We start from the raw sequence: 56861 nt of genomic DNA on the forward strand, positions 1-56861 counted from the left end.
GCGTTCAGCAGCACCGTCTTGCCGACGCCGCGCAGCCCGGTCAGCACCAGCGACCGCTCCGGCCGTCCCCGCGCGATGCGCTCCAGCACGACGTCGAACTGCTGCAGCTCGCGGTCGCGGCCGGCCAGCTCGGGCGGACGCTGACCGGCGCCGGGAGCGTAGGGATTGCGCACCGGGTCCATGATCGGACTCTATGGTGTCGTCTAGCGGTATCCGTAGATTTCGCTAGACGACCCCATAGGCGTGTCGCGAACCGGGCGAATCAGGTGTGCTAGTTGATCCTGATCTGGTTGCCGAACGGGTCGCGCAGCGTGCAGTTGATGCCGTACGGCTGCTCGGTCGGCTCCTGGGTGAACTCCACCCCCTGGGCCGACAGCTGCGCGAACGCCTTGTGGCAGTCGTCGGTGGTGAGCACGCACACCACGCCGAGCGCTCCCTTCGTCAGCACGTCCCGGACCTGACCGGCGACCTCCTCGCTGAGCGCGGGCGGGCCGGGCACCTCGAGCAGGAGATGCCGATCGGGGTCGTGCGGCAGGGCGACGGTCAGCCAGCGGGTGAAGCCCATGTCGACGTCGTTGGTGACCTCGAAGCCGAGTGCGACCCGGGCCAGCGCGGGGATGTCGAGTGGCTCGGCGAAGTGCCGGTCGATCGCGTCGCGGGCGCGCAGCAACCGGCGGTTGGCGTCCTCGGCCGGGCTCAGCCTCACTCGTCGAGAGTACGTCCCACCACCGGCAGCTCGACCGACGTCCGGGCGAGGTCGACGGTGACGGTGGGCAGCTGGCTGGGTGCGGCGGAGCGCCAGTAGTCGGTGCCGGCGAGGATCAGCCCGATGCGGTGGCCGGCCGGCACGACGTGGTCCATGGCGGTGAGGTCGAACGTGATGGTCTGCGCCCGCCCCGGCCGCAGCGGCAGCTGCCGCCACAGCGTCGCCCAGTGGCCGAGGTCGCCGGTGCCGCTGGCGAGGACGTGGTGGTCGACGTCCTGGAGGGAGAGGGCGGTGTCGAGGTAGCAGGCGCTGTCGGACGGCGTGCTCTCGCCCCAGCAGGACCGGGTCTCGAGGTTCTCGCTGCCCCAGCCGGGGTTCAGGTAGTCGTGGACGGTCGCCGGTCCGTAGTCGACCAGCGCCGCCGACACCACCGCCTCGGACGTCGTCGACGACGCGCGCACCGTCACCGACGCGGAGCCGGACAGCCGCAGCTCGGACTCCAGCGGCTCGGTCCGGAACAGGACGCGGGCCGGCGACGGCTGGTCCGGGTCGGCGGCCCACACCCAGCGATCCTGCTCGGGGTCGTCGGTGAAGGCCGCGGCGTCGCCGGCCGGCGCCGTCGCCGTCGACAACAGGCCGGGCGACGACGGGCGCAGCGTGACGTCGCGGGCGCCCGCGGCCGGCCAGCCGGCTTCGTCGGTCCACGATCCGGGGGCGCGCTCGACCGACACCATCGGCTCGTCGTCGATGCCGTTGTCGATGTCGAGCAGCCAGCGGTCGAACCAGCGGTGCAGCGTGTGCACCCAGCGCTCGCGGTCGAAGTCGAACGGGTCGACGTGGCCGGCCTGGGTCAGCCACAGCTTGCGCGGCACGTCGGCCTCGGACAGCGCGTCCCACCAGCGGGCGAGGTGGTCCGACGGCACCGCCTGGTCGGTGAACCCGTGCACCAGGAAGACGCTCGCCTCGACGTCGTCGGCGCGGCGGGTGTAGTCGCGCTCGGCCCAGTACCGCGTCCAGTTGCCGTCGTCGTCGAACCGGGTCTCGAGGTCCTGGAAGAACGGCTCGCACAACTCGTACGCCCGCGGCGTCAGCAGGTTCGGCGGGCCGCTGCGCAACGGCGCGTAGCCGCCCCAGGCGCCGTTCGCGTTGTGCTGGTGGTAGTACGAGCTGACGGCGCCGATGGGCACGATGGTGCGCAGACCCTCGACGCCCAGGGTGGCCACGCCGTTGGCGACGGTGCCGTCGGCGGACTTGCCGATCATGCCGACCGCGCCGGTCGACCAGTCGGCGTCGGCGGTCTCGTGGCCGGTGGCCGACGTGTACGCGGTGGCGCGGCCGTTCAGCCAGTCGATGACGCTGGCGCTGGCCCCGGTCATGGCCGGGCCGCCGCCGTCCGGGCAGCTCGTCGACCGGTTCGTGCCCAGGTCGTCGACCAGCGCGACGGCGTACCCGCGGGGCACGAAGTAGTTGTCGTAGTAGAGCGGGAATCCGAGCGGCTCGCCGTTCTCGTCGTACGTTTTGCGCTGCGCCTCGTTGCCGCGGCCGCAGCACAGGTAGTACGGGCTGGTGTCCATGATGACGGGGACCCGCTGGCCGGCCGCGGCGGGCTCGGCCGGCCTGACGATGTCGACCGCCATGCGGTCCGTCTCGCCGTCGGCGTCGAGGTCGGTGCCGAGGTCGACCCACACCGACTCGCGGATCGCGTCGGCGTACGAGTACACCGGTTGCGTGACGCCGTCCTCCAGCACGAACGCCGGCGCTGGTTCGGCCTGGGCGACACCGGCGAGGGCGCCGGCGGTGGTCGCGGCCACGAGGAGGGGAACGGACAGACGGCGCAATCGACGCGTCACCATGATCACGGAACCTACCGGACGCTTCTCGGGTCTGTCAGTGCTCCGGCCTAGGCTGGCGACATGGCCTGGTACCGCCCCGTCGCCGTCGCGCCCGAGCTGCGCGACGCGCTGGTGTGCGGGTGGACGGCGCAGGTCGACGGGGTCGAGTTGCTGGTGCCCGACGGCTGCGTCGACGTCATGTGGCTGGCCGACGGGCGGGTGGTCGTGTGCGGTCCCGAGACGTCGGCCTGGCCGGTCGTCGTGCCGAAGGGCACCGATGCGGTCGGCGTGCGGTTCCGGCCGGGCGTCGCGCCGGGGCTGCTCGGCACGCCGGCGCACCTGCTGCTCGACACCCGGGTCGGGCTCGACGACGTCCTCGGCCGCGGTGCGCGGGCGCTGGCCCGCGAGGTCACCGACGCCGGGTCGGCCGAGGCGCGGCTCGACCTCCTGACGGCGGCGGCGCAGGGCTGGCTGTACGACCACGACGGCCCCGACCCACTGGCGTTGTGGACGGTTCGGGTGCTGAGCCGGCGCTCCAGCAGCATCGCCGAGCTCGCCGACGGCGCCGGGCTGACCGATCGCCAGTTGCAGCGCCGCAGCCGGGCCGCGTTCGGCTACCCGCCGTCCATGCTGCGGGTCATCCTGCGGTTGCAGCGGTTCATGGCGCTGGCCCGTGCGCCCGGCAACGCGCACCTCGGCCTCGCCGAGCTCGCCCATCTCGCCGGCTACAGCGACCAAGCGCACCTCTCGCACGACTGCCGCCGCATCGCGTCGAGCACGCCCAGCGAGCTGCTGCAGAGCCAGGTCCCCGACTGGCACGGTCCCGGCTCGGTGGTCGACGACGCACCGGTGCCCGCCGGCCAGGCGGCCTGACGCCGCGGCTCTCCCGATGTCCGATCCGTACAAGCGCCGGTCCCGCCGTCGCGGCACAGTGGAGACATGACCGACATCGCTGAGCGCTACCGCCGGCTGGCCGCCACGCTGACCGGCCGCATCGAGTCCGTCCCGGCCGACCGCTGGGAGTCGCCGTCGCCGTGCGAGGGCTGGACCACCCGCGACGTCGTCGCCCACCTCGTCGACTGGCACCGCGACGTCGCGAAGCTCGGCGGCCTGACGCTGCCCGACGGCCCGCCCGTCGCCGACGACCCCGTCGCCGCCTGGACACACACCCGCGACGCCATGCAGGACCTCCTCGACGACCCGGAGCGCGCGAACACCCCGTACGAGGGCATGTTCGGCCCGACCACGGTGGCCGCGACGGCCGACCAGTTCCTCGGCTTCGACCTCGTCGTGCACGGCTGGGACATCGCCCGCGGCGCCGGCCTCGACGACACCATCCCGCCCGAGGACGTCGCCGACCTGCTGCCCATGGTCGAGAAGCTGGGCGACAACCTGCGCCGCCCCGGCGTCTGCGGCCCCGAGGTCCCCGTGCCCGACGACGCCGACGACCAGACCAAGCTGCTCGGCCTCCTCGGCCGCGACGCCACCTGACGGCCAACCGAGCGGGGTTCGGGGGGATGCCGGCAGGGGTAGGCTGCGGGCGTCCGAGCGAGGAACGAGCGAGGCGGGCGGGGCCGGCATCCCCCCGAACCCCGCGGCCCATGGATGTCGGGCGCAACAGGGGGACAATGGGCGCATGATCTCCGTCGAGCTGGCCCGGAAGCTGCGCGAGAAGGGGCTGCGCTGGGAGCCGCGTCCCGGCGACCGGTTCGTCATCGCCGACCGCGGCATGGACGACGAGGTGTTCGTGGTCTCCCACATGGTCGTCGACGTGCACGAGTTCCCCAGCGGCGGGCGGGTGCTGGGCTTCAACGGCACGGTCGAGTGGGCGCTGGACAGCGTCGAGCAGGAGGCCGCGCTCTGGCTGCCGAGCGAGGAACGGCTGCGCGAGCTGCTGGGCGGCGCGTTCACCGGGCTGCGCCGGACGGACGACGGCTACCGGCTGACGCTCGACGTCGGCGGGCGGCGGGTCGAGGTCGACGACGAGCGGGCCGAGGAGGCGTACGGCAAGGCGTTGCTGTACCTCGCCGCGGGCGATTGACGGTAGGGTCGCGCGCAACGACACGGGGGGCGTCCGAGCGCCGAGATCGAGGAGACCCGACCCGTGGACGTTCTCGAGTTCATCGCGACCAACCTGTTCAACGAGGTGTCGGTCCTCATCGGCCTGATCACGGCCATCGGCCTGCTGTTGCAGCGCAAGCCGGTCGAGGACGTCGTCGGCGGCGCGATCCGGGCGACGATCGGCATCATCATCCTGTTCATCGGCATCGACGTGTTCGTCGGCGGGCTGGCGTCGTTCCAGGCGATCGTCTCCAGCGCGGTCGGCCTGGACCCGCCGTCGTCGACCAACACGCTCGACGAGTTCCTGGGCACCCACGGCAGCGACATCGCGCTGGTCATCACGCTCGGCTTCGTGGTGCACCTGGTGCTGGTCCGGGTGCTGCGGACCCGCTACGTGTACCTGACCGGGCACCTGCTGTTCTGGATGGCCGTCGTCATCACGGCGTCGCTGGTGCAGGTGTTCGGCGAGCTGGACCGCTGGCAGCTGGTGCTCGTCGGCTCGGTCGTGGCCGGCTGCTACTGGACCGTCCAGCCGCTGTTCATCGCGCCGATGATGCGCCGCGTCATCGGCTCCGACGACTGGGGCTACGGGCACACCAGCTCGTCGGTGGCGTGGCTGAGCGCGAAGCTGGCGCCGCTGGTCGGCAACCCCGAGCGCGACGACGTCGAGCAGGTGAAGGTGCCGAAGCGGCTGTCCTTCTTCAAGGACGTCACGGTGTCGACGGCGGTCGTCATCGGGCTGATCATGCTGGTCGGGCTGGCGTTCGCCGACGGCGGCGTGGTCGACGAGCAGGCCGCGGCGTACGACCCGGAGATCAACCCGTGGGTGTGGGGGATCATCGCGGCGCTGCGGTTCGCGGCGGGCATCGCGATCCTGCTGTACGGCGTGCGGATGTTCCTGGCCGAGATCGTGCCGGCGTTCACCGGTATCAGCGAGAAGGCGATCCCCGGCTCGCGCCCGGCCTTGGACGCGCCGACGATCTTCCCGGTGGCGCCGACGGCGGTCATGGTCGGCTTCCTGTCGACGACGGCGACCTTCCTCGTGCTGATGGGGGTGTTCGCGGCGGCCGGCTGGTTCGTCCTGGTGCCGCCGATGATCATGCTGTTCTTCGTCGGCGCGGGCGCTGCGGTGTTCGGCAACGCGTTCGGCGGCTGGCGGGGCGCGGTGCTGGCCGGCGTCGTCACCGGGGTGTCGCTGGCGTTCGGCCAGTGGCTCGGCTGGAACCTGCTGTCCGACACCGCGCCGGAGCTGGCCACGCTGGCCGACCCCGACTGGTACCTGATGATCCTGCTGCTGCTCGGCCTGGGCGAGTTGTTCTCCGGGTTCGGCGACAACGGCGTGCTGCTGGCCGGCCTGGTCGTCGTCGCCGTGTTCGGGGTGTGGACGTGGTTCCTCAAGCGTCTGCAGCGCCGCGAGGAGGCGCGCCTGGCAGCGTCGAATGATGAACGGTCCGAAGTGTCGAGAGAACGGTGAGTCCCCGATGTCCCCAGCACCGAACCGCCCGCTGACCGTCCTGACCGTCTGCGGCGTCGGCATGGGCAGCAGCCTGATCCTCAAGATGAACGCCGAGAAGGCGCTGAAGTCGCTCGGCGTCGAGGCGAAGGTCGAGCACACCGACGTGTCGTCGGCGCGCGGCATGCGGGCCGATGTCGCCATCGCGCAGGGCCTGCACACCGACGATCTCGGCTCGGTCGCACCGGTGGTGCTGCCGATCAGCAACTTCATGGACGTCGACGGCCTGCGCCGGCAGCTGGAGGAGGCGCTGCGCGAGCAGGGCTGGTTGTCGTGACAGCCCCGATCATCAACGCCGTCGTCGACGTGAAGGCCACCGACTGGCGCGGCGCCGTGCACGCCGCCTGCGCCCCGCTGGTCGGCGTCGGCGCCCTCGAGGCGCGGTACCCGGAGCGGTGCATCGCGATCGCCGAGGAGCACGGGCCGTACATGGTGCTGGCGCCCGGCATCGCGCTGGCGCACGCCCGGCCCGAGGACGGCGCGCTGGCGCTGTGTCTGTCGGCGGCCGTCCTGGCGACGCCGGTGGAGTTCGGCCACGACGAGAACGACCCCGTCGACGTCGTGCTGGCCTTCGGATCCCCGGACGACGCCGCGCACCTGGCGCTGCTGCAGAGCCTCGCCGAGCACCTGCTCGGCGGTCTGGCCGACCAGCTGCGGCAGGCGCCGGACCGCGACGCCGCGATGCGCGCGCTGCGCGCCGTCGGCTGACGGACGGGCGCGACTGAGCGCCGTCGGCTGACGGATGGGCGCGGCTGAACGCCGTCCGCTCCCCCTTGCAATGAGCACCTCTACGCATCACGTCCGCGCCCACCCGGGTGATGCGTATGGGTGCTCATTGCAAAGGGGGCCGGCAGCTCACTCCTCGATGGCGCCGCCGATGGCGCGCAGATGGGCCCGGAACGTGAGGTCCGGCTCGGCGCGGCGGCGGGTGAGGTAGTCGGCGAAGCGGAGCTGGTCGCGCAGCGTCGTGCCGCCGCGGACCAGTTCGGCCTGTTCCCGCTCGGTGTCGCGGATCGCGGCGGCCAGCGTGGTCAGCTCGTCCGCGCGGTCCGCGGGCACCACGACCACGCCGTCGTCGTCGGCCAGGATCGCGTCGTCGCGGGTGACGGCGAAGTCGCCGACGGCCGCGCGCGTCAGCCCGCCGTCGGGCGGGCGCGGGTCGAGCCGCTGCGGCCCGGTGGGCAGCGCGCCGAGGCTGAACACCGGCAGTCCGATGGCCCGGACGTCGGCGGTGTCGCGGTGCAGCCCCCAGATGACGACGCCGGACAGCCCGGCCGCGCGCGCCTCGAGCACGGCGAGATCCCCGACGCACGCTTCGTCGCGCCGCCCGCCGTTGTCGACCACCAGCACGTCGCCCGGCCCGGCCGACTCGTACGCTTCCAGGAACACGTCGACGCTGCCGACGTGGACGCACGGCAGCGCCCGCCCGGCCGCCCGCCAACCGGGGACGACCGGCGGCAGCGACGCGCACCGCACCGGCACCCCCGCCCGCAGGCACGCGTCGGCGAGGTGCGCGGTGGTGAGGTTCTCGAACATCCTCTGACTCTAGGGCTCGGCGACCGGCAGCCAGACCCGCATGGTGGACGGGCCGCGGGAGGCCCAGGAGTGGTAGGGCACCAGCCTGATCCGGGCCGGCGACGCGGAGGCATCGGCGCCGGCGTCGGGGGCGTACGGCCAGTCGTGGTCGCCGGGGTCGGTGAGCGCGCCGGACGCGAGCACCGCGCCGTCGTCGTCCGTGGTCAGAGGCGCGTCGACGTCCACCCGGACGGCGTCGACGTCGCGGCCGGCGGGGAGGTCCGTGGACTCCGCGCACAGGACGAGCGGGCCGCGTTCGACGGCGACGGTGCCGCGCAGCGCGTCGATCCGCGGGTCGGCCCGGACCCACCGCGGCCGCATCGGCAGCTCCAGCCGCACCTCGTCGCCGACGGCGAACGGCGCGGTCACCGACGCGAACCCGGGCCCGACCGGCCGCCGCGTGCCGTCCGGCGAGACCAGCACCGCGCCGTCCGCGGCCCACGCGGGCACCCGCACCGACAGCGTCCACGGCGCCGGCGACGTCTCCGTCACCCGCAGCACGACGGCGCCGTCGGACGGGTAGCCGGTGGACATGACGAACCCGGCCGGCCGTCCGTCGGTCAGCCGCGTCGACACCGAGGCGTCGGCGTACTGGTGCACCTGCAGGCCGTCGTCGTCGGCGGTGACGAGGTAAGCGGCGAGGCTGGCGAACGTGCGGGCGAGGTTGTTCGGGCAGCACGACACGTCGAACCAGGGCGCCCGGACGCCGGACTCCGCGCGCGGGTGCTGATGATCCGCCGACGGCAGCCCGCCGATCCGGCGCCGGTGCAGCGTGTTGACGTAGAAGAAGGAGCGGCCGTCGTCGGCCGGCGAGGTGGCGATGACGTTGTACAGCGTGCGCTCGGCGAGGTCGGCGTACCGCGGCGAACCCGTCGCGAGCAGCAGCCGCCACGCCAGCTGCACCGATGCCACCGCGGCGCAGGTCTCGGAGTACGCGCGGTCCGGCGGCAGCACGAAGTCGTCGCCGAACGCCTCGTCCATGTGCCGCGCACCCATGCCGCCGGTGACGTACGTGCGCCGCGCGACCGTCGCCGCCCACTGCCGCTCGATCGCGGCCAGGAGTGAGGCGTCACCGGTCTCGACCGCCACGTCGACGGCGCCGGAGGCGAGGTAGAGCGCCCGGACGGCGTGCCCGTGGAACGCGTCGGCGTCGCGCACCGGCACGTCGTCCTGGAAGTAGCCGCGGCCGAACTCCACGTCGGCCAGCACCCCGTGCCCGCGGCGCGAGACGAACAGGGCCGCCTGGTCGAGGTAGCGCCGCTCGCCGGTCGCGCGGTACAGCTCGACCAGCGCCATCTCGACCACCGGGTGCCCGCAGACGCCCTGGTTGCCGTCGGGCCCGAAGGTCCGGCAGACGTGGTCGGCGGCCCGCACGGCGACGTCGGCCAGCGGGCCGCCCACGCCGGTGCGCAGCAGGGCGACGCCGGCCTGGATGAGGTGCCCGTAGCAGTACAGCTCATGGCCCCACTCGAGGTCGGAGTACCGCTCGCCCTGGCCGGCATGGCCGAACGCGGTGTTGAGGTAGCCGTCGGGCTCCTGGGCCCGCTCGATCACCTTGGCCAGCTCCTCGATGGACGCCGCGGCGAATTCGTCGCCGGTGCGGGCGACCTCCCAGGTCATGCCCTCGATCAGCTTGTACACGTCGGAGTCGGAGAACTCGCGGCCGCGGCGGTCGCGGCCCACCCGGCCCTCGACGACGGCGGCGAAGTTGTCGATCCAGCCGACCCGCCGCTCCCAGCTCAGGTTGTGCTCGAGTGTGGCCGCGGCGTTCACGGACTGCCGCCGCCCCCAGAAGCCCCCGGTGATGCGCACCTCGCGCAGGCCGAGTGGGCGCAGCCGCCCAGTGCTCGGCACCACGGGCCGGCCGGTCAGATCGTCGGGCACGATGGTCATCCCTTCAGTGCTCCGGACATGAAGCCGCGCACGTAATGCCGTTGCAGGAGCACGAACAGGAGCAGGCAGGGCAGCGCCATGATCACGACGCCGGCCTGGGTGGCGCCGAAGTCGACGGCGCCCATGGTCTGCTGCCGCAGAGTGGCGATGGCCAGCGACAACGGGTAGCGGGAGCTGTCGTTGATCATGAACAGCGGAGCGATGAAGTCGTTCCAGGCGTGCAGGAACGCGAACAGGCCGACGGTGATCATCCCGGGCCAGACCGCGAACACCAGCACCCGGCGCAGCACACCGAACGTGCCGCAGCCGTCGACCAGCGCAGACTCCTCGATCTCGCGGGGGACCGCCTCGAACGAGATGCGCATCATGAACATCGAGAACGGCAACTGGTACAGGGTCAGCACCAGCGCCAGGCCGGTCAGCGAGTTCCGCAGCCCGATCTCGCCCATCAGCACCCACAGCGGCACCAGCAGCGTCGCGTAGGGAACCATGAGGATCGCGATGATCAGCAGGAACAGCGCGTCGCGGCCGGGGAAGCGGAACCGGGCGAACGCGTAGCCGCCCAGTAGCGACAGCCCGAGCGTGAACACGACCGTCAGGATCGAGACGTACGCGCTGTTCCACAGGTACGTCGGCAGCCCGGCGTCGTACTCCGTCAGCGTCCGGTAGTTGTTGAAGCCGTAGCCGTCCTGCTGAGCCGTCGCGCCGTGCGGCGACACCGACGCGACGGCGGTCCAGATCAGCGGGACGAGGAACATGATCGCCAACCCGCCGCCGAACACCCAGAACGACGTGCGGCCGATGGCTTGCTGCAGTCTCATCGCTCGCCCCTCAGTCGTCCGCGCCGCGGCGCAGGTAGCGGAACTGGGCGATGTTGATGACCAGGAGCACCAGCAGCACGACGACGGACAGCGCGGCCGCCGAGCCGAGGTCGAACCGGCGGAACGCCTCCCGGTAGATCATCATCACCACGGTCGTGGTGGAGTTGTCCGGACCGCCGTTGGTCAGGATGAAGAACTGGTCGAACGCCAGCAGCGACCCGGTGACCGAGATGATCAGGCACAGCGCGATCGACGGGCGCAGCAGCGGCAGCGTGATGCGGAGGAACGACTGCACCTTGCCGGCGCCGTCGACGCGGGCCGCCTCGTACACCTCGGTCGGGATCGACTGCAGCCCGACCATGAGGATGAGCATGAAGAACCCGGCGAACTTCCAGACCACGAGGATGATCGACGAGAACAGCGCCATGTTCGGCGTCCCGATCCAGCGGATCGGCTCGTCGGTGACGCCCAGCCACTGCAGGAACGGGTCGATCGGCCCGATCTGCGGGCTGTAGAACCCCCAGAACAGCAGCGACGCCGACGCCAGGCCGAGCGAGACGGGCAGGAAGTAGGCGGTGCGCAGCAGCCCGACGCCGCGACGGCGCTCCTGCACCAGCAACGCCATCCCCATCGAGAGGACCAGCAGCACCACCACGACGATGACGGTGTACTTCAGCGTGAACCCGACCGCCGGCCAGAACAGGCGGTCGTCGGCGATGCCGGTGTAGTTGTCCGGCAGGTTCAGGCCCTGGCCGCCCTTGAGCAGCGGCCATTCGCTGGCCGACATCTGGCCCACCAGCAGCAGCGGGAGCACGAACAGCAGCAGCACGAAGATCGCGGCGGGCGCGGCGTACATCGCTCCTTGGAACGTCCGGGTGCGCCACCAGGCCCGGGAGCTGGGGGTCTGGTGCGCCGGCGGAGCCGCAGGCTCGCGCAGGACTGGGCTGGCCAAGCGTCGGGTCCTTCCTCTGACGGGGCGGGCGGTCAGCTCTGCAGCGACGCGTCGACCGCCTCGTTGTCCTGCTCCAGGGTCGAGCCGTCGCCGAACACGTAGTTGCGCACGAGCGGCAGCCACGGGCCCTGCGGGTCGTTGAAGGTCTCGCCGAAGCGCATGGAGTACGGCGTGCGGCCGACGCCGGCGACCTCGTTGATGGTCACCAGCCGCGGGTCCTGGTCGGAGTACTCGTTCGACGCGAGGTCGGTGCGGGCGACCACGTCGCGGTTCTGCGCCAGCACCTCGACCTGCGCCTCGTCGCCGAGCGTCCAGGCGATGAAGTTCCAGGCCGCGTCCGGGACCTCGCTGTTGCTGGAGATGCCGACGGCGTCGCCGCCGACGAACGTCGACTCGCCACCGTCGACGCCCGGGATCGGCGCGACGCCGGTCTCGAAGGTGTCGGGCATGAGGCCGAGCGTGGTGGACGGCATCGGCATCACGCCGATGTTGCCCTCGGGGAAGACGCCGGTCCACGTCGGGCCGGCCTCGTCCTGGGTGCCGGCCGCGACGATGTCGTCGTCGACCAGGCCCTTCCAGACGTCGTAGACGGCCTGCGCCTCGGGCTCTGCCAGGAACGACTCGGTGCCGTCCTCGTTCATGACGTCGGCGCCGGACGCCCAGATGCTCGGCCACCACGTGAACACGTAGCAGCCGCCGCAGTTGCCGCCGAAGAACGTGCCGCTGACGTCGCCGCCGAGCGCGTCGATCGCGCGGGCGTGCTCGGCGAACTCCTGCATGGTGGTGGGCGGCGCCTCGGGGTCGAGCCCGGCCTGCTCGTAGAGATTCTTGTTGTAGAAGAGCACCGACAGGTCCATGGTGTGCGGCACGACGTACTTCGCGCCGTCGAGCGTGCCGACCTCGATGTGCGACTGCGCGAGGTCGTCGGCGAACGGCAGCGCGTCGATGCGGTCGGTGATGTCGAGGTACGCGCCGGCGGTGGTGAACTGCGGCACGAAGACGACGTCGAGGCTGAGCACGTCGGGCAGCTCGCCGGCGCCGGCGGCCGTGCCGACCCGCGGCAGGTAGTCGTCGGTGGGGATGACGGTCAGCTCGACCTGGTTCTCGTGGCTGGCGTTGTAGGCGTCGACCAGGCGCTGGGACTGCGCCTCGGTGGCCGCCCTGGTCCACATCGTGATGGTGCTGCCGTCGTCGACCCCGTCGGCCAGCGATTCCGGCGAGGAGTCGCCGCCGCCGTCCGCGGTGTCGGTGTCGTCGTCACCACCGCCGCAGGCGCTCATCACGAGCGCCAGCACAGCAGCGGTCACGGCCGTCGTCGCCCGTGTCCTGGTACTACGTCGCATCGCCGTCTCCCCGGAGAACGAAAGTAGCCGAAAAGGTTTTCTGCGACGGTAGGAGGTCGGTTGGGCGGCGTCAACCCTCTACGGCGTGGTAATTCTTCAATCGTCGACGTGGGTGGCCGACGCCCACGAAAACCGGTCTACCCGTTTTCGGAGGGCTCGGGTACAGTCCACCGCATGAACAACGCCGCGCCGTCGCCGGCCTCGCGCAAGGTGACGCTGAACGACGTCGCCCGCCTGGCCGGGGTGTCGGTCGCCACCGCGTCCAAGGCGCTCAACGGTCGCAAGCAGGTGCGCGCCGAGACCCGCGCGCGCGTCGTCGAGGCGGCCGAGCAGCTCTCGTTCTCGCCGAACGAGCTGGCCCGCAGCTTGCTGGCCGACCGCACCGGCACGGTCGGACTGCTCACGAACGACCTCGAGGGCCGGTTCTCCATCCCGATCCTCATGGGCGCCGAGGACGCGTTCGGCGCCGACAGCGTCGCGGTCTTCCTGTGCGACGCCCGCGGCGACGCCATCCGCGAGAAGCACCACGTGCAGGCGCTGCTCAGCCGCCGGGTCGACGGCCTCATCGTGGTCGGCAGCCGCACCGACCCGCGGCAGTCGCTGGGCCGCGAGCTGCCGGTCCCGGTCGTCTATGCCTACGCGCCGTCGGAGGACCCCGACGACCTGTCCATCGTGGTCGACAACGTCGGCGCCGGCCGCGGCGCGGTCGACCATCTCGTCTCCACCGGGCGCACCCGCATCGCCCACATCACCGGCGATCCCACCTACGGCGCCTCGCAGGAGCGCGCCGCGGGTGCGCTCGCCGCGCTCGCCGGTCACGGCCTCGAGCTCGTCGGCGAGGTCCGGTTCGGGTCCTGGACGGAGAGCTGGGGCCGCGCCGCGGCGTCCATGCTGCTCGACCGGCACCCCGAGCTCGATGCCATCCTCTGCGGCAGCGACCAGGTGGCCCGCGGGGTCATGGACGCGCTGCGGGAACACGGCCGCGTCGTGCCCGACGACGTCGCGGTCATGGGCTTCGACAACTGGGAGATCTTCACCAGTGGCGCACGCCCCGATCTGACCAGCGTCGACATGAACTTCGAACGGCTCGGACGGGTGGCGGCGCAGCGTCTGTTCGCCGCCATCGACGGCGAGCCGCGGTCCGGGGTCGAGGCGTTGGACACCCGCGTGGTGATCCGCGGCTCGACCGTCCCTGGGTGACCTCGTGAGGCGCCCGTCCCGTGCCTCCGCGCGGCGGAGGTGTTAACGCTAACAACGCTCCAACGACGGAGAGGTTCGACATGAGCACACGACACGTCAGACCCCGCCTGGTCCTGGCCGCGCTCGGCCTGGTGGCGCTGGGGCTCGCCGGTTCGGCCACGGCCGTGGCCGACGAGGAGGAGGGCGTCGACCTGTCGGTCGTCATCGACGACCTGACGCCGCCCGGCCAGCTCACCCTCACGGTCGCGCCGAACGACGGCGTCGTCCTGACGGAGGACGGCTCGGACGAGGACGCCCGCCAGTTCACCGGCACCCTCCCGACCGTGACGGTGAGCGACACCCGCACCCCCGACGAGATCCCGGACGGCGCGTTCTGGGCGGTCGTGGGCCAGGCCGGCGACTTCACCGGCGGTGAGCACACCATCGGCGCCGATCACCTCGGCTGGCGGCCGGAGCTGCTGACGCCGTCGCCGACCGGCAACGTCGCCGAGGGCGAGCCGGTCTCCAGCGTCATCCCGGACGGCAGCGGCGCGCCCGCCGTCGGCCTCGTCGGGCAGGAGCTGCTGGTCTCGACGTTCAGCGCGGAGGACGAGACCGGCAGCTGGGACGTCACCGCCGAGCTGGCGCTGCGCACACCGGTGGACGTCGAGCCGGGCGAGTACCACTCGGTGCTGACCCTGTCGCTGTTCGACCAGTGATCGCATGATCGGCCTCCTCGGTGCGGTGCTCGTGGCGATCGCCGCGGGCACGCCCGCCGACGCGCCGATCACGTGGTCGGTGGCGCCCGCGGACGCGTCCGGACCGGACGGGCGCCGGGTCATCGATGCCGTGCTCGAGCCGGGCCAGGAGTCCCTCGAGCACGTGGCGGTGACGAACCACTCGGCGGCGCCCGTGACGTTCTCGATCAGCGCGAACGACGGCTACCTGACCGAGCGCGGCAGCTTCGACATGCTGCCGTCGGGCACGCCTCCCGTCGACGGCGGCGCGTGGCTCGGCGTGCCGGAGCAGGCCGTGGTCGGGGCCGGCGAGACGGTCGTCGTGCCGGTGCAGATCGCCGTGCCGGAGACCGCCGAGCCGGGCGATCACCCGGCCGGCATCGCGGCGTCGATCCGGTCCGCCGGGTCGGAGGTGGCGGTCGAGAGCCGGGTCGGCGTGCGGGTGAACCTCACGGTCGCGGGCGAGGCGGTGGCCGGGCTGGACGCCCAGGTCACCGGCGTCTCGTACGAGCCGTCGTGGAACCCGTTCGCACCCGGCGACCTGGTGGTGCACTACGAGGCGGTCAACACCGGCACCGTCGGCCTCGCGGCCGCGGCGAGCGCCGCCGGCGCCGACGGGGGCGAGCCGCGCGAACTGCTGCCCGGCGGCCGCGTCCAGCGGTCGGTCCGGGTGCCCGACGTCTGGCCGGCCGGGCGCGTGACGACCGAGCTCACCGTCGAGCCGCGGCTGCGCGACGGCGCGGCGGTCGCGGCGCCGCCGGCGGTGACGCTGACGGCGACCGCGTGGGCGCTGCCGCTGGCGCAGCTGCTGTTCCTGCTGGTGCTCGTGCTCCTCGTGCTGGTCGTGCGGCGGCTGCTGCGACGGCGACGGGACCGGCTGCGGCGGCTGCTCGCCCAGGCCCGGGCCGAGGGCGCCGCCGAGGCCCGCCGGCACACGACCCACACAGCTCACGCTCAGAACCCAGATCCACCCAGATCCCCGATGGAGAGGACATGGTGATGTCGGGACCTACCTTCAGACGAGTCCTCGCGACCGCGACCAGCGGCGCGATGGCCTGCGGCAGCCTGCTGCTGTTACCCGGCGCCGCGTACGCGGACACGCACGTGTTGCCGGGCAACGAGAGCGACGTCGGCCTCTACACCGACGGGCTGACCGACACGATGGACATCGGTGACCCCACGTTCGTCAACGCCGACCAGGTGGAGGCCGCGCTCGAGCCGGGTGTGCCCTACACCGCTGGGAACATGCACCAGTCGATCTTCGAGAAGGACCTCGCCGCAGGCGGCACCGACTACTACCTCGACCGCATCCTCGGCGTCCGCGGGACCAGCGGCAACAACGTCCTGCAGACCCGTGGCCGCACGCTGTACCTGCGCGGCGGCAGCAACTTCGGCGTCATGGGCTTCGCCGGCAGCGCGTACGCCGGCGGCCCGAACAACCTGGGCAACTTCTACACCGTCACGGTGCCCGGTCAAACCGTGGCCGAGGTGGGCGCCGAGCGGTTCAACGCACCCAGCCACGCGAGCGGCCGGTACACCATCGGCACGACCGGCGTGGTGGCCGAGCAGACCAAGGCGATCACCTACGACAATGTCGCGGTCACCGCGCTCACGTTCCGCAACCCGGGCGCCGAGGCCGTCACGTTCACCGTCCGCGCCGCCGCGCCGCTCGCGACCACGTCGACGGACGCGGCCGACGAGCTGACCGGCACCCGGACGCTCACCAGCGGCGCCAACAACGGCCTCATCGACACCCCGTGGTCGCGGGTGACGGTGGGCCTCAAGGCCGCTGGTTTCACGCGAAACGGCACGACCCTCGACCGCGAGATCACCGTGCCCGCGGGCGGGTCGGTCGACCTGTCCGTCGTCGGGGTGCTCTACTCCGCCGGCATGCCCGACTCGGCGGCCGGCTTCCAGGAGTACGCCGAGCTGGCGCCGTCCGACGCCACCCGTACGGCGATCACCGAGTTCAACCGGCGCTGGGCGGCCGACATCCCCTACATCGACGTGCCGAACGCGGCGGTCGAGAAGGCGATCGTCTACCGCTGGTGGGGCGAGCGCTACAACAGCCTCGACGCGAACGAGCCGGGTTACGTCTACCAGTACCCGACCACGATCGAGGGCGTGAACCTGTACCAGAACGCCGTCGCGCTGACCCAGCCGATGCACCTGCAGGACACCAAGTGGATCCGCAACCCGTACCTCGCCTACGGGCAGATCATGAACATCGGCGAGCTGTCCGGGTCGTCGGCGTTCCTCGACAGCCCCGGCCACACCAGCTGGAACAACCACTACTCGCAGTACCTCGGCACCGCCGGACTGGAGGCGTACAACGTCCACGGCGGCGGCGCGGCGGTGGCGGAGCGGTTCGCCCGCTACTTCGAGGGTGACGGCGTCGGCCAGCTGGAGCACTACGACGGCAACGACGACGGGCTGATCGCGTACGACACCAACTTCATGCCGGGCAACGACGCCGACGCGATCAGCTTCGGCTACCCGAAGACGAACGCCGGGGCGCCGGGCGCGCGGACCATCGAGCGGCCCGAGTCGGCGTATGTCTGGGGTGCGTTCGACGCGGCGCGGCAGCTGTACGAGCTGGCCGGCGCCGACCCGGCGAAGGTGACGGAGATGGGCGCGGAGGCCGACCGGATCCGCGAGTCGATCCTCGGCCGGCTGTGGAGCGAGGAGATGCGGATGTTCCTCGCCGGCACCTCGCACGGCGCCCGCTCGGGCGGCAGCCAGAACCCGCTGACCGAGGCGGAGCGCGACCTCATCCCGGCGAAGGAGTCGAACCTCTACGACGTGTACGCGCAGAACCTCATCCCGTTCGAGGACTACGAGGACTACGTCGACGGCTTCCGGTTCCTGCGCTACGGCGACAACTTCCCGATCTTCCCGTTCTACACGGCGAACCAGTTCGACCGGTCGAAGTTCGGGATCGGCGGCTCGAACAACTTCTCCAACATCAACTTCACCGTGCAGTACCGGGCGGTCCGGTCGGCGTTGCGGCACTACGACCCGGAGCAGAAGTACGTCACGCCGGAGTACGCCGCACGGCTGCTGGACTGGATGGCGTGGAGCATCTACCCCGGCGGTGACGTGCGGGTGGCCAACCAGGCCGAGTACTACTCGAACTGGAACCCGGCGACGCGCACCTACAACCGCAACAACCCGAACCACGTGATGCTCGGCAACATGAACTACATCTACGTCGAGGACATGGGCGGCATCCAGCCGCGCTCCGACGACGTGATCGAGCTGTGGCCGGTCGACCTCGGCTACGACCACTTCATGGTGAACAACCTGCGCTACCACGGCAAGGACGTCACGATCGTCTGGGACGCCGACGGCTCCGAGTACGGCCTGGGCGCGGGGTACAGCCTGTTCGTCGACGGGGAGAAGAAGGTCACCGCCGACGCGCTCGGCCGGTTCGTCTACGACCCGAACACCAACGAGGTCGTCGAGGCCGACGAGGGCCTGAACGTCAGCGTCGTCGCCGCCGCGGGCAGTGCGCTGCCGTCCGCCGTCGACACCGCGATCGACGACGAGCGGGTCGCGTCGTACCTGCGCACGGCCGGCATCGACCTCGGTGAGGACGCGCCGAACCTGGCCGCCGGCGCCGAGCTGTCGTCGTCGTTCACGCAGCAGGGCGCCCGTCCGACGCCGTGGCGGCAGTTCCACACGCCCGGCTGGAGCACCGGCTCGATGAACTACACGCCGGGCGCCATCAGCACCACCGAGCGGCCCGTGTCGCTGTCCGCCGTGATCGACGGCAGCACCGTCAACGAGCCGTACTGGGGCAACCACGGCACCACCGAGCCCGGCGGCTACGTCGAGCTGGACCTCGGCGAGCCGGTGCGGTTCGACAACGTCAAGGTGTGGTTCGTCAGCGATCGCCAGACCGGCGGCTACCGCGAGCCGCAGCGGTACACCATCCAGGTGCCGGACGGCTCCGGCGGCTGGGTCGCCCTGCCCGACACGTTCAAGTCGCCGAAGATCCCCGGCGCCAAGTTCAACGAGGCGCTTTTCGACGCCGTCACGACCGACCGGGTGCGGGTGGCGTTCACCAACACGCCGTCGTTCTTCACCGCGATCTCGGAGATCCAGATCTTCGAGTCCGGGCGCGAGGTGCCCGACGTCGTCAACGATCCGCCGGCGGTGACGGTCACCGTCGACCGGTCCCGCGACGGCAACCTGTCCACGACGCTGGCCGGCACGGTCATCGACGACGGCATCCCCGACACCGGCGAGCTGACCTACGGCTGGTCGGCGGTGTCCACACCGGACGGTGCGGGCGTCATCTTCGCCGCGCCGAACGCGCTGACCACGCAGGTCACCGGCACCGTCGCGGGGACCTACGTGTTCCGGCTGACGGCGTCGGACGGCGAGCTGACGACGCAGCGCGACGTCGAGGTGGAGCTGACGGAGAAGGCGTCGTCGGCCGAGTTCGGCGCGCTGGCCGGCATCACCACCAGCGGCAGCGCGCCGTGGGAGAACCCGCTGCGGGTCAACGAGGCGACCACGCCGGCCAGCTCCAACCCCGGCGCCGGGAACGGCTGGGGCTCGTGGGGCCAGCCGAACAACGGCACGTCGCCGGCCACGGCGGCCTGGATCCAGTACTCCTGGGACTCGCCCGTGCTGATCGGCTCGACCGACATCTACTGGTACGACGACAACGGCGGCACCCGCATGCCGCGGGCCGACACCTACGTCGTCGAGCAGTCGGCGGACGGCCAGACGTGGACGCCCGTCACGCTGACCGGCGACTCCACCTACGCCGGTGCGCTCACCCGCAATGCCTACAACCACCTCGACTTCGAGCCGGTGACCACCAGTCACCTGCGCATCCGCATCTTCGGGGTGCAGGGCAGCGGCGCCGGGACGGGCGTGCTGCGGTGGCGGGTCAACGGCGACACCGTCAGCCAGGTGGCCAGCCCGGTCATCATGCGCACGGTGGTCGGCGAGGTGCCGGAGCTGCCTGCGGAGCTGGACGTCGAGTACACCAGCGGACCGCGCGGCACGCTGCCGTTCACCTGGCAGCCGATCACGTCGGACATGGTCGACGAGACCAACGTCGAGCCGTTCGTCGTCTACGGCACGAACACGACGTACGGCCTGATCGCCGAGGCGCGCATCTACGTGCGGCCGGAGAACTCGCCGGGCGGCATCTCGATCCAGGGCGCCCAGCAGTTCGAGCAGTCCGTCGCCGTGGGCGAGCAGCCGCACCTGCCGACCCGCGTCGAGGTGTCGTACAACGACGGCTCGCGGGACAACCAGGCGATCGGCGTCGACTGGGACTTCGACGAGTCCGTGGTGGACACCCCCGGCGTCTACGTCATCGAGGGCGACCTGATCCTGCCCGACTACGTGAGCGACGCGGGCACCACGTCCACGACGCTCACGCTGACGGTGGGCGACGGCGTCGCGCCGGTGGACGTGTCGGTGACGACCGAGGTGCGCTGCCTCGGGCGGCGCGCGTTCATCGCCGTGCGGGCGACGAACGACGACACCGTCCCGCTCGACATCACGCTGGCGACGCCGTACGGCGACCGGCCGCTGGACGGCATCCAGCCGGGCGCCGCCGCGTACCAGATGTTCGCCACCCGGGTGGCGGACCTGCCGGCCGGCGAGGTGACGGTCACCGCCGCCACCGCCGACGGCTCGCGGAGGTCCGTGCTCGTGGACGACTACCCCGCGATCGCGTGCGGGTCGTAGTCCAGGAGAGGAGACCCATGACCACCATCAGACGCGGCGGGCCGTTCGCCGTCGTCGTCGCGGTCGCCGCCGGGCTGCTCGGCCCGGCGGCGCCGGCGGCCGCCGCGGACCCCGTCACGTTCACGAACACCGAGAACCCGATCCTCGGCGACGGCAGCTACTACTCCGCCGACCCCGCGCCGCTGGTCGTCCCGGCCGGTGCGCCGGGGAACGACACCGGCGCCGACCAGCTCTACGTCTACACCGGCCACGACGAGGCAGGCCCGACCCGCAACGACTTCATCATGAACGAGTGGGGCGCGTTCGTGACGTCCGGCGTCGATGCGGGCGAGTGGACCCACCACCCGTCGCTCATGCGCCCGGAGCAGGTGTTCGGCTGGGCGACGCCGGGCCGCGCCTACGCCGGGCAGGTCGTGCGCGGCGTCGACGGCCGCTACTACTGGTACGTCCCGGTGAACGAGGCGGCCAGCCCGGCCAGTGACAAGTTCGGTATCGGCGTGGCGGTGTCTGACACCCCCACGGGACCGTGGACCGACCACGCCGGCGCGCCGATCATCTCGCAGCGGGTGCCCACGGCGAACACCATCCACAACATCGACCCGACCGTCCTCGTCGACGACGGGCGGGTCTACGTCTACTGGGGCAGCTTCGGCAACCTGCGCATGCTGGAACTCGCGCCGGACATGAAGACGCCGATCGGCTCGGTGCGCACCGTCACCGGGCTGACCGGCTTCTTCGAGGCGGCCTGGATCTTCGAGCGGAACGGCACGTACTACCTGGTCTACGCGGGCAACAACGCCGGACCGACGTCGCCCTGCACGCCGGCGAACTACCACGCGTGCATCGCCTACGGCACCGCCACGTCGCCGGAGGGTCCGTGGACGTACCGCGGGACGATCCTGCCGCCGGTGTCGTCGACGACCAGCCACCCCGGCATCGTCGAGTTCGACGGCGAATGGTGGCTGGCCTACCACACGGCCGACGCGGTGGGCGGCAACCACTTCCGCCGCTCGGTGGCGATCGACCGCGTCGAGTGGGACGACACCCAGTCGCCGCCGCGGATCGAGCCGGTCGTGACGACGCCGCCGAAGGTCGAGGACGTCACGCCGCGGGCCAACGTGGCCCAGGAGGCCACCGTCACGGTGTCGAACACGCCCGTCCCGACGCAGTACTGGGTGAAGGCGCTCAACGACGAGATCGTCCGGCCGAACCCGCTACCGCCGGACATGTGGGGCACCTGGACCGGCAACAACCCGCCCCAGCAGTGGGTGCAGTACACCTGGGACCGGCCGATGCGGCTGGCCGGCTCGCAGATCGAGTTCTGGAACGACCAGCCGCAGGGCACCGGCGTCGGCGTCGCGGCGCCGGCGGCGTGGCGGATCCAGTACTGGGACGGCGCCTGGCGCGACGTGCCGAACCCCAGCGGGTACGGCACCGCGACGAACGGCTTCCAGGACACCACGTTCGACCCGGTCACGACGACGCAGGTGCGTGCGGTGTTCGACGCCTCCACCAACGGCAGCACGTACTCGGCCGTCGCGGTGGAGGAGTGGAAGGTGCTGGCCGAGCAGCCCGCGTCCGTCGCGCCGCCGTCGCTCGTGGTCGAGGTGGACGAGACCGAGCTGCCCGGCACGGTGCCGGTGACGTTCCCGTCGTCCGGCGAGACGCTGCGGATCCCGGCGTTCTGGGACGCGCTGTCGCCGTCGGACGTCGCCTCGCCGGGGACGCTCACCGTCGAGGGCTCGGTGCTCGGCTACGCCGGCGGGCGGGTGACGGCGGAGGTCACCGTGATCGACCCGGGCGACACCGAGGGCGACGTGACGCCGCCGGTGGTCACGCTGACGCCGAGCGGCAGCGCGGGCAGCGCCGGGTGGTTCCGGTCCGACGTGCGGGTGCGCATCGACGGCGCCGACGACCGCGGCGGCCGCGTGAGCATCGAGTCGGCGGTGGACGACGGCGCGCCCGTGACCGCGGGCCCCGTGCGGTACACCGACGTCGCCGTGACCGGCGACGGCGAGCACACCGTCGTCGCGCGGGCCACCGACCGGGCCGGCAACACGTCGGACGACGCGAGCCTCGCGGTCCGCATCGACCGCGCCGCGCCCGTCAGCGCCGGCGTCGTCGACGAGGCGGCCCGGATGGTGACGGTCACGGCGGCCGACGCGACGTCCGGGGTCGCCGGGATCGAGTACGCCCTCGGCGCGGGCGGGGCGTGGCAGCCCTACACGGGCCCCGTCGCGGCGCCGGACGCGCAGCGGCACCAGGTGTTCTTCCGGGCCACCGATGCCGCGGGCAACGTCGAGACGGCGAAGTCGGCGGTCATCGCGGCGGACATCTCCGGGCCGCTGACCGGCAACGTCGCCCCGCTCGGCAGCGCGACCGCGTCGTACACGGCCGGCTGGAACGCCGTCACCGCGCTCAACGACGGCCTCGACCCGGCCAGCCCGAGCCAGGCGCAGCTCTGGGGCACGTGGTCGGGCACCCGGCCGGCCAGCCAGTGGATCCAGTACACGTGGTCGCGGCCGATCCGGCTCACCGGCGCCGAGATCAAGTTCTGGCGCGACCAGCCGCCGGCCACCGGTGACGGCGTGGCCGCGCCGGACTCGTGGGTGCTGCAGTACTGGGACGGCGCCGCCTGGATCGACGTCGCGGACCCGTCCGGCTACGGCACCAGCACGACGGCGTTCAACACCGTCACGTTCGCGCCGGTCACCACCGACCGGCTGCGCGCGACGCTGGCCGCGAACGGCAACGGCACGACGTTCTCAGCGGTCGCGGCGACGGAGTGGCGGGTGTTCGCGGACGATCCGGGCGTGGCGCCGGAGGTCCCGGTCACCGTCGAGGCCGAGACCCGCTGCATCGGCCGGAACGCGTTCGTCGCGGTGCGCGTGACCAACGACCACGCCGCACCGGTCGACGTCCGGATCGAGACGCCCTACGGCACCCGCACGGTCGACGACGTCGCACCCGGCCGGGCCGCGTACCAGTCGTTCGCGACGCGCGCGGCCGAGGTCGCGGCCGGCGAGCTGACCGTCCAGGCCACCGGCACCGTCGACGGTGAGGAGGTGACGACCGAGGTCACGGCCGAGTACGACGCCGCCACGTGCGGCTGACGTCCCACCGATCGGGCCGGCCGGTCCCTCGCGGCCGGCCCGATGCTATGTCGCATCCTCGATGCCGAGTCGCCGGATCAGTTCCGGAATCCGGACGGCGAGCGCGGAGAACACGAGACGATCGTCGACCTTGTCGTAGTGATGGGCGATCAGGTTGCGCATGCGGGCGATCGCGACCCACTCGATGTCGTCGTGGAGGTCCTTGAAGGAGTCCGGCAGCTTCTCGACCACGGTGGCCACCTGGATCAGGATGTGCCGGCCGTTGTTGCGCAGGACGCGACCCCGCGGGCTGTCGTCCAGGTACGCCTCGATGCCCAGACTCACCGTGTACGCCGCGTCGGCGCCCATGCCGGCAAGATCCTGGAGCCGGCGGCCGACTCGCTCGGACGCCGCGTCTTCGGCAGCTGTCACAGCCCGACGGCCTCCGCGCGCGCATGCTCGGTCACCCGGCCGTCCGCTCGCCCGTCCACGACGTCCACGCCGACGGTCAGCAGTTCCTCGAGATCGTGCTCCAGCGTGAGCAGATCGACGATGTCGTGCCGGTCGGTGAAATCCACGATCAGATCCAGATCCGACGACGGGTCGTCGTCACCGCGCGCCACCGAACCGAAGACCCGTGGCTGCGGCAGCCCGGCTCGGGCGAACAGCTCTCGAACCTGCTCGCGGCGAGCCGCCAACGCCGTCGATGGCCGGATCGCCAAGGCCTGGTCCAAGGCGGCGCGAGCGGCGTCCGACGGCTGGCGCCGACCGCTCTCGATCGCCGCGATGAGCGGCTGCTTCACGCCCGTCCGCTCGGCGAGCTCACGCTGGGAGAGTCGCAGGATCCCTCGACGGGTCCGGACGAAGTCACCGTATGCTGTCGCCACACCATCACGATAACAAACTATGTTATCAACAGCTAGGTGGAGCTATGCGCGTCCGACCTGGAGAGGCAGCACACCGCCGTGGTGGAGGCGGACGTCGTCGGGGGCGCCGTCGGCCAGGCGCAGGTCCGGCAGCTCGCGGGCGACCGCCTCGAGCATGAGCCGGGCCTCCAGTCGGCCCAGCGAGGCGCCCAGGCAGAAGTGGCTCCCGTACCCGAACGCGATGTGCCCGGCGACGTCGGCGCGGTGCACGTCGAACACGTCCGGGTCGGAGAAGACCTCGGGGTCGCGGTTGGCGCCCCACAGCGACAGGCCGACCCGCTCGAACGCCGGGATCGTCCCGCCGGCGAGGTCCAGCTCGCGGAACGTGAACCGCGGCGGCACGATTTCGACCGGCCCGCGGAAGCGCAACGTCTCCTCGACGACGGCACTCGCCAGCGCCGGGTCGGCGCGCAGGTCGTCCCACTGCTCGGGATGCGTGAGCAGCAGCCGCAGCGCGTTCGCGATGACGTCGACCGTCGTCTCCTGGCCGGCGATGAGCAGCAGCTGCACCATCGCGACCAGCTCGTCGCGGTCCAGGGCGTCACCCTGCGTCTCCAGCGCGACCAGCTCGGAGATCAGGTCGTCGCGCGGTTCGGCCCGGCGCCGCGCGGCCAGCTCGTCGACGTACGCGGCGAACGCCAACGTGGCCGAGCCGTCGTGGTCGGACGCGGAGACGATGGTCGCCGACCAGTCGCGGAACCGGGCGCGATCCTCGTCCGGCACGCCGACCAGCTGGGCGATGACGTTGACGGGCAGCGGGTCGGCGAGGTCGGTCACGGCGTCGAACCGGCCCAGCCGGCGCACGTGCCCGACGAGCTCGGCCGCGACGCCGGCGATCCAGTCCTCCAGCCGGGCCACCGTGCGGGCGGTGAACGCGGTGCTGACCAGCCGCCGCAGCCGGGTGTGGTCGGGCGGGTCCAGGGCGATGAGCTGCCGTGACGAGATGCGCTCGGTCTCGCTGGGCGGGTACGGCGACGGCGACAGGTCCGGCTCCTGGTGCTTGTGCACCTCGTGGCCGATGTCCGGATGCTGCAGGCCGGCCAGCACGTCGGCGTGCCGGGCGACGATCCAGAACCGGTTGCCGGCCGGGTCGTACTGCGGGACCGGCGTGCCGGCGGCGCGCACGCGGGCGTAGAAGGCGTGCGGGTCGCGCCGGGTCTCGGGCTCCCACAGCTCCATCGGCCTGAAGTCGTCGATCACGGGTGCCGTCCTCCGGCTGGAGGGTGGGGGATGCCGGCCCCGCCCGCCTCGCTCGTTCCTCGCTCGGACGCCCGCAGCCTACCCGTGCCGGCGTCCCCCACCCTCCGGTGCGGATGGCCCCCGCCGGCCGGTCTCGCGGACCGGCCGGCGGGCCACGTCGAGCGTCAGACCGCCAGCTCGGTGCGGGCGTTCGCCGCTGCCGAGACCACGGTGTCCTTCTGCTCGTCGGTCAGCAGGCCCAGCGCGACGAACTCGTCGGCGGTCCGGGCGACCGTCGAGACGAACGCGCCGTGGTTCGTGAACGGTGCGTTGTCCCACACGACGTCCAGGAAGGTCAGGCCGTCGGTGCCCGGCTGCGGGATGCCGGTGACCGGGACGTCGTAGTTCGGCAGGCCGTCGTTGCGCTTCACGTTCGGGACGCCGGTGTCGACGCTGCCGAACACGATCGACGGCTCCACCCGGCGGAAGTACGCCGAGTGCGCCTGGGTGTCGCCGACGTACCACGGGCGCAGGGTGAACCCGTGCGTCGTGAACAGCTGGTCACCCGCCGGGCTCGTGCCGGCCGAGGTGATCGCCGTGCGCGAGTAGTCGCCGTCCAGCTTGAGTTGCGAGTACAGCGTCAGCTCGCGGTACGTGCCGCCGCCCGGGTTGCCGAGGATCGGCATGAGCAGCGGGCCCCACATGATCGACTGGGTGTCCGGCCGGTCGATGGCCCGCTCGATCCGGATGCTGAACGGCAGCGTCACGTCGACGACGTCACCGGGCCGCCAGGTGCGGCGGATCGTCGCGTAGGTGCCGGGGTCGGCCGGCTGCATCGGCGCCGGGCGGCCGTTGACCCGGATCGTGTAGCCCGTCGTCGCCCACGCCGGGATGCGCAACTTGAGGTCGTACAGGCCGCCGCCGCTCCGGACGGTGATCCGGGTGCTGTCCTGGCGCGGGAAGGCCGTCTCCTGCGAGACGACGAGGTTCTTCTCGGCCCAGGTCACGGTCGACGGCACGAACAGGTTGACCCAGAGGGCCGAGCCGTCGGCGGACTTGAAGTAGACGGTGTCCTGGTACTTCGTGTGGTTCTCGACGCCGGTGCCGCCGCAGCAGGTGCCGGAGTTGCCGTACGACCGGTTCGCGCCGGGCGTCAGCGGCTGGAAGTAGGTCACCTGCGGGTTGCTGGTGCTGGTGGTGTCGGCCCGCGAGCCGGCGATCTGGTTGAAGACGGCCCGCTCGTAGTAGTCCATGTACGCCGGGTCCTGGGTGTGGAAGAACAGGTTCCGGGCCAGCTTGGACACGTTGTAGATCGAGCACGTCTCCGCGCCGCCCTGGGCGATCGCGTTGGCGATGTTGTCGCGGTTCTGGAACATCTCGATGTTGTTGTTCGAGCCCGGGTAGTTGCCGCCGGTGCCGCCGTGGCTGAACATGCGGTGCGGGACGATCCAGGTGAAGAAGTTCTTGGCGGCGTCGAAGTAGTCCTGCTCGCCGGTCTGCTCGAAGATCCGCAGGTACCCGGTGAAGTTCGGCACGTGCATGTTGACGTGCAGCCGGGCCGGCCGGCGTCGGCCGATCTCGCTCGGGTTCGTCACCACCAGGATGTCGCGGTCCTCGACGGCGGCGTCGAACAGCGACTCGCGGTTGTCGAACAGCTTGGCGGTCTCGAGGTGCTGCTCGTCGCCGGTCAGCGCGTAGATCTCCGGGAAGATCTCGTTCGCGCCGCCGAGCTCGCCGGCGATGTAGGTGTCCCACATGTAGTTGAGGTCGCTGCGGGTGATCGGCCCGGTGTACTGCGGGTGGTTCTTGTCGCCGACGGTCAGCGCGAGATGCGCCCAGTTCGCCATCTTCGTGACGACGTCGAGGGCGGTCTGGTTGCCGGCCAGGTAGTACGCGTCGAGCAGGCCGCGCATGATCTTGTGCTGCGTGTACCACGGCGCCCACACGTTGGTGGCGAGGTTGCCGCCGTAGACGGCGAACCGCGGCGGCGCCAGGCGGATGACCGCGTCCTCCGGGATCGCGCCCAGGTAGCCGGGGTAGACCGGCGTCCACAGCGGCTCGTTGCCGCTCGGGATCGGCACGATGCCCGCGGACCGGCCGTTCGGGGAGGCGTCCTGCAGCGTCGCGCCCTCGGCCTCGTCGCACCGGTACCAGGCGATGTTGCCGCCGCCGGTCGTGCCCGCGGCGGAATCCTGCAGCGACTGGATCTCGCCCGCGCTCAGGGCCCGGTCGAAGATGTGGAACTCGTCGATGGTCGCGTTGAGCATCGGGTCGCCGTACTGCGACCGGCCGATCCAGACGTTGCCGGGCACACCGAGGTTCGTCGGGTTCAGCGTCATGTTGCCGTTCGTGCCGGCGACCGCGCCGTTGACGTACAGCGTGCCGACGGAGCCGGCGAGGGTGACGGCGAGATGCACCCACTGGCCGGTCGGGATCTGCGTCGTACCGTTGATCTGCTGCTCGCCGCCGCTGCCGCTGACCGTGATGGCGAACCGGGGCAGGCCGCCGCTGGCGCGGGCGGTCAGGAACATGTTGGCGGTGGTGCCGGCGCCGAAGTCGAAGACCCGGCTCCAGCTCTGCGCCGCGGCGAGGTTGACCCAGGTCGCGACCGTGAAGTCGGTCAGCTGCGACACCGCCTCCTGCGGCAGCCGTACGTGCTGGGCGAAGCTGTCACCGTTCAGCCGCAGGCCGTTGCCGAACCGGCCGGCCACCCGGCCGATGGGCAGCTCCTCGGGCTCCTCCGGCTCGTCCGGGTTCTCGATCCGCGCGGTGATGGCGGCCTGGCATGCGGCCAGCTCGGTGACCATCCAGTCCAGCTTGGTCTTGAAGACCTGCTCGCCCTGGTCGGCGTAGGCCTGCGCGAGCGCGCTCAGGTAGTGGCCGGCCCAGTGCCCGCTGAGCAGGCCGCCGTCCTCCCAGCCGCCGGGTGTCGAGACGCCGGGCGGGTTCGGCCGGCCGGCCTGGTTGTTGAAGAGCACGAGGAAGCGCCGCTCGTCGAACGTCTGCAGGAACGCCTTCATCCGGTCGCGCTTCTCCTGCAGCAGACCCGGCCCCAGGTCGACGTCGTTCGGCCAGAACGGCCGCACCGGGGCGTTGCTGCCGGCGCCGACGTACGGGGCCGCACCGGTCGCGGCGTCGGCCGTGCCGTTGGACTGCGCCGCGGCGGCGGCAGCGGGGAGGGCCGTCGGTGCGGCGACCATGGCCGCGCCGACGGCGGAGGCCCGCACGAACGTGCGGCGGCTCAGGCCTGGCTTCTCGATTGTCATGCTCCGTCTTCCCTTCATTGCGAGATCGGCACTTGACGGGGACCGAGAACCCCAGGTCAGTGGGTGTTCCCGGTAACAATGTGAGTGAGAGATCCTCCTCGTCTCGCACCTGGTGGCCGGGTGCGGCGGCGATGTGGTGTGGGGTGCCCGAGGCGATGCCCGCTGCGGCGGGGCGTCGCTGAGTCGAGATGTACTATGCCACATTTGACATGAAATGTGGCGGGCGTCTCAGCGCCGGGGCCGCCCGTCGTCAGCGCGACGACGAGCGGCCCCGGCGACGCGTCAGAAGCCCTGGGCCAGCCGGTGGTAGGCCTGGTTCCAGCGCAGCTCCTTGGCGAACTGGCGGCTCGTCGTCTCGGCGTCGATGACCAGCAACTCGGTGCGGACCATGTCGGCGAACAGCCCGAGAACCTCCGACCCCACCGCCTGCGACAGCACGGTGTGGTGCGGCCCGCCGGCGGTCAGCCAGGCCTCGGCGGACGTCGACAGGTCCGGCCGCGGCTTCCACACGGCCCGCGCCACCGGCAGGTTCGGCAGCGGCTCGTCCGGCGGCACGACGTCGATCTCGTTGGCCACCAGCCGCAGCCGCTCGCCGACGTCGGCCATGCCGACCACGACGGCCGGGCCGGGCGCGGCGTCGAACACCAGCCGGACCGGGTCCTCGCGCCCGCCGATGCCCAGCGGGTGGATCTCGCACGACGGCCTCGCCGCCGCGATGGACGGGCAGACCTCCAGCATGTGCGCGCCGAGGATCTTCGGCTCGCCGGGCCCGAAGTGGTAGGTGTAGTCCTCCATGAACGACGTGCCGCCCGGCAGCCCGGCGGCCATCGACTTCACCGTCCGCAGCAGCACCGACGTCTTCCAGTCGCCCTCGCCGCCGAAGCCGTAGCCGTCGGCCATCAGCCGCTGCACGGCCAGGCCGGGCAGCTGGCGCAGCCCGCCGAGGTCCTCGAAGTTCGTCGTGAACGCGCGGAACCCGCCGTCGGTGAGGAACGTGCGCAACCCGGCCTCGATGCGGGCGGCATAGCGCAGCGACTCGCGCCGGTCGCCGTCCTTGCGCAGGTCCGGCACCAGGTCGTAGGCGTCGTCGTACTCCGCCACCAGCGCGTCGACCTCGGCGTCGGTGGCGGCGTCGACCACCGCGACCAGGTCGTTGACGCCGTACGTGTTGACCGAGACGCCCAGCCGCAGCTGCGCCTCGACCTTGTCGCCCTCGGTGACGGCGACGTCGCGCATGTTGTCGCCGAACCGGGCCAGCCGCAGCGCGTGCACCTCGGCGTAGCCGACGGCGGCGCGCACCCAGTCGGCGACGCGGCCCGCGACGGCGGGGTCGCTGACGTGCCCGGCGACGGTCGAGCGGGCGACGCCGAGGCGGGACTGGATGTAGCCGAACTCGCGGTCGCCGTGCGCGGCCTGGTTGAGGTTCATGAAGTCCATGTCCAGCTCGGCCCAGGGCAGCGACCGGTTCGCCTGCGTGTGCAGATGCAGCAGCGGCGTGCGCAGCGCGTCCAGCCCGGCGATCCACATCTTCGCCGGCGAGAACGTGTGCATCCACGCGATCAGGCCCACGCAGGCGTCGTCGGCGTTCGCCTCGAGCGCGACGCGGCGGATCGCGTCGGCCGAGGTGAGCACCGGCTTCCACACCACGCGCACGGGGATGTCGTCCGCCTCGCCAAGCGCGCGGGCGACCTCCTGGGACTGCTCGGCCACCTGCCGCAGCGTGTCCTCGCCGTACAGCCCCTGGCTCCCGGTGAGGAACCAGATCTCGCGCTGACCGAACACGTCGTCCATCGTCATCTCCTCGTCACTGCCCGTAGACATTCTGGTACCGGTCGTAGAGCCGGTCGATGTCCTCGGCCGGGATCGGCACCGGCTCGCCCAGCTGCCGCGTCACGTGCACGGTCCGGGCGACGTCCTCGCACATCACCGCGGCCTTGACGGCGGCCCGGGCGTCCTTGCCGATGGTGAAGACGCCGTGGTTCTGCATGAGCACCGCCGGCGAGCGGTGCCCCTTCAGCGTCTCGACGATGCCGCGGCCGATGGAGTCGTCGCCGATCAGGGCGAACGGGCCGACCGGGATCTCGCCGCCGAACTCGTCGGCCATCGCGGTCAGGACGCACGGGATCGGCTCGGCCCGCGCGGCCCACGCCGTCGCGTAGGTCGAATGCGTGTGCACCTGGCCGCCGACCTCGGGCAGGTTCCGGTAGACGTAGGCGTGCGCGTCGGTGTCGCTGGACGGCGACAGCTCGCCATCGACCAGGTTGCCGTCCAGGTCGCAGACGACCATCGACTCGGGCGTGAGGTCGTCGTAGGACACCCCGGACGGCTTGATGACGAACAGGTCGGCGCCCGGCACCCGGCCCGACACGTTGCCCGACGTCCAGGTGACCAGGCCGTTGCGGGTCAGCTCGGTGTGCAGGTCGCAGACCGTGCGGCGCAGCTCGTCGATGGTGGTCATCGGGCCACCGCCGCTCGCTTGAGCGCCCGGAGCCGGTGCATGACGTCGTTGCCGCCGCGGCCGAAGTGGTCGTGCAGCGTGACGTACTCGGCGTACAGCGCGTCGTAGGCCTTCTGGTCGTCCGGGTCGGGACGGTACACGCCGCGTTCGACGTTGCCCATCGCGGCCGCGCCGGCCCGCACGTCGGGGTAGGCGCCGGCGGCGACGGCGGCGTGGATGGCCGAGCCCAGCGCCGGGCCCTGCTCGGAGCCGATGACGCTCAGCTCCAGCCCGGTGACGTCGGCGTAGATCTGCATGAGCAGCCGGTTCTTCAGCAGCCCACCGGCGATGATCAGCTCGGTCACCGGGACGCCGGAGGCGTTGAACGCCTCGATGATGGTGCGGGTGCCGAACGCCGTCGCCTCGATCAGCGCGCGGTAGACGTCCTCCGGCTTCGTGGCCAGCGTCTGGCCGACGACGACGCCGGACAGCTCGTGGTCGACCAGCACCGAGCGGTTGCCGCTGTGCCAGTCCAGCGCGACCAGTCCGTGCTCGCCGACCCGCTGTGCGGCGGCCAGTTCGGTCAGGTATTCGTGGACGCCCTGGCCGCGCTCGGCCGCCGCCGCGGCGTAGCTCGCCGGGACCGAGCTGTCGACGAACCAGCCGAAGATGTCGCCGACGCCGCTCTGCCCGGCCTCGTAGCCCTGCAGCCCGGCGATGATGCCGCCGTCGACGACGCCGCACATGCCCGGCACCTCGCGCAGCACGTCGCCGTTCATGACGTGGCAGGTGGACGTGCCCATGATCGCGACCATCTGGCCCGGCTCGACGGCCTGCGCGGCCGGCGCCGTCACGTGCGCGTCGACGTTGCCGACGGCGACCGCGATGCCCTCGGGCAGCCCCGTCCACGCCGCCGCCTGCGCCGTCAGCCCGCCGGCGCGGTCGCCGAGCTGGCCGATCGGCTGGTCCAGCTTGTCCTCGACGAACCCGGCGAACTCCGGGTTCAGCGCGGCCAGGAACTCGCGCGACGGGTAGCCGCCGTCCTGCCGGATGCCCTTGTAGCCCGCGGTGCATGCGTTGCGGACGTAGTGGCCGCAGAGCTGCCAGACGATCCAGTCGGCGGCCTCGACCCAGCGCTCGGTCGCCGCGTAGACCTCGGGGTCATCCTCCAGCAGCTGCAGGCCCTTCGCGAACTCCCACTCCGACGAGATCAGCCCGCCGTAGCGCGGCAGCCACGCCTCGCCGCGCTCGGCGGCCAGCGCGTTGATGCGGTCCGCGTTCGGCTGGGCGGCGTGGTGCTTCCACAGCTTCACGTAGGCGTGCTTGCGCCCGGCGAACTGCGGCAACTCGTTCAGCGGCGTGCCGTCGGCCAGCGTGGGAACCATCGTGCACGCGGTGAAGTCGGTCGCGATGCCGATGACGTTCGCCGGGTCGACGCCGGCCGCGGCCACCGCCTGCGGCACGGCGGTGCGCAGCACGTCGATGTAGTCGGACGGCACCTGCAGCGCCCAGTCCGGCGGCAGCTTCTCGCCGGTGCCGGGCAGCTCGCTGTCGACGACGCCGTGCGGGTAGGCGTGCACGGCGCTGCCGAGCTCCGCGCCGTCGGAGACGCGGACCACCACGGCCCGTCCGGACAGCGTGCCGTAGTCGACGCCGACGACGACCGCGTCGTCGTTGTTATCGCTCACAAGTGACTCCCTGGTGCGGTGTGGGACGGTGGTTCGGGTGGTCAGGTCGTGGCCGGCGGGGCCGTGCTGGCGCGGGTGACGAGGGCCGGCGCGACGACGACGCGCGCGGTCTCGGGCCCCGGCCCGGTCTCGATGAGGTCGAGCAGCAGCGCGATGCTCTTGCGGCCGACCTCAGCGAAATCCTGCCGGATGGTGGTCAGCGGCGGTGTCAGGAACTCCGCCTCCGGGATGTCGTCGAAGCCGACGATGCTGACGTCCTGGGGGACTCGGATGCCGGCCTCGTGCAGCGCGCGCAGCAGGCCGAGCGCCATCTGGTCGTTGGAGACGAACACCGCGGTGGCCCGGCCCGCGCGGGCGGCGTCGGCGATGTGCCGGCCGGCCGCGTAACCGGCGCGGGGGCTCCAATCGCCCGCGACGACCGGCGGGGCCGCGATGCCGGCGGCCTCGAGGGTGCGCCGCCAGCCGCGCCGGCGGCCCTCGGCCTCCAGCCAGTCGGCCGGTCCGGCGACGTGCCACACCGTGCGGTGGCCGAGGTCGAGCAGGTGCCGGGTGGCCAGTTCGGCCCCGCGGGTCTGGTCGACGGCGACCACCGGCATGCCGTCGGCCTCGCCGCCCTCGACCGCGACCACCGGCACGTGGCCCTGCAGCGCCGACACGGCGGCCGCGGCCTCGACCTGCGGCGCGATGGCGATCAGCCCGTCGACCGCCTGTGCGGCGAGGTAGTCCAGCGCCTCGCCGACCGTCTTGCGGTTGATCGTCTTCAGGCTGACGATGCTGATGAAGTACCCGGCGTCGCGGGCCGCCTGCTCCAGGCCGAACAGCGTGCTGGCGGGCCCGTAGAGCGTGGTGTCGAACGCGACCACGCCGAGCGTGTTCGTGCGCCGCGTGACCAGCGCCCGCGCGGACAGGTTGCGGCGGTAGCCGAGCTCCTCGATGGCCGCGACGACGCGGTCGCGGGTGGCCTGGCGGACGTTGGGATGGTGGTTGAGGACGCGCGACACCGTCTGGTGCGAGACGCCCGCGATGCGCGCCACGTCGGCCATCACCGGACTGCGCTCGGGGGTCATCGTCACCGCCTCCCTCCACCGTGCTGTGAACGTTAACAAACGGACCGATCGCACGCCAGACGAGAGTGCTGGGGCGCCCTTGCAATGAGCACCCATACGCATCGATGCGCATAGGTGCTCATTGCAAGGGCGCGGTGCTCAACCGGCGGCGGCACTGCCGGCGACGGCGTGGGCGACGGCGTGGGCGGCGGCCCGGGCGCGTGCGGCGCCGAGCTCCGTCACGACGGCGCGCAGGTGCTCCGCGCCGAGCGGCGCGAGCACGGCGTGCGCCAGCGCCTCCGCGTCGCCGTCCGGCCGGGCCGCCGCCAGCAGCAGCGTCACGTGCCGGTGCCAGAACCGGTACGCCCCGATGCGGTACCGCGCCCCCGGTGACGCCGTCTCTGACATCCGCAGCAGGTCGAGGTGGCCCAGCGCGTAATCCAGGTACGCCTCGACGAACGCGGCCAGCCGCTCGCCCGGCGCGGCCCCGTCGCAGCCCGGGCCCAGCGGCGCCGGGCCGAACAGGATGGCCTCCTGCAGGTCCCGCTCCCGCTCGTCCAGCAGCGCGACCGCCAGCCCGGACTTGTCGCCGAAGCGCCGGAACACCGTGCCCTTGCCGACCCCGGCCGCCGCCGCGACCGCGTCCATCGTCACGCCGTCGACACCGCGCTCGGCGAAGAGGCGGGCGGCCGCGTCGAGGACGGCGGCGCGGTTGCGGGCGGCGTCGGCGCGCTCCTTCGGTGGCGGCGCCGGCCGCAGCTCGACCAGCCCGGAATAAACGGACCGTGGTCCGCTCTTGTCACTGGACACAACCGGACTGTAGTCCAGAAAGGACCTCCGATGCCCACCCTGCTGCACCTCTCCGCCTCGCCGCGCGGCGCCGCCTCCGAGTCGCTGCTACTGGCCGACGACTTCCTCGCGGCCTACCGCGAGGCGCACCCCGACCACGAGATCGCCCAGTGGAACCTGTGGGACGGCACACTGCCCGAGTTCGGCCCGACCGCCGCGCACGCGAAGATGGCGGTCTTCGCCGGCCAGGACCTCGACGCCGCGCAGCGTGACGTGTGGCGCGACGTCACCGCGGCGTTCGCCCGCTTCGACGCCGCCGACCACTACCTGTTCAGCGTCCCGATGTGGAACCACGGCGTGCCGTACGTGCTCAAGCAGTTCATCGACGTCGTCAGCCAGCCCGGCCTGGTGTTCGCGTTCGACCCGGCCAGCGGCTACCGCGGGCTGCTGCGCGGCAAGAAGGCGGCGGTCGTCTACTCCAGCGCCGTCTACGCGCCCGGCCGCGGACCGGCGTTCGGGTCGGACTTCCAGACGTCGTACCTGGAGGGCTGGCTGCGCTGGGCCGGCGTGGCCGACGTCGAGACGATCGCGCTGCGCCCGGACGCGGCGACGGGCGACGTCGCGGCCGGCCGGTCGGCCGCACGAGACACCGCCCGCGCCGTGGCCGCCGCGTTCTGACGACTACTTGAGCAGCTTGGACATGCGCCGGTCGGCGAGGATCTTGCCGCCGGTCTGGCAGGTGGCGCAGTACTGCAGCGAGGAGTCGGCGAACGACACCTCGCGGACGACGTCGCCGCAGACCGGGCAGGTCTCGCCGGCGCGGCCGTGCACCCGCATGTTGCTGCGCTTGCTGTCCTTGAGGTCCTTCGCGGCCAGCCCTTCGGCCCGCTTCAGCGCCGTCGTCAGCTCGTCGATGATGACGGCGTGCAGGTTGGCGACGCCGTCGGCGTCGAGCGTGGACGCGGGCTGGAACGGCGACAGCTTCGCGGCGTGCAGCACCTCGTCGGAGTAGGCGTTGCCGATGCCGGCGATGACCGCCTGGTCGCGCAGCACGCCCTTGATCTGGGCTCGGCCGGCCTTCGTGAGGATCTGCTGCAGGCGGTCGACGGTGAACTCGGCGGACAGCGGGTCGACGCCGAGGCGCGAGACGCCGGGCACGTCGGCGGGGTCGCGGACGACGTAGACGGCCAGCCGCTTGCGGGTGCCGGCCTCGGTGAGGTCGAACCCGGACTCGTCGTTCAGGTGGACGCGCAGCGCCAGCGGGCCGCTGCCCGGCTTCGGCGGCTTCGGCGACAGCGCGTCGCTCCAGCGCAGCCAGCCGGCCCGGGCCAGGTGGATGACGAGGTGGACGCCGTCGCAGTCGAGATCGACGAACTTGCCGTGCCGGGCGATGCCGGTGACGGTGAGCCCGCCGAGCGCCGTGACCGGCGGGTCGAACGTCTTGAGCACGCTGATGGCGGCGACGTCGACGCGCGTGACGACCTTGCCCACGGCCTTCTCGCGCAGGAAGGCGGCGAGCGCTTCGACCTCGGGCAGCTCGGGCATGGCCTCATTTTGCCTTGTGTGCGGCGCGTTCGGCGAACGCCGGCGGCAGTGGCAGCTCCAGCGCGCGGCGCAGCCGACTGAGGTACTCGGGCCGCGCGATCTCGACGACGCCCAGGCTGGCGAGGTGCCGGGTGCCCCACTGCACGTCGAGCAGCCGCCCGACGGGGTGCTCGGCGCGCATCATCTCGACCAGCGCGACCAGCGCGACCTTCGACGCGTCGCGTCCCCATCGCTGCCGCGCGTGGAACATCGACTCGCCGGCGAACAGCCCGCCGATGGCGACGCCGTACAGCCCGCCGGCCAGCCGCCCGTCCGGCGTCCACGCCTCGATGGAGTGCGCCCAGCCCAGCCGGTGCAGCCGCTCGTAGGCGCGGCGGATGTCGTCGCTGATCCACGCGCCGGGCCGGGACGGGTCGGCGCACGCCTCGATGACCTCGGCGAACGCGGAGTCGACCCGCACCTCGAACCTGTGCGTCGACTGCCGCAGCGACCGCGACACCTTCAGCCCGCCGATCGGCAGCACGCCGCGCGGGTTCGGCGACCACCACGCGAGGTCGGTGGCCCGGCCGAGCAGCTGGTCGACCGGCATCGGGAACAGGCCGTTGCGGTACGCGGCGAGCAGCGTCCCGGGCTCGAGGTCGGCGCCGAACGCGACGAGGTCGTCGTCGCCGGACGTGCTCGGCAGCTCCCATCGGGTCGGCGGTGGCTCGACGGGCACATGGCCTCCCAAGGGTGTGTCTCCCAAGTCCGTGGCCTACTGCGCGGCGCCCAGGCGGCGCCTCGCGGCGTTCTCGTCAGTCGTCATAGAACCCCACTATGACTCCTTCCTCGGCCTTGCGAGGCATCCACCTGGACGCCGCTCGCTACGGCCGAGACTCGGGAGACACACCCTAGGGGTTGGGGTCCTTCGTCAGGGTAATCCGCTCGGCGCCCTCCGCACGTACAGTGGTGACATGGGTGTGCGACGGACCATCGGTACCTGGGCGGGCACGACCGCAGCGCGCCGGGCCGCGCCGCTCGTCGCCGCCCGGGGCGCGAACCAGTTCATGTCCAAGGCCATCGAGGGGTTCCCCGGCTTCCCGGGCGCCCGCGAGGTGGCCCGCCGTCATCTCGACAAGCGCGGCGACGTCGAGCGGGCCATCCGCGACGTCGTCGAGCAGCACGTCCGGCTGGCCGGCGTGCAGGGCTTCGTCACGAACATCGGCGGCGTCGTCACCATGCCGGTGACCATCCCGGCCAACATCGCCGGCATCGCCGTCCTGCACCTGCGCATGGCCGCCACCATCGCGCACCTGCGCGGCTACGACATCGCCGACCCCCGGGTCCGCACCGCGGCGCTGGTCACGCTGCTCGGCCGCGACGGCGTCGAAGACTCCCTGCGCGGGCGCGACCTCCCGGGCCGGCCGTTCGACATCGCCACCGGCATCAACGAGCCCGACCCCGCGGTCGTCGAGCGCGCCGTCGCCGCCGTCACGTCGCAGCTGGTGGCCCGCATCGGCGGCAAGCACGCCACGCTGGCCCTGGTGCGCCGGGTGCCGCTGGTCGGCGGCGCGGTGGCCGCCGGCATCGACGCGTTCTCGACCTACGCCATCGGCAAGTTCGCCGACCGCGAGTTCCCCGGCAACGTCACCGTCGAGCGGGTCTGACCCACCCGCCACAGCACGCCGGCCAGCAGCACGCAGCCGGCCGCGAGCAGCACGCCGTGTCCGATCCGGCTGGCCGCCGGGGTGAAGAACTGCGGCAGGAACAGCGCGAAGCCCGCGCCGAAGAGCACGCCGCTCCAACGGGCCAGCACGCCCGACCGCCACACGGCGACCGCGGCCAGCACACCGCCGACGCCCAGCAGGATCAGCCCGATTCCGAACGTCGTGACGGCCACCGACCCGTTCCGCACGGCGTCGGCCAGTTCGAGCAGGTCGAACGTCGCGCCGTCCGCCGACTCGCGGGCGATGGCGTGCAGGGCGAAGTCCTCGGCGCCGTAGTACGGCAGCGTCAGACCGGCGCCGATCCAGAACACCACGATCGACGCGGCCGCCGTGCGCTCCGCCCGTGTCTCTTTCACGGCGTCGCGCAGCGCCAGCAGGCCGAACGGCACCAGGACGAAACCGATCATCGCGAACAGGTGCGACGCAACCCAGGCGCTCGAGCCCATCGACGCCAGCGCGCCGGCCGCCGTCTCCTCGTCGTGCCAGGGGCGAAGCGCCGGGTAGAGCAGGAACAGCAGGCCGGCCACGGCGAGCGCGGCGGCTGCCAGCCGGTTGCGGAACGGGGTCATCGGGACTCCTTCAGTCGCGGGGAAGGCTGGCGAGGTACATGTCGACGAGCTGCCCGTACGTGACGTCGGTGTCCTCGGCCAGGCCGAACCCGCCGGCCGCCTCGATCGAGACGAACCCGTGCACGACGGCGCGCAGCCGGCGCACCGCGTGCACGGCGTCGGCGCCGTCCAGGCCGTAGTGGCGGAGCACCGCGAGGAACACGTCCAGCAGCTTCGTCCCGGCGGCGGCGTAGGCGGGGTCGTGCAGCGGGTCGGCGACCATGGCGGCGTACCGGGCGGGGTGGTCGAGGACGTAGCCGCGGTAGGCGTGCATGAGCGCGGCCACGGCGTCGTCGCGGCTGCGCCCGATCGCGACGGCGGCCATGCGCTCGGCGGTCTCCTCGAACACCCGCACGCCGACGCGCACCCGCAGCTCGCCGAGGCCGCCGACGTGCTTGTACAGCGACGGCACGGCCACCCCGGTGCGCGCGGCGACCGCCGTCAGCGTCAACGCCTCCATCCCCTGCTCGTCGACGACCGCCAGCGCCGCGTCGACGACGGCGGCGCGCGTCAGCCCGGCCCTAGGCATGGTGGCGAATCTCCATAGCCATAAAGCTAATGCTGTTAGCTTTATGGCGTCAAGGGTCAGTCGGGCTCGACGATGCGGGTCTCGCACTCGGGTGGCGGCGGGTCCTGCTGCGGTGCGGCGCACAGCGAGATGCCGAACGGCTTGACCACGGTCAAGGTCTCGCCGCCGGACTCGTAGGTCACCAGGAAGCCGCTCGCGGATCCGGCGGCGGGGTCGGTGTGTGCGACCTCGACCGCCAGGGTGAAGACCGTGCCGCCCTCGCCCGACTGCTCGTCGGGGCAGACGTCGTCGACCACCATCGGGCCGTCGGCCGGGTACCCGGCGTCGGCCATGCGCTGGGTCGGCTCCCCGAGATGGCCGACGAACGGCCCCTCGACCGGCAGGACGGAGAAGCCGAGCACCTCGAACCCGCCGGCGGGCTCGATCGGCGCGACGTCCGTCACCACCGCCGACCCGGGTTCGTTCAGGCACAGGGTCATCTCGTGGAACGTGTACGGTGTGTCCGGCCGCGTGTCGTAGATACCCCTCCCGGCGCCGTACCCGGGGTCGTGAAGGCGCGGTGGCTCGTCGGAACAGGCGGTGACGAGCATCAGGACGGCGGCGACGGCCGCGAGCCTCTTCACGCGCCCTACAGTGACACGATTCACCCCGGTTCGGGCTGGCAGCGCGGGCACCAGAACGCCACCCGGTCACGCGGCGCGGTGCCGATCGGCCCGGTGCGGATCGGGGTGCCGCACTTCCAGCACGGCCGCCGGGCGCGGCGGTAGACCCAGTGCTGGCGGCCCGGGCGCGGATCGCCGGTCGTCACCTGGCGGCCGGTCTCGATGCCGAGGTGCAGCAGCCGGTGTGCCTCGTCGACGACGGACAGGAGGTCGGGGACGGCGGACACCGGCGCGTACGGCGACACTCCGCCGAGGAAGCAGAGCTCGTTCATGTAGACGTTGCCGATGCCGGCCAGCAGCCGCTGGTCCAGCAGCGCGTCGCCGATCGGGCGGGACGGCTCGCGCGACAGCCGCGAGATCGCGGCCGCCGCCGACCAGTCCGCGCCCAGCGGGTCCGGACCGAGGTGACCGACGACGGAGTCCTCGTCGGCCGTCCGGACCAGCTCGACGACCGGCAGCCGGTACCCGACGGCCTCCGCGCGCGCCGTCGCCAGCACCACCCGGATCTGGAACGCCGGCCCGCCCCGCCACGGCCGCCCGGCCGCGAACACCCGCCATGCGCCGTCCATGCGCAGGTGCGTGTGCAGCGTCAGCCCGCCGTCGACGCGGGTCAGCAGGTGCTTGCCGCGCGACACCGACTCGACGACGGCACGGCCGGAGAGGTCGGTGGTCGCCAGGCGGGGGACCCGGAAATCGGTACGCAGCAACACGTCGCCGGCCAGCGCGTCGTGCAGGCGCCGGGAGGCCAGCCAGACGGTGTCGCCTTCGGGCATGCCCCACCTTCGCACACGGCGCCGAAAATGCCTCGTCAGCCCGCTGGCAGATGGCTACGATGCAGGTGAGGAGCCCACGATGGAATCGCCTTTCCACGACGTCACCCGGGCACTGCGCCGCCGCTGGCCCGGCGGCCGGGTCGCGCCCGCCGTCACCGCCGATCCGTTCGAGACGCTGACGGTGCAGTTGCGGCTCAGCCGCGTCGCCGGCGAGATCCGCCGGCTCGAACGCGACCAGGGCCGCTGGGCCCGTGCCCACCACCTGGCCGCGGCCAGCCGCGCGTACGACGACCTGTTGCTCGACGCCGCACGGCTGGCCGGGTTGCCGGTGCCGGACGCGCCCCCGGCCATCCGCAGAGTGATGATCGAGAGCGCGCTCCGGCACGACGGCTGGAGCTGGTGACTACCGCGTCTCCAGGTCCAGCAGCGCCCGCTTGCGCTCCAGGCCCCACGCGTACCCCGTCAGGACGCCGGACGAGCCGACCACGCGGTGGCACGGGACGATGACGGAGATCGGGTTGCGGCCGTTCGCGGCGCCCACCGCCCGCGACGCCGTCGGGCGGCCCAGCAGCTCGGCGATCTCGCGGTAGCTGCGGGTCTCGCCGTACGGGATGGCCCGCAGCGCCGCCCACACCTGCTGCTGGAACGGCGTGCCGACGGGACTCAGCGGCAGGTCGAACTCCTCCCGCTCGCCGGCGAAGTAGGCGTCCAGCTGCTCGCGCGCCGCGGCGAACGGTGCGTCGTCCTCGATCCAGCCGGGCTGGTCGAGCGTGGCCGGGCGCTCCATGTAGAGGCCGGTCAGCGCGGCGCCGTCGCTGGTGATCCAGAGCGCGCCGAGGGGACTGTCGATGGTGGTCCAGTACATGATCTGCCTTTCAGAGAGAGGACCAGGCGTGCAGCAGCGCGTACGAGCGCCACGGCCGCCAGTTCTCGGCCAGCTCGGCCACCGCCCGCGGCTCGGACGGCAGCCCGAGCCCGGCCATGGCGTGCTTGACGCCGAGGTCGGTCGGAAGGAACACGTCGGGGTCGGCGAGCGCCCGCATGCGCACGTACTTCGCCGTCCAGGGCCCGATGCCGGGTACGTCGAGCAGCCGCCGCTCCGTCTCGTCGCGGTCGACGCCGGGGTCCAGGCAGAGCGTGCCGTCGGCCAGCCGGCTGGTCAGCTCGTGCAGCGTGCGCTGCCGGCTGCCCGGCATCGGGAACGTCGCTGGGTCGACGGAGGCCAGCACGGACGCCGCCGGGAACGCGTGGGTGACGGTGCCGACCGGCGCGTCCAGCGGCTTGCCGTGCTCGGCGACCAGCCGGCCGGCGACGGTGCGCGCGGCGGCCACGGACACCTGCTGGCCGAGCACGCCGCGCACCGCCAGCTCGTCGCCGTCGACCGTGCCCGGGACCCGGGTCCCCGGCCGCGCGGCCACCAGCGGGGCGAGCGCGGGATCGGCACCGAGCAGGTCGTCGACGGCCTGGGGGTCGGCGTCGAGGTCGAACACCCGGCGGCAGCGTGCCACCGCCGCCGTCAGGTCGCGCGGGTCGGCCAGTCGCAGCGTCGCCTGCACCCAGTCGTCACGAGGGGTCAGCTCCGCGACGCCGGTGCCGTGCGGCAGCGTGAGGCTGCGCCGGTAGGTGTCGCCGTCGACCTCCTCGATGCCCGGCACCGCACGCAGCGCCAGGAAGTCGAGCACGCCGCGGAAGTCCGCGGGCCGCCGGTACGCCAGCCGCAGCTCGACCGTCCCCGCTGTGGCCGTCGGGCCCCGCCGCCGCGCCTTGCCGCGCAGCTCGCTCGGCGTCAGCGCGTAGACCTCGCGGATCGTGTCATTGAACTGGCGGATGCTGGCGAACCCGGCCGCGAACGCGATCTCGGTGACCGGCAGCTCCGTCGTCTCGAGCAGCGTCCGCGCGGTGTGCGCGCGCTGCGACCGGGCCAGCCGCAGCGGGCCGGCGCCGACCTCCTCGACCAGCGTCCGGTGCACCTGACGCTCGCTGTAGCCGAGCCGCCCGGCCAGCCCGGCGACGCCGTCGCGGTCGACGACGCCGTCGGCGATCAGCCGCATCGCCCGGCCGACGACGTCGGCGCGGATGTTCCACTCCGCCGAGCCCGGCGTGGCGTCCGGACGGCAGCGGCGGCAGGCCCGGAAGCCGGCCGTCTGCGCCTCGGCGGCGGTGCGGTAGAAGCGCACGTTCTGGCGCTTCGGCGTCATGGCCGGGCAGCTGGGACGGCAGTAGATGCCGGTGGACGTGACGCCGATGTAGAAGACGCCGTCGAACCGGGCATCGCGGCCCTGAACTGCGCGGTAGCACGCCTCTTCGTCCAACATGCTTCTAGTCTCGCCCGCCCGAGGGCTGGAGACTAGCGGGAATCGGACACGGCCGTGCGGGCGGAGCTAGATGTCGCGAAACGCCTCGATGCGGGCGCCGAGCACGGACAGCCGGGCGGCGAGGTCCTCGTAGCCGCGGTTGATGACGTACACGTTGCGCAGCACCGACGTGCCCTTCGCGGCCATCATCGCCAGCAGCACGACGACGGCCGGGCGCAGTGCCGGCGGGCAGATGATCTCCGTCCCCGACCACCGCGTCGGGCCCTCCACCAGCACGCGGTGCGGGTCGAGCAGCGTGACGTTGCCGCCGAGCTTCGTCAGCTCGGTGAGGTAGATCGCGCGGTTCTCGTACACCCAGTCGTGGATCATCGTCTGGCCGTTCGCCGTGGCCGCGATCAGCGCGAAGAACGGCAGGTTGTCGATGTTCAGACCCGGGAACGGCATCGGGTGGATCTTGTCGTGCGGCGCGCGCAGCTGTGACGGGCGCACCGTCAGGTCGACCAGCCGGGTCTCGCCGTTCGCCGCGACGTACTCGCCGCTGCGGTCGTAGTCGAGGCCCATCTCCTCCAGCAGCGCCAGCTCGATCTCGAGGAACTCGATCGGCGCCCGGCGGACCGTGATCTCCGACCCCGTCACGATCGCGGCGGCCAGCAGGCTCATCGCCTCGATCGGGTCCTCGGACGGCGCGTAGTCGACGTCGACGTCGATGTCCGGGATGCCGTGCACCGTCAACGTCGTGGTGCCGATGCCCTCGATGCGCACGCCCAGCCGCGTCAGGAAGAAGCACAGGTCCTGGACCATGTAGTTCGAGCTGGCGTTGCGGATGACGGTGACGCCGTCGTTGCGGGCGGCCGCCATCAGCGCGTTCTCGGTGACGGTGTCGCCGCGCTCGATCAGCACGATCGGCCGGCCCGGCGACACCGAGCGGTCCACCTCGGCGTGGTAGTAGCCGCCGGTCGCCTTCAGCTCGAGGCCGAACGGGCGCAGCGCCGACATGTGCGGGTCGACGGTGCGGGTGCCGAGGTTGCAGCCGCCGGCGTAGGGCAGCTTGAAGCGGACCTCGCGGTGCAGCAGCGGGCCGAGGAACATGATGACGCTGCGGGTGCGCCGGGCCGCCTCGACGTCCATGCTGTCGAGGTCCAGCCGCTCCGGCGGCGTGATCTCGAGGTCGCGGCCCTCGCCCAGCCAGCGGGTGCCGATGCCGATGCTCTCGAGCACCTCGATGATGCGGTTGACCTCCTCGATGCGCGCGATGCCGCGCAGGGTGGTCTTCCCCTTGTTCAGCAGGCTGGCGCACAGCAACGCGACGCTCGCGTTCTTGCTGGACCGCACCTCGATGCTGCCGCTGAGCTGCTGGCCGCCGCTGACCCGCAGGTGCACCGGGCTCTGCGGCGCCAGCGAGACGATCTGCTTGTCCAGCGACTCACCGATACGGGCGATCATCTCGAGGCTGAGGTTCTGTTGCCCGTGCTCGATCCGGTGGATCGCGCTCTGGCTGGTGCCGAGCGCGTCGGCGAGCTGGCTCTGGGTCCAGCCGCGGTGCTGCCGCGAATCACGGATCAAGCGGCCGATCTGGCCGCGGTAGTCGTCTGCCACGAGCCGAACGATATCTCAGCTATGAGTTAACGGCCGCCACATTCGTCACATTGGTATGCAGGAGTTGCGACGTGAGCGAGCTCTCATCCGTGTCATGAGGTCTTGCGCCGCGTGGTGGCCCAGCCGCGGGGAGCGTAACCGACACCGCGGCGGCTGTCGCCTCGAACTCGGGCGAACCGCACGTCCGGCGCGGCTCGCCCGTCCGTACGGCCGAACCCCAGCCCTGAGACGGCGCGCCCGTCCACCCGGTTCCCGGTCGCCCGCCCAGACTTGGTCGGGGGTGGTGTCAGAGGTCGAACGCGTACCGGCAGAACGCCTTGCGCAGGTCGAGGATCGGCCCGCTGTCGCGGGTGTAGAAGAGCTTGTTCGTCAGCAGCACCGCCCAGCGACGGCGGCGGACGGAGACCCACATGGCGGTGCCGGTGAAGCCGAAGTGCGCCCACACGTCCCGCCCGCCCACGCCGGGTGGCGTCGGCGCGGGGTGCCAGAACAGGCCGCGGGCCGGCGCCAGTTCACCGGTCTGCACCTTCAGTGACTCCTTGATCCACGCCGGCCCGAAGCCCGGTCGCCGCGGCGCCTGGTCGGGCGCCAGCAGGTAGCGCAGGAACGCCCCGAGGTCGGCGGCGACGGAGAAGACGCCGGCGCTGCCGCAGACGCCGAGCAGCCGGGCGGAGAAGTCGTGCGGCGTGCCCTGGAGGTGCCGCCCGGCATCGGCGTCGAACTCGGTCGGCGCGCACCGCGGGACGTCGGCGGCCGCGACGGGCCCGAACCGGGTCGCGTCCATGTGCAACGCGTCCCACGCACAGGCCCGGCTCAGCTCGTCCAGCCGCAGGCCGGTGAGCCGCTCGGCGAGGATCCCGAGGATCAGGGCGGCGCGATCGGTGTACTCGACGACCTCGCCGGGGCGGTGGACCAGCGGTTCGCGCAGGATGCCGCGCTCGACGGCGTCGCGGTCGGTGCCGTAGAGCGCCTCGAGGTTGGCCCGCGACGGGACGCCGGCGGTGTGGGTGAGCAGGTGCTGGGCGGTGACGCCGCCGAGGTCGTATCCGGCGAGGCCGGGCAGGTAGTCGGCGAGCGGGCGGTCGAGGTTGAGCGTGCCGTCCTCCCAGAGCGTGCCGATGCACGACCACACGGCGACGATCTTGGTGAGGCTGGCGAGGTCGAACAGGGTGTCGAGCCGCATCGGACGGTCCGGCGCCGCCGGGTCGAGCAGCCCGTGGGCGCCCTGGGCGCGGATGCCGTCGGCATCGCCCACGGCCCAGACCGCGCCGGGCAGGACGGTGGTGGTCACGGCGTGAGTCAGCAACTGGTCGATGGCTCTCGTCATCGGTGCCGCCTTGTTCGGTTGTCGTGGCGCCCGGGGTCGCGCCACTGCTTTCATGATCGGCCGGAACCGGGCGAATCCGGGATACGCGTCTCACGTGATGAACACCGTGAGACGGGCCCCCGTCGTGCGGGGATCGCTCGCGACGCGGGAGACTGGGTGCGGCGACCGTCAGCCGACTCGAGGAGATCCCGTGCGTGACGAGACCATCGGCGCCTTCCTGGACAGCCTGGCCGCCCGGGTGCCGGCCCCCGGCGGCGGCGCCGTCGCGGCCCTGCACGCGGCCCAGTCGGCGGCGCTGCTCGCCATGGTGGCCCGCTACAGCACCGGCCCGAGGTACGAGCAGCATGCCGACGTCGTCGAGCGGGTGCTGGTGAAGGCCGACGCTCTGCGCACCGACGCGCTGGAGCTGGCCGAGGACGACGCCGAGGCGTTCTTCGCGGTCACCGAGACGTACCAGCTGCCGCAGGAGACCGACGAGCAGAAGGCGGCCCGGTCCGAGGCCATCGCCACGGCGCTGGCGGCGGCCGCGGAGCCGCCGGCCGCGGTCATCATCGCGGCGACGCACCTGGTCGCGATGGCCGAGGAGCTGCTGCCGGTCGGCAACCCGAACGTCGTCACCGACGTCGCGGCCGCCGCCGAGGCCGCCCGCGCCGCCGCCACGACGGCCCGGCTGAACGTCGAGATCAATCTCGCCGGGGTCGCCGACCAGGCGGTCCGCGACCGCCTGACGGCCACCGCGGGCGAGGTCGACGACCTCGCGGCCCGGGCCGACCAGGTCAGCGCCGCCGTGCGCCGGCAGGTCGGAGCGTGACGGCGCGCCGGCTGGCCGGGACCGACCTCGCCGCCCGCATCCGCGCGGACGTCGCCGAACGGGCCGCCGCCCGGCGCGACGCGGGCCGCCCGGCCCGGCTGGTCATCGTCACGGCCACGGACGACGAAGCCAGCGCCTGGTACGTCCGCTCCATCGCGTCGGCCGCCGGCAAGGCGGGCCTCGACTGCGACGTCGACGACCTCGGCACGGCGGCCACCGCGGCGGCGATCGCGGACCGGCTCGCCGCCCTCAGTGCGGACCCGGCCGTCGACGGCGTCATGCTGCAGACGCCGCTACCGCCCGGCGTGGCGCTCGCGGACGTGTCCGGCGCCATCGACCCGGCCAAGGACGTCGACGGCGCCAACCCGCTGTCGCTCGGCCGGCTGGCCACCGGGCTGCCCGCCTACGCGCCGGCCACCGCGGCTGCCGTCGTCGCACTGCTGGAGGAGTACGCCGTCGGCCTCGCCGGTTCGCGGGCCGTGGTGGTGGGCCGGTCCGCGGTCGTCGGCAAGCCGCTGGCGCACCTGCTGCTGGACCGCGACGCGACGGTGACGGTGTGCCACTCGCGCACCCGCGACCTCGCCGCCGTGGCGTCGACGGCGGACGTGCTGGTGGCAGCGGTCGGCCGCACGCACCTCGTCACCCCCGAGCACGTCCGGCCCGGGGCCGTCGTCGTCGACGTCGGCACGAACCCGACGCCGGACGGCGGCCTCGCCGGCGACGTCGACCCGGCGGTCGCCGAGGTGGCGGCCGCGCTCACCCCGGTGCCCGGCGGCGTAGGCCCGGTGACGACCGCGCTCCTGCTGAAGAATGTTGTTGACTGAGTCAAGAGTTTTCTTGATACAGTCAACGGTATGCCCGAGGTGCAACGCGACCAGGTGGCCGCGGTCCGTCAGTTCAACCGCTTCTACACGCGCGTCATGGGGTTCCTCGACCAAGAGTTGCTGCGGTCGGGGTTCTCGCTCACCGAGGCGCGCATCGTCTTCGAGCTCGGCCGCCGCGACGTCACCGAGGTCGGCGCGCTGCGCGAGGCGCTGGACGTCGACGCCGCCCAGCTCAGCCGCACGCTGGCCCGGTTCGAGTCGGCCGGCCTGATCGAGCGCACGCGATCGGCCGCCGACGGCCGCAAGCTGCTGGCCGCGCTGACCGACGCCGGCCGCGCGGCGCGCGAAGACCTCCAGAGCCGGTCCGACCGCCAGGCCGAGCAGCTGCTCGGCGCGCTGCCCGACGCCGACCGCCGCCGGCTGGTCGCCGACCTCGACTCCGTCCGCCGATTGCTGGGCGAGTCCGAGCGGCCGCACACCGTCGTCGTCCGCGGGCTGCGCCCGGGCGACCTCGGCTGGGTGGTGCAGCGCAACGCCGTCGCCTATGCGCGCGAGTACGGGTGGGACCGCAGCTACGAGGCGCTGGTGGCGCGCATCGTCGCCGACTACGGCGAGCAGTTCGACCCCGCCCGCGAGAGCGCCTGGGTGGCCGAGCTGGACGGCCGGCCCGTCGGCGCCGTGTTCTGCGTGCGCAAGGACGACACCACCGCCCAGCTGCGGCTGCTGCTGGTCGAGCCGGAGGCCCGCGGCGCCGGCATCGGCACCCGGCTGGTCGCCGAGTGCCTCGAGTTCGCCCGGGCGGCCGGCTACACGTCGATGATGCTGTGGACCAACGACGTGCTCGTGGCCGCCCGGCGCATCTACCAGAAGGCCGGTTTCGAGCTGGTCGAGGAGAACCGGCACCACAGCTTCGGCCACGATCTGGTCGGCCAGATCTGGCGGCGCGAGCTCTGAGTGTCAGGCCGCCGCCGTCTCCTCGGCGAGCGCCGTGAGACCGGCCAGCCAGCTGTCGACCCCGGCCTGCAGCACCGCACTGGTGATCACGGCCGCGACGAGCGGCCCGGCCAGCGACTCCTGGCAGCTCACCCGCGTCTGCCCGTCCGGCGCGGGCTCCAGGCGGTAGACGTGCGCCACGCGGGTGCCGGGCGCGGTGGTCACCCACGTCAGCAGCCGGCCGGGCTCGACGGCCCCGAACCGGGAGTGGAACCGGTTCGCCCCGCTGCTCCAGCCGAACCGGCCTCCCGGCGTGGCCGGCCCGTCGCCGTCGACGTCGTGGACGTCGGCGCGGATCCGTGGCCACTGCCGCACGTCGGCGAGGAGGCGCCAGACCCGCAGCGGCTCCGCGTCGATGACGATCTGCCCGGCGGCCTGCGTGGGCGCGCGGTCGTCGACCCGCCCCCGGCCGGCGTACTCGGCGAACAGCTCGTCCGTGCTCGGCCCGGCGTAGATCAGCGCACCCAGCGGCGCCGTCACGGAGCCCAGCCGGCCGTCCGCGTCGTCGAGCACCGCGAGCCCGGCCGTTCCGGGTGGGCGCGGGTCCGAGGCCGGGACCGGCTCCTCGGTGACCTCCGGGCCCCTGGGTCCGTGTGCGACCGTCACGATCGCCCGGCCGCCGTCCGCCTGCCACACCATGACCTTCATCCGTTCGTTGCTCATGCGGCCAGCATCGGCGGCGGTGGTGCGGCCTGTCGATGAACTCGCAGTTCATGGCGGCGCCGAACGACGCGCACTAGCCTGCGGCCCATGGACGGTGACGTGCGCCGCGTCGGCGAGCTGCTGCGCGAGTGGAGGCAGCGGCGGCGGACGAGCCAACTCGATCTCGCCATTCAGGCGGACGTCTCGGCGCGGTATGTGAGCCTGGTCGAGACCGGCAGGTCCAACCCGTCGGCCGACATGGTGCTCAGGCTCGCGTCGGCGCTGGACGTGCCGCTGCGGCACCGCAACCGCCTGCTCCTCGCCGCGGGCTTCGCGCCCCGGTACCGCGAGCGCCCGCTCGACGCGCAGGACATGGCCGCCGCACGGGAGGCGCTGGTCACCGTGCTGCGGGCGCACGAACCGTACCCGGCGCTGGTCGTCGACCGCCGCTGGAACATCATGATGACGAACGCCGCGGTCACGCCGTTCCTCGAGGGCGTCGACCCCGAGCTGCTCCGCCCGCCGCTCAACCTGGTCCGGCTGGCGCTCGACCCGCGCGGGTTCGCGGCGCGCATCGCCAACCCCGCCGACGTCCGCGCCGTGTTCCGCGCCCGTCTGGCGCGGCAGCTGGCCGAGGACGGCGATCCGGAGATCGCCGCCCTCTACGACACCTACCTCGCCCCAGCGGCCGACGAGCCGTCCGGTCCCCGGGACGGATCGGACGTCACGATCTCGATGACGGTCCGCTACCGGGGCCACGACCTCCGCCTGTTCTCGACGGTGACCACGTTCGGCACGCCGCAGGACATCACCCTGCAGGAGCTCGCCGTCGAGGCGTACTACCCGGCGGACGCCGAGAGCGCCCGCCTCCTGCGTGGCTAGGCGATCGCCAGCCAGGGGTCCTCGAGCACGGCGGCGAGGTCGCGGACGAACTCCGCGGCCTTCGCGCCGTCGATGACCCGGTGGTCCGACGACAGCGTCATCGTCATCTTCCGCACGACCGCCAGCTCGCCGTCCTTCACGCCCGGCTCGGACCGCACCGCGCCGACCGCCAGGATGGCCGCCTCGGGCGGGTTGACCACGGCGGTGAAGTGGTCGATGCCGTACATGCCGAGGTTGCTGACGGTGAACGTGCCGCCGGTCATCTCGTCGAGGCCGAGCTTGCGGTCGCGGGCCTTGCCGGCCAGCTCGCGGGTCTCGGCGGAGATGCTGGTGAGGCTCTTCGTGTCGGCGTCGCGGATGACCGGAACGACCAGCCCGGTCTCGGTGGCCACCGCGATGCCCACGTGGATGCGCCCGTGCTGGACGATCGCCTCGGGCGTGTACGACGAGTTCACCACCGGGTGGTCGCGCAGCACGACCGCGACGGCCCGCACGATGATGTCGTTGACGCTGACCTTCTTCTTGTCCGCCGCGACCAGCCGCTCGTTCAGCTGCGCCCGCAGGTCCGACAGCGGGCCGGCGTCGACCGTCTTGGTGACGTAGAAGTGCGGCGACGACTGCATGCTCTCGGTGAGCCGGCGCGCGATGGTCTTGCGGATCGACGTCAGCGGGATCAGCTCGTCGGTCTCCTCGACGGCCGGCGTGACGGTGGCAGCGGCGGGCGCCGCGGGGGTGCTCGCGGGCGCCGCTGGAGCGGCCGGGGCAGCGGCCGCCGCCTTGGCGACGTCGGCCCGGATGATGCGCCCGCCGGGGCCGGAGCCCGCGACCGTCGCGAGGTCGACACCGAGGTCGCGGGCGTCGCGCCGGGCCAGCGGCGAGGACAGGATGCGCTCGCCGTCGGCGCGCGTCGTGACCGCCGGAGCGGCCGGCGTCGCGGGTGCTGCCGGGGCGGGAGCGGCCTGCACCGGCTCGGGCTCGGCGGCCGGCGCGGGCTCGGCGGCCGCCGCGGGTGCGGGCGCCGTGGCCGGAGCGGACCCGCCGACCGGTTCGCCGGCGCCGACGAGCCGCGCGATCGGCGCGCCGATGGGCGCGGTGTCGCCCTCCTTGACCAGGATCTCGCCGAGCACGCCGTCCTCGTAGGCCTCGTGCTCCATGACGGCCTTGTCGGTCTCGATCTCGACCAGGATGTCGCCGGCGTGGACCTCGTCGCCGACCTGCTTGCGCCAGGCGCTGACGACGCCCTCCTCCATGGTGTCGGAGAGGCGGGGCATCAGGATGTCAGTCATCAGAGTCTCCTCAGTGCGCGCCGACGGACCGGCGGCCGACGGCGTCGAGGGTCTGGTGGACGACGGTGACGACGTCGTTCGCCGACGGCAGCGCCGCCAGCTCCAACGACTTCGCGTACGGCAGCGGCACCTCGGCCATGGCCACGCGCCGCACCGGGGCGTCCAGATAGTCGAAGGCGCCGTCGGAGATCGACGCCGCCACCTCGGCGCCGATGCCGTACGTCAGCCAGTCGTCCTCGAGCACCACGGCGCAGGACGTCTTCTTGACCGACTCGATGATGGTGGGCCGGTCGAGCGGCCGGAGGCTGCGCAGGTCGACCACCTCGGCCGAGATGCCCTCCTCGGACGCCAGCTTCTCGGCGACCTGCAGCGCGACGTGCGCCATGCGCGAGTAGGCGACCAGCGTGATGTCGGTGCCCTCGCGGGTGACGGCAGCCCGCCCGATCTCGGCCGGCTCGTCGCCGTCGGGGACCTCGCCCTTGGTGTTGTAGAGCGCGAGGTTCTCGAGGAACAGCACCGGGTCGTTGTCGCGGATGGACGCGAGCAGCAGCGCCTTGGCGTCGGCCGGCGACGACGGCGCCACGACCTTGAGGCCGGGCGTGAACGCGTAGAACAGCTCGACGTTCTGCGAGTGCGTGGCCGCGAGCTGCTGGCCGCCGCCACCGGGGGTGCGGATGACCATGGGCACCGACCGCTGGCCGCCGAACATGCCGTAGATCTTCGCCGCGTGGTTGACGATCTGGTCCAGCGCGAGCAGCGAGAAGTTGATCGTCATGATCTCGACGACCGGACGCAGGCCGAGCATGGCCGCGCCGACGGCGGCGCCGGTGAAGCCCTCTTCGGCGATGGGGGTGTCGCGGACCCGCTTCACCCCGAACTCGTCGAGCAGGCCGGCGGTGATCTTGTACGACCCCTCGAACCGGCCGATCTCCTCGCCCATCAGGAAGACATCGGGGTCGCGGAGCATCTCGGCGCGCAGGGTGTCGTGCAGCGCCTGGCGGTAACTCATGACGGCCATGTCAGGCTCCTACCGGGAACAGCGGGTCAGCGGGGAGGCGGCGCGAGTCGTTCGGCACCGGGCTGGCGTAGGTGTGGTCGAACAGCGACGACACCTCGGGCGCCGGGCTCTTGTCGGCGAACTCGACGGCGGCCTTGACGATGCGCTGGACGTCGGCGTCGATCTCGGCCAGGTGGTCGGCGTCGGCGACCTTGTCGGCGACGAGGCGGTCGTGCAGGCCGGCGACGGGGTCCTGGGCGCGGACCGCCTCGACCTCGTCCTTGCTGCGGTACGCGGCGGGGTCGACGACGGAGTGGCCGCGCAGCCGCCCGCTCACGGTCTCGAGCAGGTACGGCTTCTGCTCCTTGCGGGCCCGCTCGACGGCGACCTTCGCGGCGTCGCGGACGGCGATGACGTCGTTGCCGTCGACCCGCGCGGACTCCATGCGGTACGACGACGCCCGCTTGTACAGCTCGGGCTCGGCCGAGGCCATCTCGACCGTCGTGCCCATGCCGAGGTGGTTGTTGACGACGACGAACACGATGGGGAGGTCCCAGAGCGTCGCGATGTTCAGCGTCTCGTGGAACGCGCCGATGTTCGTGGTGCCGTCGCCCATCTGGCACATGACGACCTCGTCGCCGTCGCGGTACGAGACCGCGAGCGCGGCGCCGGCCGCCAGCGGCAGCTGCCCGCCGACGATGCCGTAGCCGCCGAGCTGGCGCACGTCGGTGTCGAACAGGTGCATGGAGCCGCCCCAGCCCTTGCTGACGCCGTCCTGCCGGCCGTACAGCTCGGCCATGACGCGGTCGGGGTCCATGCCGCGGATCAGCGCGTAGCCGTGATCGCGGTAGTTCGTGAAGAGGTAGTCGCGCTCTTCGATCGCCGCCATCAGGCCGACGACGGTGGCCTCTTCGCCGAGGTTGAGGTGGCAGTAGCCACCGATCTTGGCCTCGGTGTACGCCTGCGCGGTGCGCTCCTCGAACCGGCGCACCAGGAGCATCTGCCGGTAGTAGCCGAGCAGCTCCTCGGGGTTCTTCGCCGAGCGCGCCGGACGCTTGCGACTGGTGGTCGCCACTCTTACCCGCCCTTCGTTGTCACGGGGCGCGCCTCTGGACGCGCAGCGGTGCCCCGGCTGTGGCCGGGCAAACAATGAAACGTTAGCGTTTCATTGATTCCTAGCCTACCTCCGAGCAGGATGAGTACGTGACTGGACGGGGGGCGACCACGACGCCGCGCGGCCGGCCACGCGATGTCGATCGCGCGGGCCGGCGCGACGCGCTGCTCGAGACCGCCATGCGGCTGTTCCTCGCACACGGCTACGGCGGCACGACCATCGAGATGATCGCCGCCGAGGCGCGGGTGGCCAAGCGCACCGTCTACACCACCGTCGGCGACAAGGCCGACCTGTTCGTCGCCGTGGTGCGCCGCCTCGGCGACCGCGTCGTCAACACCGTCGCGCCCGACGCCGGCGACCAGGTGGGCGACCTCCACGCGTTCGGCGTGCGGCTGGTCCGGCTGATGCTCTCCGACGAGGCGATCGGGCTGCACCGGCTGGTCACCGGCGAGGCGGCGAAGTTCCCCGAGCTGGCCGCGCGGCACTACGCGAACGGGCCGCGCCGCTACATCGGGGTGCTGTCCGCGATGCTGGCGGCGCTGCCACCCGAGCGCATCGCCGTCCGTTCCGACGACCACGAGGAGCTGGCCGAGCAGCTGTTCACGCTGCTCATGGGCGAGCCACACCGCCGGCGCATGTTCGGCATGGACCCCGCGCCGTCCGCGGCGGCCGCCGCCGAGCACGTCACCCGCACGTTGAAACTCGTGCTGACCTCGTGATCCGATGTGTCTGAAGGCGCAAGAGATGTGCCTTCTGAGTGGGTTGCGAACCTTGTCGGAAGTCGATCGCTCCAGCTGAGCGCCCGTCGAGCCGGTCCGGCAGCTGGATGACTGTGCGATCACCTGTCAGTCACCGGTACGGTTGCCGTGGCGCATGGGGGATCGGAGGGGTGAGAGCTGGTGGGCCGGGCGCGGCTTGAGGTCGCACTGCTGGGTCCGGTCGAGGTGCACCGCGACGGGGTCACGATCCCGGTGCCACCCGGCCGGCCTACTGTCATCCTCGCAGCTCTCGCCGCACGTCCGGGCTCCGTCGTCCCCGTCGACGCCCTCGCCGGCTGGCTCTGGCCCGACGACGAGCCGGTGCACCCGCGGGCGGCCATCCAGACCCACGTCGCGCGGCTGCGAGCGGCCCTCGGCGACGGCTTCGTCCAGGCCGCCGGCGACGGCTACCGCCTCGACCTCCCGCCCGAGGCCGTCGACGTCAGCCGGTTCCGCGAGCTGGTCGCGGCCGGGCGCGACGCCGAGGCGGCCACCGAGCTGACGCTGCTGCGTGAGGCGCTGGCGCTCTGGCGCGGCGACCCGCTGGCCGGGCTCAACCCCGACGACCTCGAGAAGGCGACCGCGCCGCTGCTGGTCGAGGAGCTGCTGTCGGCGACGGAGCGGATGAACGAGCTGCGGCTGCGGCTCGACCGCACCGACGAGGAGTTCGTGCCGTCGCTGCGCCGCTTGGTCGCGGCGCACCCGTGGCGGGAACGGCTCTGGGCGCAGCTCATGCTGGCGCTCTACCGCCAGGGCCGGCAGGGCGACGCGCTCGCGGCGTACCACGAGGTCGTCACGGTGCTTCGGGACGAACTGGGCATCGATCCCGGTCCCGAGCTGACCGACCTGCACCGGCGCATCCTCGACACCGACCCGACGCTGCTGGCGGCGGCGCCCGGCACGGCGACCGGGTCCGGTCCCGCGGCGTCCGGTGCGACGGCGCCCGTGGTGCGCCCGCCGGTGCAGCTGCCCCGGTCGACGGCGCAGTTCGTCGGCCGCGAGCACGAGATCGACCTGCTCACGGCCGTGCTGTCGGAAAACCGGTCGTGGGCCCGGCTGGGACTGATCTCGGGGCCGGGCGGGTCGGGGAAGACCACGCTGGCCCTGCACGTCGGGCACGCGCTGCGCGAGGCGCACCCCGACGGCCAGCTGTTCGCGGAGCTGCGCGGGTCCACCGTTCCCGCCGACCCCGCCGAGGTGCTGGCTGAGTTCCTGCGCGCGCTGGCCACGCCCGAGGAGGAGATCCCGGCGACACTGGACGAGCGGGCCGCGCTGTTCCGCTCCGCCTGCGCGCACCGCCGGCTGCTGGTGGTGCTCGACGACGCCCGCGATGCCGCCCAGCTGACGCCGCTGCTGCCCGGCGCCGGCGGCTGCAGTGTGCTGGTGACCAGCCGGCCGCAGCTGAGCATGATCCCGGCCGACGTGCAGATCGACCTCGCGCTGTTCTCCGACGAGGACGCCTACGCGCTGCTCGAGTCGATGGTCGGCCCCACCCGGCTGGCCGCCGAGCCCGACGCGACGGCGCTTGTCGTCAGCGCCTGCAAGGGGTCGCCGCTGGCGCTGCGCATCGCCGGCGGGCGGCTGGTCACCCGGCCGGCGTGGCCGATCGACCACTTCGCCGAGCGGCTGCTGACCAGCCGGCTGGACGAGCTCGAGATGGGCGACCTCAGCGTGCGGTCCATGCTGACGGCGTCCGTGCAGGGCCTCGACCCCGCCGTCGCGTTCCGGTTCCGGCTGCTCGCGGCCGTGCCCGGTCCCACCGTCGACGTCGAGACCGCGGCCGCCACCTGGGACGTCGCCGCCGACGACGCCCGCGGCGTGCTCGAGCACCTGGTCGACGTCCGGCTGATCGACTCCGCCGCGCCCGACGAGTACCGCTGGCACGACCTCGTCGACGACCACCTGCGCGCCGTCGCCGACTCCCACCGCGTCATCGCGGCCCGCCGCCGCCTCGTCCGCTACTACCTGCGCTGCCTGCACAACCTGTGGCCGGTGCTGCGGCCGGGCAGCGACGGCGTCGAGCCCGGGCCGTGGTTCCCGCACGAGGTGGCGGGTCGCTCGTTCGCCGACCGCGCCGAGATCCACGCCTGGCTGCACCCGCACACCGCGCTGATGACGTCGCTGGGCCTGGCCGGCCTGCACGCCGACCAGCAGGACGTCGTCGACGAGTCGGCCGCGCTGCTGCTGGCGCTGGCCCGGGCGCGGTACGAGTGCTGCCGCGAGGCGCACACCGAGGACCTCTCGCGGGCCGTGCTGGACGTCCCGGCCAAGCTCGGCGACCCGGTGCTGACGGCGCGCGCCTGGCACGCGCTGGCGCTGTCGCTCGGCGCGCAGAGCCGCCGGCAGGAGGCGCTGGAGGCCGGCGCCCGCGGTCTGGCCGTCCGCCGAGAGCTCGGCGACCGGTACGGCGAAGTGATCATGCTGCACAACATGGCCGTCTGGCACGAGCTCGACGGCCGCTACGACGAGGCGGCCGAGCTGTTCGAGCGGTGCGCCGAGGCCGACGACGTCCTGTCCCCGGAGGTCCGGCGGCGCTGCCGGCGTAACCTCGCCCACGTGCAGATCAGCCGGGGCCGCTTCGACGACGCCCGGCGCCACCTCGAGCTGACCGGCGCCGACCTCGGCGACGAGCCCGGCGTCGAGCTGTTCGACCAGCTGGTGGCGCTCGCGCATCTCGCGCTCGAGACCGGCGCCGCCGACGACGCCGTGGCCGGCTTCCAGCGCGCCGTCACGGTCGCCGTCG

51 protein-coding genes (2 of these 51 only partly in view) are annotated in these 56861 nt (G+C 72.5%); 20 read left to right on the forward strand and 31 right to left on the reverse strand.

Annotated features, from left to right (window positions below):
* The 3 genes from BLU82_RS30210 to BLU82_RS30220 all read right to left on the reverse strand — a co-directional run.
* Positions 1–182 carry the beginning of an AAA family ATPase gene (locus BLU82_RS30210; protein WP_092624556.1) on the reverse strand. It extends 1015 nt beyond the left edge of the window, so the window shows 182 of its 1197 coding nt (coding positions 1–182); the start codon lies at positions 180–182; its stop codon lies beyond the left edge, outside the window.
* An 89-nt stretch (positions 183–271) separates the two neighbouring features.
* A complete protein-coding gene (locus BLU82_RS30215; protein ID WP_370246341.1) occupies positions 272–649 on the reverse strand; it encodes a VOC family protein in 378 nt (125 codons plus the stop codon).
* Positions 650–702: 53 nt separating this feature from the next.
* Entirely contained in the window at positions 703–2559 is a 1857-nt protein-coding gene (locus tag BLU82_RS30220) for a Xaa-Pro dipeptidyl-peptidase (protein WP_157741356.1), read from the reverse strand.
* Positions 2560–2619: 60 nt separating this feature from the next.
* Between BLU82_RS30220 and BLU82_RS30225 the strand changes: the two genes are divergently transcribed.
* From BLU82_RS30225 to BLU82_RS30250, 6 genes are all read left to right on the forward strand, one after another.
* Complete coding sequence (locus tag BLU82_RS30225) at positions 2620–3411, forward strand: helix-turn-helix domain-containing protein (protein WP_092624558.1); 792 nt, start codon at positions 2620–2622, stop codon at positions 3409–3411.
* A 66-nt stretch (positions 3412–3477) separates the two neighbouring features.
* On the forward strand, positions 3478–4029 hold the full coding sequence (locus tag BLU82_RS30230) for a TIGR03086 family metal-binding protein (RefSeq protein ID WP_092624559.1): 552 nt from the start codon (positions 3478–3480) through the stop codon (positions 4027–4029).
* Between the two features lie 145 nt (positions 4030–4174).
* On the forward strand, positions 4175–4579 hold the full coding sequence (locus BLU82_RS30235) for a pilus assembly protein CpaE (RefSeq protein WP_092624560.1): 405 nt from the start codon (positions 4175–4177) through the stop codon (positions 4577–4579).
* Positions 4580–4642: 63 nt separating this feature from the next.
* On the forward strand, positions 4643–6073 hold the full coding sequence (locus BLU82_RS30240; protein ID WP_092624561.1) for a PTS ascorbate transporter subunit IIC: 1431 nt from the start codon (positions 4643–4645) through the stop codon (positions 6071–6073).
* Between the two features lie 7 nt (positions 6074–6080).
* On the forward strand, positions 6081–6389 hold the full coding sequence (locus BLU82_RS30245) for a PTS sugar transporter subunit IIB (protein ID WP_092624562.1): 309 nt from the start codon (positions 6081–6083) through the stop codon (positions 6387–6389).
* Positions 6386–6820, forward strand: coding sequence for a PTS sugar transporter subunit IIA (locus BLU82_RS30250; RefSeq protein ID WP_157741357.1), 435 nt, complete (start codon positions 6386–6388; stop codon positions 6818–6820). Before BLU82_RS30245 ends, BLU82_RS30250 begins: the two co-directional genes overlap by 4 nt.
* 147 nt (positions 6821–6967) lie before the next feature.
* On the opposite strand, the gene BLU82_RS30255 is transcribed toward BLU82_RS30250, so the two are convergent.
* The 5 genes from BLU82_RS30255 to BLU82_RS30275 form a co-directional block, all read right to left on the reverse strand.
* A complete protein-coding gene (locus BLU82_RS30255; protein WP_092624564.1) occupies positions 6968–7648 on the reverse strand; it encodes an RraA family protein in 681 nt (226 codons plus the stop codon).
* Positions 7649–7657: 9 nt separating this feature from the next.
* Positions 7658–9580, reverse strand: a complete 1923-nt coding sequence (locus BLU82_RS30260; RefSeq protein WP_092624565.1) for a glycoside hydrolase family 127 protein — start codon at positions 9578–9580, stop codon at positions 7658–7660.
* Positions 9577–10401, reverse strand: a complete 825-nt coding sequence (locus BLU82_RS30265) for a carbohydrate ABC transporter permease (RefSeq protein WP_092624566.1) — start codon at positions 10399–10401, stop codon at positions 9577–9579. Before BLU82_RS30265 ends, BLU82_RS30260 begins: the two co-directional genes overlap by 4 nt.
* A gap of 10 nt (positions 10402–10411) precedes the next feature.
* A complete protein-coding gene (locus BLU82_RS30270) occupies positions 10412–11257 on the reverse strand; it encodes a carbohydrate ABC transporter permease (RefSeq protein ID WP_092624567.1) in 846 nt (281 codons plus the stop codon).
* A 128-nt stretch (positions 11258–11385) separates the two neighbouring features.
* The gene (locus BLU82_RS30275) at positions 11386–12696 is read right to left on the reverse strand and encodes a sugar ABC transporter substrate-binding protein (RefSeq protein WP_092624568.1); all 1311 of its coding nucleotides are present in this window, start codon (positions 12694–12696) and stop codon (positions 11386–11388) included.
* Positions 12697–12870: 174 nt separating this feature from the next.
* Here BLU82_RS30275 and BLU82_RS30280 point away from each other — a divergent pair, with 174 nt between their 5' ends.
* The 5 genes from BLU82_RS30280 (at position 12871) to BLU82_RS30300 (ending at position 23440) form a co-directional block, all read left to right on the forward strand.
* Positions 12871–13896 carry a LacI family DNA-binding transcriptional regulator gene (locus BLU82_RS30280; RefSeq protein WP_092624569.1) on the forward strand — a complete coding sequence of 342 codons (1026 nt, stop codon included), beginning with the start codon at positions 12871–12873 and terminating at the stop codon, positions 13894–13896.
* An 80-nt stretch (positions 13897–13976) separates the two neighbouring features.
* A complete protein-coding gene (locus BLU82_RS30285; RefSeq protein WP_092624570.1) occupies positions 13977–14594 on the forward strand; it encodes a hypothetical protein in 618 nt (205 codons plus the stop codon).
* 4 nt (positions 14595–14598) lie between these two features.
* The gene (locus tag BLU82_RS30290; protein ID WP_092624571.1) at positions 14599–15612 is read left to right on the forward strand and encodes a hypothetical protein; all 1014 of its coding nucleotides are present in this window, start codon (positions 14599–14601) and stop codon (positions 15610–15612) included.
* On the forward strand, positions 15612–20327 hold the full coding sequence (locus BLU82_RS30295; RefSeq protein WP_197682571.1) for a discoidin domain-containing protein: 4716 nt from the start codon (positions 15612–15614) through the stop codon (positions 20325–20327). Before BLU82_RS30290 ends, BLU82_RS30295 begins: the two co-directional genes overlap by 1 nt.
* A gap of 17 nt (positions 20328–20344) precedes the next feature.
* Positions 20345–23440, forward strand: a complete 3096-nt coding sequence (locus tag BLU82_RS30300; RefSeq protein WP_092624572.1) for a family 43 glycosylhydrolase — start codon at positions 20345–20347, stop codon at positions 23438–23440.
* 45 nt (positions 23441–23485) lie between these two features.
* Here BLU82_RS30300 and BLU82_RS30305 read toward each other — a convergent pair whose 3' ends face one another.
* From BLU82_RS30305 to BLU82_RS30345, 9 genes are all read right to left on the reverse strand, one after another.
* Positions 23486–23851, reverse strand: a complete 366-nt coding sequence (locus BLU82_RS30305) for a DUF86 domain-containing protein (protein ID WP_197682572.1) — start codon at positions 23849–23851, stop codon at positions 23486–23488.
* Complete coding sequence (locus BLU82_RS30310) at positions 23848–24306, reverse strand: XRE family transcriptional regulator (protein WP_092624574.1); 459 nt, start codon at positions 24304–24306, stop codon at positions 23848–23850. Before BLU82_RS30310 ends, BLU82_RS30305 begins: the two co-directional genes overlap by 4 nt.
* 42 nt (positions 24307–24348) lie before the next feature.
* A complete protein-coding gene (locus BLU82_RS30315; protein ID WP_092624575.1) occupies positions 24349–25545 on the reverse strand; it encodes a cytochrome P450 in 1197 nt (398 codons plus the stop codon).
* Between the two features lie 164 nt (positions 25546–25709).
* A complete protein-coding gene (locus BLU82_RS30320; RefSeq protein ID WP_092624576.1) occupies positions 25710–28790 on the reverse strand; it encodes a beta-L-arabinofuranosidase domain-containing protein in 3081 nt (1026 codons plus the stop codon).
* A gap of 282 nt (positions 28791–29072) precedes the next feature.
* Positions 29073–30581: an L-arabinose isomerase gene (araA, locus tag BLU82_RS30325; protein ID WP_092624577.1), complete on the reverse strand. Its 1509-nt coding sequence runs from the start codon at positions 30579–30581 to the stop codon at positions 29073–29075.
* 13 nt (positions 30582–30594) lie between these two features.
* Positions 30595–31248 (reverse strand): L-ribulose-5-phosphate 4-epimerase, encoded by a 654-nt coding sequence (locus tag BLU82_RS30330; RefSeq protein ID WP_092624578.1) that lies wholly within the window; start codon positions 31246–31248, stop codon positions 30595–30597.
* Entirely contained in the window at positions 31245–32915 is a 1671-nt protein-coding gene (gene araB, locus BLU82_RS30335) for a ribulokinase (protein ID WP_092624579.1), read from the reverse strand. Before araB ends, BLU82_RS30330 begins: the two co-directional genes overlap by 4 nt.
* Before the next feature lie 41 nt (positions 32916–32956).
* Positions 32957–33982 carry a LacI family DNA-binding transcriptional regulator gene (locus BLU82_RS30340; protein WP_197683136.1) on the reverse strand — a complete coding sequence of 342 codons (1026 nt, stop codon included), beginning with the start codon at positions 33980–33982 and terminating at the stop codon, positions 32957–32959.
* A gap of 138 nt (positions 33983–34120) precedes the next feature.
* Positions 34121–34771: a TetR/AcrR family transcriptional regulator gene (locus BLU82_RS30345; protein ID WP_092624581.1), complete on the reverse strand. Its 651-nt coding sequence runs from the start codon at positions 34769–34771 to the stop codon at positions 34121–34123.
* Between the two features lie 30 nt (positions 34772–34801).
* Here BLU82_RS30345 and BLU82_RS30350 point away from each other — a divergent pair, with 30 nt between their 5' ends.
* On the forward strand, positions 34802–35428 hold the full coding sequence (locus BLU82_RS30350) for an FMN-dependent NADH-azoreductase (protein ID WP_092624582.1): 627 nt from the start codon (positions 34802–34804) through the stop codon (positions 35426–35428).
* A 3-nt stretch (positions 35429–35431) separates the two neighbouring features.
* On the opposite strand, the gene BLU82_RS30355 is transcribed toward BLU82_RS30350, so the two are convergent.
* Together BLU82_RS30355 and aat are read right to left on the reverse strand one after the other, a co-directional pair.
* Positions 35432–36295, reverse strand: a complete 864-nt coding sequence (locus tag BLU82_RS30355) for an Fpg/Nei family DNA glycosylase (RefSeq protein WP_092624583.1) — start codon at positions 36293–36295, stop codon at positions 35432–35434.
* Positions 36296–36299: 4 nt separating this feature from the next.
* Positions 36300–37013 (reverse strand): leucyl/phenylalanyl-tRNA--protein transferase, encoded by a 714-nt coding sequence (gene aat / locus BLU82_RS30360; RefSeq protein ID WP_092624584.1) that lies wholly within the window; start codon positions 37011–37013, stop codon positions 36300–36302.
* A gap of 235 nt (positions 37014–37248) precedes the next feature.
* Between aat and BLU82_RS30365 the strand changes: the two genes are divergently transcribed.
* The gene (locus tag BLU82_RS30365; protein ID WP_092624585.1) at positions 37249–37941 is read left to right on the forward strand and encodes an EcsC family protein; all 693 of its coding nucleotides are present in this window, start codon (positions 37249–37251) and stop codon (positions 37939–37941) included.
* Here BLU82_RS30365 and BLU82_RS30370 read toward each other — a convergent pair.
* From BLU82_RS30370 to BLU82_RS30385, 4 genes are read right to left on the reverse strand one after another with little or no spacing between them, the layout of a single operon-like run.
* Entirely contained in the window at positions 37878–38570 is a 693-nt protein-coding gene (locus BLU82_RS30370; protein WP_092624586.1) for a hypothetical protein, read from the reverse strand. The genes BLU82_RS30365 and BLU82_RS30370 overlap by 64 nt on opposite strands.
* A 10-nt stretch (positions 38571–38580) precedes the next feature.
* Complete coding sequence (locus BLU82_RS30375; RefSeq protein WP_092624587.1) at positions 38581–39138, reverse strand: TetR/AcrR family transcriptional regulator; 558 nt, start codon at positions 39136–39138, stop codon at positions 38581–38583.
* Positions 39139–39194: 56 nt separating this feature from the next.
* Positions 39195–39761, reverse strand: a complete 567-nt coding sequence (locus BLU82_RS30380) for a hypothetical protein (RefSeq protein ID WP_092624588.1) — start codon at positions 39759–39761, stop codon at positions 39195–39197.
* 20 nt (positions 39762–39781) lie between these two features.
* On the reverse strand, positions 39782–40573 hold the full coding sequence (locus tag BLU82_RS30385) for an Fpg/Nei family DNA glycosylase (protein ID WP_092624589.1): 792 nt from the start codon (positions 40571–40573) through the stop codon (positions 39782–39784).
* Between the two features lie 79 nt (positions 40574–40652).
* On the opposite strand from BLU82_RS30385, the gene BLU82_RS30390 reads away from it, so the two are divergent.
* A complete protein-coding gene (locus tag BLU82_RS30390; protein ID WP_092624590.1) occupies positions 40653–40976 on the forward strand; it encodes a hypothetical protein in 324 nt (107 codons plus the stop codon).
* Here BLU82_RS30390 and BLU82_RS30395 read toward each other — a convergent pair whose 3' ends face one another.
* The 4 genes from BLU82_RS30395 to BLU82_RS30410 form a co-directional block, all read right to left on the reverse strand.
* Entirely contained in the window at positions 40977–41438 is a 462-nt protein-coding gene (locus BLU82_RS30395) for a methylated-DNA--[protein]-cysteine S-methyltransferase (RefSeq protein ID WP_092624591.1), read from the reverse strand.
* 10 nt (positions 41439–41448) lie between these two features.
* Positions 41449–42888: a DNA-3-methyladenine glycosylase 2 family protein gene (locus tag BLU82_RS30400; RefSeq protein ID WP_092624592.1), complete on the reverse strand. Its 1440-nt coding sequence runs from the start codon at positions 42886–42888 to the stop codon at positions 41449–41451.
* Positions 42889–42954: 66 nt separating this feature from the next.
* Positions 42955–44484 (reverse strand): UDP-N-acetylglucosamine 1-carboxyvinyltransferase, encoded by a 1530-nt coding sequence (locus BLU82_RS30405; RefSeq protein ID WP_069110205.1) that lies wholly within the window; start codon positions 44482–44484, stop codon positions 42955–42957.
* Between the two features lie 286 nt (positions 44485–44770).
* Positions 44771–45811, reverse strand: coding sequence for a serine hydrolase (locus BLU82_RS30410; RefSeq protein ID WP_092624593.1), 1041 nt, complete (start codon positions 45809–45811; stop codon positions 44771–44773).
* Between the two features lie 190 nt (positions 45812–46001).
* On the opposite strand from BLU82_RS30410, the gene BLU82_RS30415 reads away from it, so the two are divergent.
* Genes BLU82_RS30415 through BLU82_RS30425 form a run of 3 tightly spaced genes read left to right on the forward strand, consistent with a single transcriptional unit; the run spans position 46002 to position 48400 of the window.
* Entirely contained in the window at positions 46002–46622 is a 621-nt protein-coding gene (locus BLU82_RS30415; protein WP_092624594.1) for a cyclodeaminase/cyclohydrolase family protein, read from the forward strand.
* Positions 46619–47446 (forward strand): bifunctional 5,10-methylenetetrahydrofolate dehydrogenase/5,10-methenyltetrahydrofolate cyclohydrolase, encoded by an 828-nt coding sequence (locus BLU82_RS30420; RefSeq protein WP_092624595.1) that lies wholly within the window; start codon positions 46619–46621, stop codon positions 47444–47446. Before BLU82_RS30415 ends, BLU82_RS30420 begins: the two co-directional genes overlap by 4 nt.
* A gap of 30 nt (positions 47447–47476) precedes the next feature.
* Positions 47477–48400, forward strand: a complete 924-nt coding sequence (locus BLU82_RS30425) for a helix-turn-helix domain-containing GNAT family N-acetyltransferase (RefSeq protein WP_092624596.1) — start codon at positions 47477–47479, stop codon at positions 48398–48400.
* 3 nt (positions 48401–48403) lie between these two features.
* Here the strand turns inward: BLU82_RS30425 and BLU82_RS30430 are convergent, their stop codons facing one another.
* Positions 48404–49102 (reverse strand): SRPBCC family protein, encoded by a 699-nt coding sequence (locus BLU82_RS30430; RefSeq protein WP_092624597.1) that lies wholly within the window; start codon positions 49100–49102, stop codon positions 48404–48406.
* Positions 49103–49189: 87 nt separating this feature from the next.
* Between BLU82_RS30430 and BLU82_RS30435 the strand changes: the two genes are divergently transcribed.
* Positions 49190–49963, forward strand: a complete 774-nt coding sequence (locus BLU82_RS30435) for a helix-turn-helix domain-containing protein (RefSeq protein ID WP_197682573.1) — start codon at positions 49190–49192, stop codon at positions 49961–49963.
* On the opposite strand, the gene BLU82_RS30440 is transcribed toward BLU82_RS30435, so the two are convergent.
* The 3 genes from BLU82_RS30440 to pdhA are packed head-to-tail and all read right to left on the reverse strand — an operon-like array spanning position 49960 to position 53321.
* Complete coding sequence (locus BLU82_RS30440; RefSeq protein WP_172885735.1) at positions 49960–51249, reverse strand: dihydrolipoamide acetyltransferase family protein; 1290 nt, start codon at positions 51247–51249, stop codon at positions 49960–49962. The genes BLU82_RS30435 and BLU82_RS30440 overlap by 4 nt on opposite strands.
* 10 nt (positions 51250–51259) lie before the next feature.
* Positions 51260–52267 carry an alpha-ketoacid dehydrogenase subunit beta gene (locus BLU82_RS30445; protein ID WP_092624598.1) on the reverse strand — a complete coding sequence of 336 codons (1008 nt, stop codon included), beginning with the start codon at positions 52265–52267 and terminating at the stop codon, positions 51260–51262.
* 1 nt (position 52268) lies between these two features.
* Positions 52269–53321: a pyruvate dehydrogenase (acetyl-transferring) E1 component subunit alpha gene (gene pdhA, locus BLU82_RS30450; RefSeq protein ID WP_197682574.1), complete on the reverse strand. Its 1053-nt coding sequence runs from the start codon at positions 53319–53321 to the stop codon at positions 52269–52271.
* A 128-nt stretch (positions 53322–53449) separates the two neighbouring features.
* On the opposite strand from pdhA, the gene BLU82_RS30455 reads away from it, so the two are divergent.
* The gene (locus BLU82_RS30455; protein WP_197682575.1) at positions 53450–54079 is read left to right on the forward strand and encodes a TetR/AcrR family transcriptional regulator; all 630 of its coding nucleotides are present in this window, start codon (positions 53450–53452) and stop codon (positions 54077–54079) included.
* Positions 54080–54259: 180 nt separating this feature from the next.
* Positions 54260–56861: the 5' portion of an AfsR/SARP family transcriptional regulator gene (locus tag BLU82_RS30460; protein WP_092624600.1), read on the forward strand. 290 nt of this gene lie beyond the right edge of the window; only the first 2602 of its 2892 coding nucleotides appear in the window; the start codon lies at positions 54260–54262; its stop codon lies beyond the right edge, outside the window.

Origin of the sequence: Jiangella sp. DSM 45060, from assembly GCF_900105175.1 — a bacterium.
Lineage (GTDB): Bacteria > Actinomycetota > Actinomycetes > Jiangellales > Jiangellaceae > Jiangella.

What these genes read in the sequence shown, in the direction of transcription:
- BLU82_RS30430 (WP_092624597.1), bottom strand. Translation starts at nt 49,102, where the DNA reads ATGAGCAACGAACGGATGAAGGTCATGGTGTGGCAGGCGGACGGCGGC.
- BLU82_RS30285 (WP_092624570.1), top strand. Translation starts at nt 13,977, where the DNA reads ATGAGCACACGACACGTCAGACCCCGCCTGGTCCTGGCCGCGCTCGGC.
- BLU82_RS30245 (WP_092624562.1), top strand. Translation starts at nt 6,081, where the DNA reads ATGTCCCCAGCACCGAACCGCCCGCTGACCGTCCTGACCGTCTGCGGC.
- BLU82_RS30320 (WP_092624576.1), bottom strand. Translation starts at nt 28,790, where the DNA reads ATGACAATCGAGAAGCCAGGCCTGAGCCGCCGCACGTTCGTGCGGGCC.
- BLU82_RS30440 (WP_172885735.1), bottom strand. Translation starts at nt 51,249, where the DNA reads ATGACTGACATCCTGATGCCCCGCCTCTCCGACACCATGGAGGAGGGC.
- BLU82_RS30275 (WP_092624568.1), bottom strand. Translation starts at nt 12,696, where the DNA reads ATGCGACGTAGTACCAGGACACGGGCGACGACGGCCGTGACCGCTGCT.
- BLU82_RS30225 (WP_092624558.1), top strand. Translation starts at nt 2,620, where the DNA reads ATGGCCTGGTACCGCCCCGTCGCCGTCGCGCCCGAGCTGCGCGACGCG.
- BLU82_RS30395 (WP_092624591.1), bottom strand. Translation starts at nt 41,438, where the DNA reads ATGTACTGGACCACCATCGACAGTCCCCTCGGCGCGCTCTGGATCACC.
- BLU82_RS30235 (WP_092624560.1), top strand. Translation starts at nt 4,175, where the DNA reads ATGATCTCCGTCGAGCTGGCCCGGAAGCTGCGCGAGAAGGGGCTGCGC.
- BLU82_RS30270 (WP_092624567.1), bottom strand. Translation starts at nt 11,257, where the DNA reads ATGTACGCCGCGCCCGCCGCGATCTTCGTGCTGCTGCTGTTCGTGCTC.
- BLU82_RS30445 (WP_092624598.1), bottom strand. Translation starts at nt 52,267, where the DNA reads ATGGCCGTCATGAGTTACCGCCAGGCGCTGCACGACACCCTGCGCGCC.
- BLU82_RS30355 (WP_092624583.1), bottom strand. Translation starts at nt 36,295, where the DNA reads ATGCCCGAGCTGCCCGAGGTCGAAGCGCTCGCCGCCTTCCTGCGCGAG.
- BLU82_RS30425 (WP_092624596.1), top strand. Translation starts at nt 47,477, where the DNA reads ATGCCCGAGGTGCAACGCGACCAGGTGGCCGCGGTCCGTCAGTTCAAC.
- BLU82_RS30390 (WP_092624590.1), top strand. Translation starts at nt 40,653, where the DNA reads ATGGAATCGCCTTTCCACGACGTCACCCGGGCACTGCGCCGCCGCTGG.
- BLU82_RS30435 (WP_197682573.1), top strand. Translation starts at nt 49,190, where the DNA reads ATGGACGGTGACGTGCGCCGCGTCGGCGAGCTGCTGCGCGAGTGGAGG.
- BLU82_RS30295 (WP_197682571.1), top strand. Translation starts at nt 15,612, where the DNA reads ATGTCGGGACCTACCTTCAGACGAGTCCTCGCGACCGCGACCAGCGGC.
- BLU82_RS30280 (WP_092624569.1), top strand. Translation starts at nt 12,871, where the DNA reads ATGAACAACGCCGCGCCGTCGCCGGCCTCGCGCAAGGTGACGCTGAAC.
- BLU82_RS30410 (WP_092624593.1), bottom strand. Translation starts at nt 45,811, where the DNA reads ATGACGAGAGCCATCGACCAGTTGCTGACTCACGCCGTGACCACCACC.
- BLU82_RS30300 (WP_092624572.1), top strand. Translation starts at nt 20,345, where the DNA reads ATGACCACCATCAGACGCGGCGGGCCGTTCGCCGTCGTCGTCGCGGTC.
- BLU82_RS30385 (WP_092624589.1), bottom strand. Translation starts at nt 40,573, where the DNA reads ATGCCCGAAGGCGACACCGTCTGGCTGGCCTCCCGGCGCCTGCACGAC.
- araA (WP_092624577.1), bottom strand. Translation starts at nt 30,581, where the DNA reads ATGGACGACGTGTTCGGTCAGCGCGAGATCTGGTTCCTCACCGGGAGC.
- BLU82_RS30290 (WP_092624571.1), top strand. Translation starts at nt 14,599, where the DNA reads ATGATCGGCCTCCTCGGTGCGGTGCTCGTGGCGATCGCCGCGGGCACG.
- BLU82_RS30375 (WP_092624587.1), bottom strand. Translation starts at nt 39,138, where the DNA reads ATGCCTAGGGCCGGGCTGACGCGCGCCGCCGTCGTCGACGCGGCGCTG.
- BLU82_RS30265 (WP_092624566.1), bottom strand. Translation starts at nt 10,401, where the DNA reads ATGAGACTGCAGCAAGCCATCGGCCGCACGTCGTTCTGGGTGTTCGGC.
- BLU82_RS30260 (WP_092624565.1), bottom strand. Translation starts at nt 9,580, where the DNA reads ATGACCATCGTGCCCGACGATCTGACCGGCCGGCCCGTGGTGCCGAGC.
- BLU82_RS30350 (WP_092624582.1), top strand. Translation starts at nt 34,802, where the DNA reads ATGCCCACCCTGCTGCACCTCTCCGCCTCGCCGCGCGGCGCCGCCTCC.
- BLU82_RS30400 (WP_092624592.1), bottom strand. Translation starts at nt 42,888, where the DNA reads ATGTTGGACGAAGAGGCGTGCTACCGCGCAGTTCAGGGCCGCGATGCC.
- BLU82_RS30365 (WP_092624585.1), top strand. Translation starts at nt 37,249, where the DNA reads ATGGGTGTGCGACGGACCATCGGTACCTGGGCGGGCACGACCGCAGCG.
- BLU82_RS30230 (WP_092624559.1), top strand. Translation starts at nt 3,478, where the DNA reads ATGACCGACATCGCTGAGCGCTACCGCCGGCTGGCCGCCACGCTGACC.
- BLU82_RS30340 (WP_197683136.1), bottom strand. Translation starts at nt 33,982, where the DNA reads ATGACCCCCGAGCGCAGTCCGGTGATGGCCGACGTGGCGCGCATCGCG.
- BLU82_RS30255 (WP_092624564.1), bottom strand. Translation starts at nt 7,648, where the DNA reads ATGTTCGAGAACCTCACCACCGCGCACCTCGCCGACGCGTGCCTGCGG.
- BLU82_RS30220 (WP_157741356.1), bottom strand. Translation starts at nt 2,559, where the DNA reads ATGGTGACGCGTCGATTGCGCCGTCTGTCCGTTCCCCTCCTCGTGGCC.
- BLU82_RS30370 (WP_092624586.1), bottom strand. Translation starts at nt 38,570, where the DNA reads ATGACCCCGTTCCGCAACCGGCTGGCAGCCGCCGCGCTCGCCGTGGCC.
- BLU82_RS30330 (WP_092624578.1), bottom strand. Translation starts at nt 31,248, where the DNA reads ATGACCACCATCGACGAGCTGCGCCGCACGGTCTGCGACCTGCACACC.